The organism is Citricoccus sp. (assembly GCF_032154715.1).
GTDB lineage: Bacteria > Actinomycetota > Actinomycetes > Actinomycetales > Micrococcaceae > Citricoccus.
The window spans coordinates 1-57,671 of the sequence record NZ_JALDXU010000004.1; the positions used below are offsets into that span (position 1 = coordinate 1).

At 70.2% G+C, this 57,671-nt stretch carries 46 protein-coding genes (1 of these 46 running past the window's edge); 39 read left to right on the forward strand and 7 right to left on the reverse strand.

Annotation, left to right across the window (positions count from 1 at the left end):
* The first annotated feature begins 64 nt into the window (after window positions 1-64).
* From RUH65_RS01390 to RUH65_RS01455, 14 genes are all read left to right on the forward strand, one after another.
* Complete coding sequence (locus RUH65_RS01390) at window positions 65-1,402, forward strand: pitrilysin family protein (RefSeq protein ID WP_313815400.1); 1,338 nt, start codon at window positions 65-67, stop codon at window positions 1,400-1,402.
* A gap of 156 nt (window positions 1,403-1,558) precedes the next feature.
* Window positions 1,559-3,070, forward strand: coding sequence for a sodium:alanine symporter family protein (locus tag RUH65_RS01395; protein ID WP_313815401.1), 1,512 nt, complete (start codon window positions 1,559-1,561; stop codon window positions 3,068-3,070).
* A gap of 151 nt (window positions 3,071-3,221) precedes the next feature.
* The gene (locus RUH65_RS01400) at window positions 3,222-6,965 is read left to right on the forward strand and encodes a nitrate reductase subunit alpha (protein WP_313815402.1); all 3,744 of its coding nucleotides are present in this window, start codon (window positions 3,222-3,224) and stop codon (window positions 6,963-6,965) included.
* Window positions 6,965-8,704, forward strand: coding sequence for a nitrate reductase subunit beta (narH, locus tag RUH65_RS01405; protein WP_313815403.1), 1,740 nt, complete (start codon window positions 6,965-6,967; stop codon window positions 8,702-8,704). Before RUH65_RS01400 ends, narH begins: the two co-directional genes overlap by 1 nt.
* A complete protein-coding gene (gene narJ, locus RUH65_RS01410) occupies window positions 8,701-9,456 on the forward strand; it encodes a nitrate reductase molybdenum cofactor assembly chaperone (protein WP_313815404.1) in 756 nt (251 codons plus the stop codon). The genes narH and narJ overlap by 4 nt, the downstream gene beginning before the upstream one ends.
* Complete coding sequence (narI, locus tag RUH65_RS01415; protein WP_313815405.1) at window positions 9,443-10,237, forward strand: respiratory nitrate reductase subunit gamma; 795 nt, start codon at window positions 9,443-9,445, stop codon at window positions 10,235-10,237. The genes narJ and narI overlap by 14 nt, the downstream gene beginning before the upstream one ends.
* 31 nt (window positions 10,238-10,268) lie before the next feature.
* Window positions 10,269-11,522 (forward strand): MFS transporter, encoded by a 1,254-nt coding sequence (locus RUH65_RS01420; RefSeq protein ID WP_313815406.1) that lies wholly within the window; start codon window positions 10,269-10,271, stop codon window positions 11,520-11,522.
* A 10-nt stretch (window positions 11,523-11,532) separates the two neighbouring features.
* Window positions 11,533-12,336: a 4-hydroxy-tetrahydrodipicolinate reductase gene (gene dapB / locus RUH65_RS01425; protein ID WP_313815407.1), complete on the forward strand. Its 804-nt coding sequence runs from the start codon at window positions 11,533-11,535 to the stop codon at window positions 12,334-12,336.
* A 16-nt stretch (window positions 12,337-12,352) separates the two neighbouring features.
* On the forward strand, window positions 12,353-12,802 hold the full coding sequence (locus tag RUH65_RS01430) for a hypothetical protein (RefSeq protein ID WP_313815408.1): 450 nt from the start codon (window positions 12,353-12,355) through the stop codon (window positions 12,800-12,802).
* 193 nt (window positions 12,803-12,995) lie between these two features.
* Entirely contained in the window at window positions 12,996-13,514 is a 519-nt protein-coding gene (locus RUH65_RS01435; RefSeq protein WP_313815459.1) for a 2Fe-2S iron-sulfur cluster-binding protein, read from the forward strand.
* The gene (locus RUH65_RS01440; RefSeq protein ID WP_313815409.1) at window positions 13,511-14,563 is read left to right on the forward strand and encodes a xanthine dehydrogenase family protein subunit M; all 1,053 of its coding nucleotides are present in this window, start codon (window positions 13,511-13,513) and stop codon (window positions 14,561-14,563) included. The genes RUH65_RS01435 and RUH65_RS01440 overlap by 4 nt, the downstream gene beginning before the upstream one ends.
* Entirely contained in the window at window positions 14,560-16,647 is a 2,088-nt protein-coding gene (locus RUH65_RS01445; protein ID WP_313815410.1) for a xanthine dehydrogenase family protein molybdopterin-binding subunit, read from the forward strand. The genes RUH65_RS01440 and RUH65_RS01445 overlap by 4 nt, the downstream gene beginning before the upstream one ends.
* Window positions 16,644-17,480 (forward strand): NTP transferase domain-containing protein, encoded by an 837-nt coding sequence (locus tag RUH65_RS01450; protein ID WP_313815411.1) that lies wholly within the window; start codon window positions 16,644-16,646, stop codon window positions 17,478-17,480. The genes RUH65_RS01445 and RUH65_RS01450 overlap by 4 nt, the downstream gene beginning before the upstream one ends.
* Window positions 17,467-18,573: an XdhC/CoxI family protein gene (locus RUH65_RS01455; protein WP_313815412.1), complete on the forward strand. Its 1,107-nt coding sequence runs from the start codon at window positions 17,467-17,469 to the stop codon at window positions 18,571-18,573. The genes RUH65_RS01450 and RUH65_RS01455 overlap by 14 nt, the downstream gene beginning before the upstream one ends.
* Window positions 18,574-18,583: 10 nt before the next feature.
* Here the strand turns inward: RUH65_RS01455 and RUH65_RS01460 are convergent, their stop codons facing one another.
* Window positions 18,584-19,822, reverse strand: a complete 1,239-nt coding sequence (locus RUH65_RS01460; RefSeq protein ID WP_313815413.1) for a heparan-alpha-glucosaminide N-acetyltransferase domain-containing protein — start codon at window positions 19,820-19,822, stop codon at window positions 18,584-18,586.
* A gap of 130 nt (window positions 19,823-19,952) precedes the next feature.
* Between RUH65_RS01460 and dapA the strand changes: the two genes are divergently transcribed.
* From dapA to dapF, 12 genes are all read left to right on the forward strand, one after another.
* On the forward strand, window positions 19,953-20,864 hold the full coding sequence (gene dapA, locus RUH65_RS01465; RefSeq protein ID WP_313815414.1) for a 4-hydroxy-tetrahydrodipicolinate synthase: 912 nt from the start codon (window positions 19,953-19,955) through the stop codon (window positions 20,862-20,864).
* A gap of 15 nt (window positions 20,865-20,879) precedes the next feature.
* Window positions 20,880-22,565, forward strand: a complete 1,686-nt coding sequence (locus RUH65_RS01470; RefSeq protein WP_313815415.1) for a ribonuclease J — start codon at window positions 20,880-20,882, stop codon at window positions 22,563-22,565.
* Window positions 22,566-22,659: 94 nt separating this feature from the next.
* The gene (locus tag RUH65_RS01475; RefSeq protein ID WP_313815416.1) at window positions 22,660-25,842 is read left to right on the forward strand and encodes a DNA translocase FtsK 4TM domain-containing protein; all 3,183 of its coding nucleotides are present in this window, start codon (window positions 22,660-22,662) and stop codon (window positions 25,840-25,842) included.
* An 18-nt stretch (window positions 25,843-25,860) separates the two neighbouring features.
* Window positions 25,861-26,454 carry a CDP-diacylglycerol--glycerol-3-phosphate 3-phosphatidyltransferase gene (gene pgsA / locus RUH65_RS01480; protein ID WP_313815417.1) on the forward strand — a complete coding sequence of 198 codons (594 nt, stop codon included), beginning with the start codon at window positions 25,861-25,863 and terminating at the stop codon, window positions 26,452-26,454.
* A 4-nt stretch (window positions 26,455-26,458) separates the two neighbouring features.
* The gene (locus RUH65_RS01485; protein WP_313815418.1) at window positions 26,459-26,959 is read left to right on the forward strand and encodes a CinA family protein; all 501 of its coding nucleotides are present in this window, start codon (window positions 26,459-26,461) and stop codon (window positions 26,957-26,959) included.
* A 218-nt stretch (window positions 26,960-27,177) separates the two neighbouring features.
* Complete coding sequence (locus RUH65_RS01490; protein ID WP_313815419.1) at window positions 27,178-27,630, forward strand: helix-turn-helix transcriptional regulator; 453 nt, start codon at window positions 27,178-27,180, stop codon at window positions 27,628-27,630.
* A gap of 75 nt (window positions 27,631-27,705) precedes the next feature.
* Window positions 27,706-27,936 carry a DUF3046 domain-containing protein gene (locus tag RUH65_RS01495; protein WP_313815420.1) on the forward strand — a complete coding sequence of 77 codons (231 nt, stop codon included), beginning with the start codon at window positions 27,706-27,708 and terminating at the stop codon, window positions 27,934-27,936.
* Between the two features lie 234 nt (window positions 27,937-28,170).
* Entirely contained in the window at window positions 28,171-29,232 is a 1,062-nt protein-coding gene (gene recA, locus RUH65_RS01500) for a recombinase RecA (RefSeq protein ID WP_313815421.1), read from the forward strand.
* Window positions 29,232-29,822, forward strand: coding sequence for a regulatory protein RecX (locus RUH65_RS01505; protein ID WP_313815422.1), 591 nt, complete (start codon window positions 29,232-29,234; stop codon window positions 29,820-29,822). Before recA ends, RUH65_RS01505 begins: the two co-directional genes overlap by 1 nt.
* A 9-nt stretch (window positions 29,823-29,831) precedes the next feature.
* Window positions 29,832-31,349: a tRNA (N6-isopentenyl adenosine(37)-C2)-methylthiotransferase MiaB gene (gene miaB, locus RUH65_RS01510; protein ID WP_313815423.1), complete on the forward strand. Its 1,518-nt coding sequence runs from the start codon at window positions 29,832-29,834 to the stop codon at window positions 31,347-31,349.
* Window positions 31,346-32,296: a tRNA (adenosine(37)-N6)-dimethylallyltransferase MiaA gene (gene miaA, locus RUH65_RS01515; protein ID WP_313815424.1), complete on the forward strand. Its 951-nt coding sequence runs from the start codon at window positions 31,346-31,348 to the stop codon at window positions 32,294-32,296. Before miaB ends, miaA begins: the two co-directional genes overlap by 4 nt.
* Window positions 32,297-32,300: 4 nt before the next feature.
* Window positions 32,301-33,257 carry a diaminopimelate epimerase gene (gene dapF, locus RUH65_RS01520; protein ID WP_313815425.1) on the forward strand — a complete coding sequence of 319 codons (957 nt, stop codon included), beginning with the start codon at window positions 32,301-32,303 and terminating at the stop codon, window positions 33,255-33,257.
* Window positions 33,258-33,278: 21 nt separating this feature from the next.
* Here dapF and RUH65_RS01525 read toward each other — a convergent pair whose 3' ends face one another.
* On the reverse strand, window positions 33,279-33,899 hold the full coding sequence (locus tag RUH65_RS01525) for a methyltransferase (RefSeq protein ID WP_313815426.1): 621 nt from the start codon (window positions 33,897-33,899) through the stop codon (window positions 33,279-33,281).
* A 424-nt stretch (window positions 33,900-34,323) separates the two neighbouring features.
* Here RUH65_RS01525 and hflX point away from each other — a divergent pair, with 424 nt between their 5' ends.
* Both hflX and RUH65_RS01535 read left to right on the forward strand, forming a co-directional pair.
* On the forward strand, window positions 34,324-35,832 hold the full coding sequence (gene hflX, locus RUH65_RS01530; RefSeq protein WP_396179396.1) for a GTPase HflX: 1,509 nt from the start codon (window positions 34,324-34,326) through the stop codon (window positions 35,830-35,832).
* Window positions 35,829-37,925, forward strand: coding sequence for an ATP-dependent DNA helicase (locus tag RUH65_RS01535; protein ID WP_313815427.1), 2,097 nt, complete (start codon window positions 35,829-35,831; stop codon window positions 37,923-37,925). Before hflX ends, RUH65_RS01535 begins: the two co-directional genes overlap by 4 nt.
* Here the strand turns inward: RUH65_RS01535 and RUH65_RS01540 are convergent.
* Both RUH65_RS01540 and lexA read right to left on the reverse strand, forming a co-directional pair.
* Window positions 37,922-38,818, reverse strand: coding sequence for a hypothetical protein (locus tag RUH65_RS01540; RefSeq protein WP_313815428.1), 897 nt, complete (start codon window positions 38,816-38,818; stop codon window positions 37,922-37,924). The two genes, RUH65_RS01535 and RUH65_RS01540, sit on opposite strands and share 4 nt — an antisense overlap.
* Before the next feature lie 5 nt (window positions 38,819-38,823).
* Window positions 38,824-39,567, reverse strand: a complete 744-nt coding sequence (lexA, locus tag RUH65_RS01545) for a transcriptional repressor LexA (protein ID WP_313815429.1) — start codon at window positions 39,565-39,567, stop codon at window positions 38,824-38,826.
* Window positions 39,568-39,778: 211 nt separating this feature from the next.
* Between lexA and RUH65_RS01550 the strand changes: the two genes are divergently transcribed.
* From RUH65_RS01550 to RUH65_RS01585, 8 genes are all read left to right on the forward strand, one after another.
* Entirely contained in the window at window positions 39,779-40,138 is a 360-nt protein-coding gene (locus tag RUH65_RS01550) for a LysM peptidoglycan-binding domain-containing protein (RefSeq protein WP_313815430.1), read from the forward strand.
* A gap of 148 nt (window positions 40,139-40,286) precedes the next feature.
* Window positions 40,287-41,405: a histidinol-phosphate transaminase gene (locus RUH65_RS01555; protein ID WP_313815431.1), complete on the forward strand. Its 1,119-nt coding sequence runs from the start codon at window positions 40,287-40,289 to the stop codon at window positions 41,403-41,405.
* An 89-nt stretch (window positions 41,406-41,494) separates the two neighbouring features.
* Window positions 41,495-47,629 (forward strand): Ig-like domain-containing protein, encoded by a 6,135-nt coding sequence (locus RUH65_RS01560; RefSeq protein ID WP_313815432.1) that lies wholly within the window; start codon window positions 41,495-41,497, stop codon window positions 47,627-47,629.
* A gap of 135 nt (window positions 47,630-47,764) precedes the next feature.
* Window positions 47,765-48,382, forward strand: coding sequence for an imidazoleglycerol-phosphate dehydratase HisB (gene hisB / locus RUH65_RS01565; RefSeq protein ID WP_313815433.1), 618 nt, complete (start codon window positions 47,765-47,767; stop codon window positions 48,380-48,382).
* A complete protein-coding gene (hisH, locus tag RUH65_RS01570) occupies window positions 48,379-49,032 on the forward strand; it encodes an imidazole glycerol phosphate synthase subunit HisH (protein ID WP_313815434.1) in 654 nt (217 codons plus the stop codon). Before hisB ends, hisH begins: the two co-directional genes overlap by 4 nt.
* Complete coding sequence (locus RUH65_RS01575) at window positions 49,032-49,187, forward strand: hypothetical protein (RefSeq protein WP_170144506.1); 156 nt, start codon at window positions 49,032-49,034, stop codon at window positions 49,185-49,187. Before hisH ends, RUH65_RS01575 begins: the two co-directional genes overlap by 1 nt.
* Window positions 49,188-49,304: 117 nt before the next feature.
* A complete protein-coding gene (gene priA, locus RUH65_RS01580) occupies window positions 49,305-50,096 on the forward strand; it encodes a bifunctional 1-(5-phosphoribosyl)-5-((5-phosphoribosylamino)methylideneamino)imidazole-4-carboxamide isomerase/phosphoribosylanthranilate isomerase PriA (protein WP_313815435.1) in 792 nt (263 codons plus the stop codon).
* The gene (locus RUH65_RS01585; RefSeq protein ID WP_313815436.1) at window positions 50,093-51,019 is read left to right on the forward strand and encodes an SseB family protein; all 927 of its coding nucleotides are present in this window, start codon (window positions 50,093-50,095) and stop codon (window positions 51,017-51,019) included. Before priA ends, RUH65_RS01585 begins: the two co-directional genes overlap by 4 nt.
* Here RUH65_RS01585 and RUH65_RS01590 read toward each other — a convergent pair.
* From RUH65_RS01590 to RUH65_RS01600, 3 genes are read right to left on the reverse strand one after another with little or no spacing between them, the layout of a single operon-like run.
* The gene (locus tag RUH65_RS01590; protein WP_313815437.1) at window positions 51,003-51,530 is read right to left on the reverse strand and encodes a MarR family transcriptional regulator; all 528 of its coding nucleotides are present in this window, start codon (window positions 51,528-51,530) and stop codon (window positions 51,003-51,005) included. The genes RUH65_RS01585 and RUH65_RS01590 overlap by 17 nt on opposite strands.
* Window positions 51,505-52,200 (reverse strand): CE1759 family FMN reductase, encoded by a 696-nt coding sequence (locus RUH65_RS01595; RefSeq protein WP_313815438.1) that lies wholly within the window; start codon window positions 52,198-52,200, stop codon window positions 51,505-51,507. The genes RUH65_RS01590 and RUH65_RS01595 overlap by 26 nt, the downstream gene beginning before the upstream one ends.
* 3 nt (window positions 52,201-52,203) lie before the next feature.
* On the reverse strand, window positions 52,204-53,418 hold the full coding sequence (locus RUH65_RS01600) for an LLM class flavin-dependent oxidoreductase (protein ID WP_313815439.1): 1,215 nt from the start codon (window positions 53,416-53,418) through the stop codon (window positions 52,204-52,206).
* 170 nt (window positions 53,419-53,588) lie between these two features.
* On the opposite strand from RUH65_RS01600, the gene RUH65_RS01605 reads away from it, so the two are divergent.
* The 3 genes from RUH65_RS01605 to RUH65_RS01615 form a co-directional block, all read left to right on the forward strand.
* Window positions 53,589-54,155, forward strand: a complete 567-nt coding sequence (locus RUH65_RS01605; protein ID WP_313815440.1) for an LURP-one-related family protein — start codon at window positions 53,589-53,591, stop codon at window positions 54,153-54,155.
* A gap of 136 nt (window positions 54,156-54,291) precedes the next feature.
* Complete coding sequence (locus RUH65_RS01610; RefSeq protein ID WP_313815441.1) at window positions 54,292-56,232, forward strand: aconitate hydratase; 1,941 nt, start codon at window positions 54,292-54,294, stop codon at window positions 56,230-56,232.
* Window positions 56,233-56,277: 45 nt separating this feature from the next.
* Window positions 56,278-57,671, forward strand: the 5' portion of a protein-coding gene (locus RUH65_RS01615) for an MFS transporter (protein ID WP_313815442.1). The gene runs 40 nt beyond the window's last position; the window shows 1,394 of its 1,434 coding nt (coding positions 1-1,394); its start codon is at window positions 56,278-56,280; its stop codon lies beyond the right edge, outside the window.

The window sequence follows — 57,671 nt, forward strand, 5'->3', positions numbered from 1 at the left end:
GGGGCCCACGGGTGGCTTAAGCCCTGGTGAGACCAGCCACGGCGGCGCTGGTAGTTTCGGAGACATGAGTCCTACGCTGCCGATCCCCGCTGATTTCACCGGAACCATCCAGGACGCCGGCCACGGCTCCGTGGTCCGGCGTTCCGTGCTGCCCGGCGGCGTCCGGGTCTTGACCGAGGCGATGCCGGATCAGCGCTCGGTCACCATCGGCTTCTGGATCGCGGTGGGCTCACGGGACGAGGCGGAGGGTGGTTTCGGTTCCACCCATTTCCTGGAGCACCTGCTGTTCAAGGGCACCCCCACCCGGTCGGCCATGGACATCGCCACGGCCTTTGATCGCGTCGGCGGGGAGTCCAACGCCTCCACGGCCAAGGAGTCCACGTGCTACCACGCCAGAGTGCTGGACACCGACCTGCCGATGGCCATCGACGTCATCACGGACATGGTCACCTCCGCCCTGATCGACGCGTCCGAACTGGAGACGGAACGCGGGGTGATCCTCGAGGAACTGGCCATGGACGCGGACGACCCCATCGACACCGCGCACGAGGCCCTGGCTGCGGCGCTGCTGGACGGGCATGAGCTGGGCCGTCCCATCGGCGGCACCAACGAAACCATCAACGCGGTGACCCGTGAGCGCGTGCTGGACCACTACCGCCAGTGGTACCGCCCGGACGAACTGGTGGTGACCGCCGCCGGTGGCCTGGACCATGAGGAGGTGTGCCGGCTCGTGGTCGAGGCGCTGGAACGCTCGGGATGGGACCTGCCGGACGGCGCCGCTCCTGCCCCACGGCGCAGCCACGTGAACACCGGGGCGAAGATCTCCGAGGGTCTGCACCGGATCGCCCGGCCGGTGGAACAGTCCTCGATCCTGGTTGGCGGGCGCTCCGTCCACTCCTTGGACCCCGACCGGTTCGCGCTGGCCCTGATGAACTCCACCCTGGGCGGGGGCATGAGCTCGCGCCTGTTCCAGGAGATCCGGGAGAAGCGCGGCCTGGCCTACAACACCTACTCCTTCTCCGCCGCCTATTCGGACGTGGGCTACTTCGGGCTCTACGCCGGCTGCTCCCCGCAGAAGGCCGGCGCCGTGGCCGAGCTGATGGTCTCGGAACTGGAGCGCCTGGCCGAGCACGGGATCACGGACGAGGAGCTCGAACGCGCCCGCGGCCAGCTCTCCGGCGGCACCGTGCTCGGGCTGGAGGACACCGGCTCCCGGATGTCCCGCCTGGGCCGGGCCGAGCTGGTCACGGGGGAGTTCGTGGACCTGGACGGTGCCCTGGAGCGGCTGGGGGCCGTGACGGCCGGCCAGGTGCAGACGGTGGCCCAGCGACTGGCCGCGTCTCCCCGGGCCACGGTCATCGTCGGCCCAGACCTGACGGCGGACGGACTCTCCGGCAGCTGAGTGTGTCCAGGACGTTTCCATCCGCGCCTCCCCCGGGGAGTCGCTTGACTCGCGGTGGCGTGTGCAACAGTCTGGACGGCATCGACCTCTCACAGGCCGATCCGTTGCCCGAGGGGTCGGGCACCGCACCACGGACAGAAAGACCGGTTCACCGTCATGGAACAACTGCAAACAGTGCTGGACAACATCGGCTCGTTCGTCTGGGGTCCGTTCTTCCTCATCCCTCTGCTGTTGGGCACCGGCCTCTATCTGTCGATCCGGCTGGGGTTCCTGCAGTTCCACAAGCTCCTCCCGGCACTGAACCTGGGGATCATCCGCCGGCGGGATCCGGACACCGAGGGCGACATCTCCCAATTCCAGGCGCTGACCACGGCCCTGGCCGCTACGGTCGGCACCGGGAACATCGTGGGCGTGGCCACGGCGATCGGCATCGGCGGGCCGGGGGCCCTGTTCTGGATGTGGGTCACCGGTCTGCTCGGGATGGCGTCGAAGTACTCGGAGGCCTATCTCGGGGTCCGCTACCGCACGACGGATGAGGCGGGCGAGAAATCGGGAGGCCCTCAGTACTACCTGCAGAAGGCCATCAAGGGGCCGTTCGGCAAGATCCTGGCTCTCTCCTTCGCCGTCTTCGCCTTCCTGGCGTCCTTCGGCATCGGCAACATGACCCAGGGCAACTCGATCGCCGCCAATGTGGAGGAGTCGTTCGGGGTGGTGCCGTGGGTGACCGGCATCATCCTCACTGTCGTGACCATCCTCGTCCTGGTGGGCGGCATCAAATCCATCGGCAAGGTCACGTCCGCGTTCGTGCCGGTCATGATCGTCTTCTACGTCGCCGCCGCGATCTTCATACTGGCCGTCAACATCACCGCGGTGCCCGCCGCCTTCGCCCTGATCTTCACCGATGCCTTCACCGGCACCGCCGCCGTCGGCGGATTCACCGGCTCGATCCTCATCATCGCCATTCAGTACGGCGTGGCCCGCGGCATGTTCTCCAACGAATCCGGATTGGGTTCGGCGGCCATCGCGGCCGCGGCGGCCCAGACCTCGCACCCGGTCCGCCAGGGACTGGTGTCCATGACCCAGACCTTCATCGACACGATCATCGTGGTGTCCTTCACCGGACTCGTTATCATCACCACCGGCACCTGGAACCACACCGACGAGAATGGTGAACAGATCTCCGCTGCTCTGATGACCGGCGAGGCCTTCTCGAACGGCCTGCCGGGACAGTGGGGTCATTGGATCGTCACCATCGGCCTGATCATGTTCGCGTTCTCCACCATCCTCGGCTGGTCCTACTACGGTGAGCGCAACGTGGAACGCCTCTTCGGCCAGCGGCTCGTGATGCCCTACCGCGTGGTGTTCTCCCTCGTGGTGTTCGTCGGCTGCACGGTGCCGCTGGCCATCGTCTGGAGCTTCTCCGACATCATGAACGGCCTGATGGCGTTGCCGAACCTCATCGGACTGCTCATCCTCTCCGGCCTGATCGCCCGGGAGACGAAGCACTACCTCAAGCACGATCCGAAGCTGGTGGCCAGTACCGCCGAGATCGAGGCCTTCATGGTGGACCGGCCGGGCTGGGCGGACTGGAAGTCCGGCAACGTGGTCGGATCCTCCCGCACGCACACCGGGCGGGCCCCGGTGAAACCGGCCGGGGACCGGAATTAGCGCAGAACAATGGTTCGGAATCGGATGACGGAAACGGTGTAATTCCACGATCTTTCCGGATTCCGACCTGCAGGTGAAGGTTTCGCCCCCGGTGGTCAAAGGCGCACAGAGGACCTGCCACCGGGGGCCTTTTCCTGCTTACAGTGACCCCATGACGACCCCGGTCAAGCCCGGATTGGACGGTCCGGCCTCGCAGGCATTGCTCTCGCTCGGCAGGTTCTTCACCCGGTGGGACGAGACCGAGGACGGCCGAGCCGTCTTCCGCGAGGGCGGCCGCACGGGCGACTCCTTCTACCGCAACCGGTGGAGCCATGACAAGGTGGTGCGCTCCACCCACGGGGTGAACTGCACCGGCTCCTGCTCGTGGAAGGTGTACGTCAAGGACGGCATCATCACGTGGGAGGCTCAGGAGACGGACTACCCCTCGGTGGGTCCGGACAGCCCCGAGTACGAGCCCCGCGGCTGCCCGCGCGGCGCCGCCTTCTCCTGGTACACCTACTCGCCCACACGGGTCCGGTACCCCTATGTCCGCGGCACGCTGCTGGAGATGTACCGCCGGGCGAAGAAGGCCACCGGCGGCGATCCGCTCCTGGCCTGGCAGTCCATCGTCAATGATCCGGCGCAGCGCCGCGCCTACCAGCAGGCGCGCGGCAAGGGCGGGCTGGTCCGGGCCAGCTGGCAGGAGTCCGTCGAACTCTCCGCCGCGGCCCACGTGCACACCATCAAGACCTACGGACCGGACCGCTGCACCGGCTTCTCGCCCATCCCGGCCATGTCCATGGTCTCCCACGCCGCCGGGGCGCGCTTCATGAATCTCATCGGCGGGGTGATGAACAGCTTCTACGACTGGTACGCGGACCTGCCCGTGGCCAGCCCCCAGGTCTTCGGTGACCAGACCGACGTCCCCGAATCCGGTGACTGGTGGGATGCCACCTATCTCATGATGTGGGGCTCCAACGTCCCGGTGACCCGTACCCCGGACGCCCACTGGATGGCGGAGGTCCGCTACCGCGGCACCAAGGTGGTCTCGGTCAGCCCCGACTACGCGGACAACACCAAATTCGCGGACGAGTGGCTGCCCGCCCAGGCCGGCACCGATGCCGCACTCGCCATGTCCCTGGGCCATGTGGTGCTGCGGGAGAACTTCGTGGACCGCCGCGTCCCCTTCTTCGAGGACTACGTGTTGCAGTACACCGACCTGCCGTTCCTCGTCTCCCTGGACGAACGCGTGGACGGCACCGTGGTGCCCGGCAAGTTCCTGACGGCGGCGGACCTCGCCGCGTTGGATCCGGGTCCTGACGACGCCGGGACCGGAACCTCCGATCCTGAGTTCAAGACGGTCCTGCTGGACCGCGACGCCGGCACCCCCGTGGTCCCGCAGGGCTCGATCGGCTTCCGGTACAACGCCCAGGACGAGGGGCGCTGGAACCTGGACCTGCAGGGCGTGCGCCCCGCGCTGTCCATCGCGGACACCACCGGGTACGACGCCGGCACGAGCCCGGTCGCGCTGCCCGCCTTCACCGACGCGGACGGCTCGGGTTCGGTGGTGCACCGGGGGGTGCCGTGCACGGTGGTCGCCGGGAAGAAGGTCACCACGGTCTTCGACCTCATGCTCGCCCAGTACGGGGTGGGCCGGGAGGGGCTGCCCGGCGACTGGGCCGCCGGATACGAGGACCCGCTGACCCCCTACACACCGGCATGGCAGGAGGACATCACCTCGGTGCCGGCCGAGGCCGCCATCCGCACGGCCCGAGAGTTCGCGCAGAACGCGGAGGACTCCGGCGGACGGTCGATGATCATCCTCGGCGCCGGAATCTGCCAGTGGTATCACGGGGACGCGACCTACCGTGCCATCCTCGCCCTGCTCATGCTGTGCGGCTGCCAGGGCCGCAACGGCGGTGGCTGGGCCCACTACGTGGGCCAGGAGAAGGCCCGTCCCATCACCGGCTGGGCCACCATGGCCGCCGCCTCGGACTGGACCCGCCCGCCCCGGTTCATGATCGGCACCGCCTACTGGTACATGCACACCGACCAGTTCCGATCGGACGGATACTCCTCGGACTCCCTGCAGTCCCCGCTGGCGGAGGGCCACCTGGCCGGCAAACACACCGCGGACGTCATCGCGCAGTCCACCCGGCTGGGCTGGATGCCGTTCTACCCCCAGTTCACCCAGAACCCCCTGGACGTGGCGGACCAGGCCGCGGCCGCCGTCGGGACCGGGGAGGTCACCACGGAGGCGGAATGGATCGCGGCGCGGATCAAGGACGGGTCCCTGCAGCTGGCGGTCGAGGACCCGGATGCCGAGGCCAACTGGCCCCGCACGCTGGTGCTGTGGCGGTCGAACCTCTTCGGCTCCTCGGCCAAGGGGGAGGAGTACTTCCTCAAGCACCTGCTCGGCACCCACCACAACGTGATGGGCGCCGATCACGGTGAGTCCAGGCCCCAGGAGGTGGCCTGGCATGACCAGGCGCCGGAGGGCAAGCTCGACCTCCTGGTCTCGGCCGACTTCCGGATGACGAGTTCCACCCTGCTCTCCGACGTGGTGTTCCCGGCCGCCACCTGGTACGAGAAGCACGATCTGTCCTCCACGGACATGCACCCGTTCGTGCATGCGTTCACCCCGGCCATCTCACCGCCGTGGGAGGCCAAGACGGACTACGAGCTGTTCCGGCTGCTGGCCGAGGAGGTGTCCCGGCAGTCCGCCACCCACCTGGGGGTGCGCCGGGACGTGGTGGCCACGGCGCTGCAGCATGACACCCCGGGGGAGATCGCCCAGCCCGGCGGCCACGTTCCGGACTGGAAGGGCACCGACCGGCCGGCGGTCCCGGGGAGGAACCTGCCGAATCTGCAGGTGGTGGAGCGGGACTTCACGGCCATCGGGGACAAGTACGCCGCCGTCGGGCCCCTGGCGGAGACGCTGGGCCTGACCACCAAGAACATCACGTTCGACGTCACAGAGGAGGTGGAGCGACTGGGCCGGCTGCACGGTGTCTTCGACTCCGGGGCCGCGGCCGGGCGGCCGGCGATCGACACGGACGCGAGGATGGCCGAGGCCATCCTGATGCTCTCCGGCACCACCAACGGCGAGCTGGCGGTGCAGGGGTTCGAGACCCTGGAGCGGCGCACCGGGGTGAAACTGGCGGACCTGGCCGCCGGGTCCCAGGAGAAGCGCATCACCTTCGCGGACACCCAGGCGGCGCCGGTGCCGGTCATCACCTCGCCGGAATGGTCCGGCTCGGAGACCGGCGGCCGCCGCTACGCGCCGTTCACGGTGAACATCGAGCGCCTCAAACCCTTCCACACGCTCACCGGCCGCATGCACTTCCTCCTGGACCACGACTGGATGAAGGACATGGGGGAGATGCTCCCGACCTACCGGCCGCCGCTGGACATGCACCGGCTCTTCGGTGAGCCGAAGCTGGGCGAGCGCGGGGAATTGTCCATCTCGCTGCGGTACCTGACCCCGCACAACAAGTGGTCCATCCATTCCGAGTACCAGGACAACCTGTTCATGCTCTCGCTCTCCCGCGGCGGCACCTCCGTGTGGATGAGCCCCCAGGACGCCGGGCTGATCGAGGTGGCGGACAACGAGTGGGTCGAATGCGTCAACAACAACGGCGTGTTCGTGGGCCGGGCCATCGTCAGCCACCGGATGCCCGAGGGAGTGGTCTACGTGCACCACGCCCAGGAGCGGACCATCGACGTGCCGAAGTCCGAGGCCACGGGCCGGCGCGGCGGCATCCACAACTCGGTCACCCGCATCCTGGTCAAGCCCACCCACATGATCGGCGGCTACGCCCAGCTGTCCTGGGCCTTCAACTACCTCGGTCCCACCGGCAACCAGCGGGACATCATCTCGGTGGTCCGCAAACGCTCCCAGGAGGTCCAGTACTGATGAGGATCATGGCCCAGACCGCCATGGTGATGGCGCTCGACAAGTGCATCGGCTGCCACACCTGTTCGGTCACCTGCAAGCAGGCCTGGACCAACCGTGCCGGCACCGAGTACGTGTGGTTCAACAATGTGGAGACCCGCCCCGGCCAGGGCTACCCTCGCCGCTACGAGGACCAGGAGACCTGGAAGGGTGGCTGGGAGCTGAACCGTCGGGGCCACCTCAAGCTCAAGTCCGGTGGCCGGCTGGCCAAGATGTTCGGCCTGTTCGCCAGCCCCGTCCAGCCCAAGCTCGCCGACTACTACGAGCCCTGGACCTACGACTACCAGAACCTCATCAGCGCCCCGGCCGGGGACGACTTCCCGGTGGCCAGGCCGAAGTCGCTCATCACCGGCCAGGACACCAAGATCACCTGGTCCGCCAACTGGGACGACAACCTGGGCGGCACCACGGAGCGGGGCCACCTCGACCCGATGGTGGAGAAGGTCCGGCGCGAGTCCGAGGACAAGGTCAAGTTCGAATTCGAGCAGACCTTCATGTTCTACCTGCCACGGATCTGTGAGCACTGCCTGAACCCGTCCTGCATGGCCGCCTGCCCGTCCGGCGCCATCTACAAGCGTGCCGAGGACGGGATCGTGCTGGTGGACCAGGACCGCTGCCGCGGCTGGCGCCAATGCGTCACCGGCTGCCCGTACAAGAAGATCTACTACAACCACAAGTCCGGCAAGGCGGAGAAGTGCACGTTCTGCTATCCGCGCGTGGAGGTGGGCATCCCCACCGTCTGCGCGGAGACCTGCGTGGGCCGGCTGCGGTACATCGGCATCTTCCTGTACGACGCCGACCGGGTCACCGAGGCCGCATCCGTCCCGAACGAGCAGGACCTCTACGAGGCCCAGCTCGATCTCATGATGGATCCGCACGACCCGCAGGTGATCGAGGCGGCGCGCGCCGAGGGCATCCCCGAGGACTGGCTCGAGGCGGCCCGGCGCTCGCCGGTGTACAAGCTGGCCAAGGAGATGCGGGTTGCCCTGCCCCTGCACCCCGAGTACCGGACCATGCCGATGGTCTGGTACGTCCCGCCGCTGTCCCCGGTGGTGGACCTCCTCAAGGACCAGGGCCACGACGGCGAGGACGCGGACAACCTGTTCGGGGCCATCGAGTCCCTGCGGATCCCGGTCGAGTACCTGGCCGAACTGTTCACCGCGGGGGACACCGGTCTGGTGACCGGGGTGCTGCGGAAACTGGCCGCCATGCGTTCCTATATGCGGGACATCACCCTCGGCCGGGAGGCGGACGAGTCGATCGCGGAGGCGGTGGGCATGACCGGCTCCCAGGTCCAGGAAATGTACCGGCTGATGGCCATCGCCAAGTACAACGAGCGCTACGTCATCCCCTCGGCCCACGTGGAGGACGCCCACAATCTCGAGGAGCTGGGCTGCTCCCTCGATGTGGACGGGGGTCCCGGCATGGGCCAGCTGGGTGGCCTGGGCGAGGCCTCCGGCCGGCCGACCCCCGTGGCCCAGGAGAACTTCAGGGCACTGCAGGCCCGGCAGACCGCGGAGGACCCCACCGGCAACACCCAGCTGGCCGGCCGGGTCAACCTGCTCAACTGGGACGGCAACGGCAGCCCGGAAGGCCTCTTCCCGGAGAAGTCGGCCCGCCGCGCCCGGGACGTCGGCCAGGTGTCGGAGCCGGCCGGTCCCGCGGACGGCACCCGCACCCGGAGCGGGGAGACGGCATGAGACTGCTCGAGAGACTCCTCGGCAAGGCCGGTCCGGGCTCCCTGGAACCGGGGGAGTACACGGACCCGGACCCGGTGCGCAGCGCCGTGATCCGCCAGGCCGGAGCGGTGCTGCTGTCCTACCCGGACGAGCAGATGCTGAGCCGGCTGGGGCAGGTCCGCGCGGCGCTCGCGGAGGTGGGCGCGGACGCCGCACTGGTGGAACCCCTCGCGGGCTGGCTCACCGCACGGGATCTGCACGAGGTCCAGGCGGACTACGTCCAGGAGTTCGATCTCTCCCACCGGCACAGCCTGCATCTGACCTACTGGACCGATGGGGACACCCGCCGCCGCGGGGAGGCGCTGGCCGCCTTCAAGGAGGTCTACCGGGCCGCCGGGTGCGCCCTGGACGACGCGGAGCTGCCGGACTACCTGCCGCTCGTCCTCGAGTTCGCCGCCCGGGTGGACGCCGAGGCCGGCTATGACATGCTCCAGCGGTACCGGCCCTCTCTGGAACTGCTGCGGCTGGCCCTGCAGGAGGCCGAGCTGCCCCACGCGGGTCTCCTCGCCTTGATCTGCTCCACCTTGCCCGGGCCCTCCCCGGCGGATCGAGCCGCGGTGCAGGCGATGGCCGGCTACGGGCCGCCCTCCGAGACGGTCGGGCTGGACCCCTCCGATCCGCGGCTGCTGCCCTTCAGCCCGGTCGGCGCCGGCGGCGGCCCGCCGGATCCCCGCGGCTCACTGAACGGAGAACCGGATCATGGACGGCGCTGAATCCACGGGGGCGGGGGTCTGGGACGTCCTGCTGTGGGGCGTGCTGCCCTACCTCGTGCTGGTCATCGTCATCGGCGGGACCATCTGGCGGTACCGCTATGACCAGTTCGGGTGGACCACCCGCTCCTCCCAGCTCTATGAGTCCCGGCTGCTGCGCATCGGCTCACCGCTGTTCCACTTCGGCATCCTCGCCGTGCTGGTGGGGCACATCGTGGGCCTGGTCATCCCCAAATCGTGGACGGACACCGTGGGGATCACGGAGGACATGTATCACGTGATGGCGCTGGGGATCGGCGCGGTGGCCGGCGTCGGCACGCTGGTGGGCATCGTGCTGCTGATCTGGCGCCGGCGCACCACCGGACCGGTGTTCATGGCCACCACGAACAACGACAAGTTCATGTACGTGGTGCTGGTCGGGGCCATCCTGGCGGGCCTGGCCACCACCGTCATCTCCGTGTTCGACCACTCGGTCACCAACTATCGCGAGACGGTCTCCGTCTGGTTCCGCTCCATCTGGGTCCTGCAGCCGGACGTGACCGCGATGGCCGCTTCCGGACTGTCCTTCAAGATCCACGTGCTGTGGGGCCTGGCCCTGTTCATGATCTGGCCCTTCACGCGGCTGGTGCACGCCTTCACCGCACCGCTGCACTACTTCTTCCGGCCGTACATCGTGTACCGCTCCCGTGACGGCCGGAAGGCCGGGGGCTCCACCCCGGTCCGCCGTGGCTGGGACCCCATCGGCACCCCGGCCCGCGAGCGGACCGGCGGCCGCCGCCGCTAGAGACCAGACGACGGAGGAGAGAGGGACCACCATGTCCGCACCGACCGCACCGGCCGCCACCGAGGCCCAGCTCGCCCACGGCCAGACCCGGAACCTGCTGGTGGCGACCCTGGCCTCCACCGTGGGCTTCTGGGCCTGGACCATGGTCGGCCCCCTGTCCGGGCGCTACACCCAGGCGATGGACCTGAGCCCCACGCAGACGGGCGTCCTCGTGGCCATGCCGATCCTGGTCGGCTCGATCGCGCGCATCCCGGTCGGGGCCCTGACGGACCGCTACGGCGGGCGCCTGATGTTCACGGCCCTGCTCGGCGCCACCGCCCCGCTCGTGCTCCTCACCGGCCTCGTGGGCCAACTGGACCGATTCGTGCCCCTGCTGATCGTGGTGTTCTTCCTCGGCATCGCCGGGGCGGTGTTCTCCATCGGCATCCCGTTCTGTTCCGCCTGGTACCCGGCGAGCCGCAAGGGCTTCGCCACCGGCGTGTTCGGTGCCGGCATGGTCGGCACGGCGGTCTCCGCCTTCGCGACACCGAGGCTGGTGGCCTCGATCGGCTATCTCGGCACCCACGTCCTCGTGGCCGTGCTGGTGGCAGTAACCGCCCTGGCCTGCTGGGTGCTCCTGCGGGAGTCCCCGGCCAACAGCGGTCGCGCACCCCAGCCGGCGCTGCCGCGGATCCTGCGGGCGTTCCGGCAGAAGGTCACCTGGCAGCTGTGCTTCCTCTACGGGGTCGTGTTCGGCGCCTTCGTCGCCTTCTCCAATTACCTGCCCACCTACCTCGGCAACGTCTACGACTTCTCCGCCACCGACGCCGGCCTGCGCACCGCCGGCTTCGCGGTCGCGGCGGTCATCGCCCGCCCGGTCGGCGGCATCCTGGCGGACCGGATCGGCCCACGGACGGTGACCCTCGCCTCCTTGGCCGGTGCGGCGGTCCTGGCGGTCATCGTGGCGTTCCAACCCGGTGCGGAACGCGTCTACGGACCGGTGTTCCTCCTCCTGGCGGTGTTCCTGGGCTTCGGGACGGGCGGCGTGTTCGCGTGGGTGGGACGTGCCGCCGCCCCGCGCGACGTCGGCACGATCGGTGGCATCATCGCCGCGGCCGGCGGCCTCGGCGGCTATTTCCCGCCGCTGGTCATGGGTGCCACGTACAACGCCGAGCACCAGAGCTACTTCGTGGGGCTCATCCTGTTGTCCGCCTTCGCGGCCGTGGCGTTCCTGTTGACCTTCACCGTGGGCAACGGCGGACGGACGGATGAGCGGGCGGCGCCGGAGGCTTCCGCCGGCGCCTAAACTGGAGGTCATGACTGCGCCCGAGACCGAACCCCGCACCGACCCCCCCGCCGACCTCAGCGGCGCACCGATCCGGGTCGCCATCCTCGGGGCCACCGGCAAGATGGGCCGCTACGCGGTGGCGGCCGTGGGCGGAGCCCCTGATCTGGAGCTGGTGGCCGAGCTCGACTCCCGGGATTCCGTCTCGGCCGTCCTCGACGCCGGCGCGAGCCACCTGCTGGACCTCACCGTGCCGCAGGTCTCCCCGGACAACGTCGCGTTCGCCGTCGAACACGGTCTGCACGCCGTCGTCGGAACCTCCGGCTGGTCCGCCGAGCGACGGGAGACGCTCGCGGGGCAGCTGGCGGCGCACCCGGAGGTGGGCGTGCTGATCGCCCCGAACTTCTCGGTCGGCTCCGTCCTGGCCAGCGCCTTCGCCGCGAAGGCCGCCCGTCACTTCCCCTCGGTGGAGATCGTCGAGATGCACCACCCGGACAAGGTCGACGCGCCGTCCGGCACGGCGGTGCGCACCGCGGGACTGATCGCGGACGCCCGCCAGGCGGCCGGCGTCGGGCCCTCCCCGGACGCGACCACCCATGATCCGGACGGCGCCCGCGGGGCCCTGGTGGACGGGATCCGCGTGCACGCCGTGCGACTGCGCGGGCTGGAGGCCCACCAGGAGGTCCTGATGGGCGGACCGGGGGAGCAGCTCGTGCTCCGCCACGACGCCTTCGACCGCGGGGCGTACATGCCTGGCGTCCTGCTGGGGCTGCGGACCGTGGCCTCCCGGCCCGGCCTGGCTTACGGCCTGGACGCCTACCTGGATCTCGACTGAGCCGGAACGGAAGACCATGAGAACCAAGATCGGAGTGGTGGCGATCGCCGCCCTCATGCTGTTGTTCGCGGTCGTGGCCGTCGTGTCCGCCGTGGGCTTCCTGCGGGCACCACAGCCCATCGCCAAGATCCTCGGCGTGGCCGTGGTCTGCGTGGTCGCCGTGGGCGTGTGGACGCTGTGGCGAGAACTGCGCTTCGGCCTCACGATGGAGAAGATGGGCCGCACTCTGGAGGCCGAGGGCGGGCTGCCCGAGGACAACCTGCCCCGCTCGGCGGCCGGGCGCATCGACCGTGCCGCGGCGGACGTCCAGTTCGAGACCTTCCGTGCCGAGGCCGAGGCCGCCCCGCAGGACTGGCGGTCCTGGTACCGGCTCTCCCTCGGGTATGACGCCTCCGGGGACCGCTCCCGGGCCCGCAAGGCCATGCGGGACGCGATCGGGCTGTACTCCGCCCGGTCCGGGAGCTGAGGACCCCGCCCTGATCGGGCCGTTCCTACGGGACCGCGGGTGTGGCCAGGCGGTCCGCCCCCTCGGTACTGTGTGCGCAGCAGCACCGCACACTGCCGGCCAGGGAGGGCCTTTGGAACACGTCGCAGCACACCGTCCGGACCATGAGTCACCGCACACCGCAGATCACAGCTCAGAGCACGCGGCCGACCACATCCCGGAGCAGGGCATCACCCTCCGGATCGATGGCACCGACCACGCACTGACCGTGGACACCCGCACCACCCTGCTGGACGCCCTGCGAGAACGCGCCGGCAACACCTCGCCCAAGAAGGGCTGTGATCACGGACAGTGCGGCTCCTGCACGGTCCTGCTGGACGGGCGCCGCCACCTGACCTGCCTGGCCCTGGCCGTGGCCTACGACGGCGCCGAGATCGTGACGGCGGCGGGACTGGCCGGGCCGGGAGACGAGGGGGACCTCCACCCGGTCCAGCAGGCGTTCATCGCGCACGACGGCTTCCAGTGCGGCTATTGCACGCCGGGTCAGGTGTGTTCCGCCGTCGGGATGCTTGAGGAGGCCGGCCGGGGCGCTCCCAGTCACGTGACCGCCGACCTCGAGGCGGACATGGAGCTCACCGATGAGGAGATCCGCGAGCGCATGAGCGGCAACCTGTGCCGTTGCGGCGCCTACGCCGGCATCCTCGGTGCCATCCGGGAGTCGGCGGGCCGATGAGACCACTGACCTACACAGCCCCCGCCACCGCGGCGGAAGCCGTCAGGGCCGTCAGCGAGGATCCGCAGTCCCGATTCCTGGGCGGCGGAACGAACCTGGTGGACCACCTCAAACTCGGAGTCAGCACGCCCGGACGGCTGGTGGACATCAGCAGGCTGCCGCTGAACACCGTCGAGCAGACCGAGGCGGGCGTGCGGATCGGCACCAACGTGCGCAACAGCGACCTCGCTGCACATCCGCTCCTGCGCAGCGGCTGGCCCGGGGTCAGCCGGGCCCTGCTGGCCGGAGCCAGCGGTCAGATCCGCAACCAGGCCACCACCGGAGGAAACCTGCTGCAGCGCACTCGCTGCGTGTACTTCCAGGACATCACCACCCCGTGCAACAAACGGGAACCGGGCAGTGGCTGTTCGGCGCTCGAGGGGTACGGCCGGTACAACGCCGTGCTCGGGGCCAGCGAGGCCTGCGTGGCCACCCACCCCTCGGACCTCGCCGTCGCCCTGACCGCCCTGGACGCCGTCGTGGTGGTCCTGGGACCCGAGGGCGAGCGGCGGGTCCCGATGGCGGACCTGCACACCCTGCCCGGACACCACCCCGAGATCGAGACCACGCTGTCCCACGGTGAGCTGATCATCGCGGTCGAGCTCCCGGCCACGCCGCTGGCCCGGCGCTCGACCTACGTCAAGACCCGGGACCGGGCCTCCTACGCCTTCGCGCTCGTCTCGGTCGCGGCCGCCCTGACCCTCGACGACGACGGCGCGGTCGCGGACATCGCACTCGCCTGGGGCGGGGTCGCCCACAAACCGTGGCGGGCCACCCGGGCCGAGGCAGGCCTACGGGGACGCCGGCCGGGCGAGTCGCTGATCGCCGCGGCCGTGGAGGAGGAGTTGCAGGGGGCGGGCTTCGGCCCGGACACCGAGTACAAGCGCCCGCTGCTGCGGGGCGCCACCACGGCGGCCCTGTCCCGGCTTCTCGGCGGACTGGACGGGAAGCCGGACGGGACACCGGATGGCACGCCAGGCGCGACCTCGGCAGGGGAGGGATCACGATGACCGCGAACCCCGTCCGGGCCGTGGCCATGGGCACCGCGATGGAGCGGGTCGACGGCCGGGAGAAGGTCACCGGCGGCGCGGCCTACGCCATGGAGAACGACGCCGAGCTGGGCCAGCCACCCCTGCACGGGTGGATGGTGACCTCGAGGACGGCCCGGGGGCGGGTGCTGCGCGTGGACGCGAGCGATGCCCTGGACCACCCCGGGGTGGTAACCGTCCTGGACCACACCACGGCACCGCGGCTCGCCTCCACCGAGGACCGCGAGCTGTCCGTGTTGCAGGACGACCGGATCGGGTTCCGTGGCCAGATCGTGGCCCTGGTGCTCGCGGAGACCCCCGAGTCCGCACGGGAGGGGGCACGGCTGGTCCGGGTGCACGAACAGGCCGAACCGTTCTCGGCCACGCTGGAGGGCGCCGAGACCTACCGGCCCGATCCGTCCAGCGTGGGTTCCGAGACCGACACCGAGCAGGGCGATGTGGACGTCGCCCTGGCGGCGGCCCCGGTCCGGGTCGAGCACACCTACACCACCCCGCACGAGCACAACAATCCCCTGGAACCGCACGCCGCCACCGCACTGTGGCAGGGCGGGACGCTGACGATGTGGGACTCCACCCAGGGGGTCCACCGGGTGGCCGCGACCCTCGCCCCGATGTTGGGAATCGAGCCCGAACGGCTCCGGGTGCGGGCGCCGTACGTCGGCGGCGGCTTCGGCAGCAAGGGCCCGCCCCACGGCCCGGAGGTGGCCGTGGCCCTGGCTGCGATGTGGGCTGAGGGACGGCCGGTGAAGCTGGCCGTGACCCGGCAGCAGATGTTCCCGCTGACCGGGTACCGGACCCAGACCGTCTCCGACCTGCGCCTCGGGGCGGAGCCGGACGGCCGGATCATCGCGCTGGAGCATGCCGTCACCGTCCAGACCTCCGCCATCAAGGAGTTCGTGGAGCACGCCGCCGTCCCGGCCCGGATGATGTACGCGGGGGAGCACCGGCGCACCAGCCACCGGGTGGCCTCCCTCGACGTCCCCGTGCCGTCCTGGATGCGGGCCCCCGGAGAGATGCCGGGGATGCACGCCCTGGAGGTGGCGATGGACGAGCTCGCCGTGGCCGCCGGCGTCGATCCGGTCGAGCTCCGCGTGCGGAACGAGCCCGCGGTGGACCCGGGGAGCGGCAATCCCTACAGCAATCGGCGCCTGGTCGACTGCCTGTACCGCGGCGCGGAGCTGTTCGGGTGGGCGGATCGGCCCGCCGCACCCCGTGCCACCCTGGACGGGGACTGGTGGGTGGGGACCGGCGTCGCCTCCGCCACCTACCCCGCCAATTTCTTCCCGGGGAACGTCGCGCGCGTCACGGCCCTGGAGCGGGGGCGCTATGCCGTCGCCATCGGTGCCGTGGACATCGGCACGGGCGCCCGGACCGCGCTGTTGCAGATCGCGGCCGACGCCCTGGGGGTGGGCGTGGCCGAGATCGACCTGGCGATCGGCGACACGGACCTGCCCTTCGCCACCGTGGCCGGCGGCTCCTCCGGCACCGGGTCCTGGGGCACCGCCATCACCCAGGCCGCACAGCAGTTCCGGGCCGACCACGGCGAGGACCCGGATCCCGGGGTGGAGACCACCTCCACCGCCGAGTCGTACCCGGACACGGAGCATCTGGCGATGCACTCCTTCGGTGCCGTGTTCACCGAGGCGAGGGTGCATCGCTGGACCGGGGAGGTGCGCGTTCCGCGGATGCTGGGCGTCTACTCCGTCGGCCGCGTGATCAACCCGACCACCGCGCGCTCGCAGTTCCTGGGCGGGCTCGTCATGGGACTCTCGGCCGCCCTGTTCGAGGAGTCGGTGCGGGACCCCCGCTTCGGGCACTTCGTCACCCAGGACCTGGCCAGCTACCACGTGGCCTCGCACGCGGACATCGGTGACCTGCGCGTCGAGTGGCTGGACGACGTGGACGAGCGGGCCACCCCCATGGGCTCCCGGGGCATCGGGGAGATCGGCATCGTCGGGACCTCGGCTGCCGTGGTCAACGCCGCCTACCACGCCACCGGTGTCCGGGTGCGGCACTTGCCCGCGACCTCCGACGCCTTCCTGTGAGCCCCACGCGTCCTCCGCTGAGTCCCGGGCCCGTCGCGGCGAGTGGCCCGCAGCTGCCGGCAGGCCCGTTCCCCGGTGGCGCACCGGTGTTGGGCGTGCTGCTGGCCGCCGGTGCGGGCCGCCGCCTCGGCCGAGGGCCCAAGGCCCTGCTGTCCGTGGACGGGACGCCCCAGGTGGTGCGGATGGCGCGTGCCCTGCTGCGCGGCGGCTGTGACGCGGTGGTGGTGGTCGCCGGCGCCGCGGGTGAGAAGGTGCGCAGGGTGCTGGACGTGATGCTGCGCGGGACCGTCGAGGGCCGGCGCGTGTGGATCGTGATGAACCCGGGCTGGGAGGCGGGTCTGGGATCGTCCTTCCGAACCGGGATCGAGGCCGCCGATCGCATGCTCGCCCCCTCCGGCCCCTCGGCCGGCTCGATCATGGTGGCCCTGGTGGACCAGCCCGATGTCGACGAGGCCGTGGTGCGCTGCCTGCTGGACTCCGTCTGCGCCACGGCAAGCACCACTGACGGCGCTGCCGCCGACGCCGCTTCCACTACCGCTTCCACCTCCGCGACCGCCACATCCGCCGCCGCCGGCGCCCGGGTGATCGCCGCCGGATACCCTGATGCGCAGGGACGGGTGGTCCGCAGTCATCCGGTGGTCTTCCCCCGGCCCTGGGCCCGGGAGGCGGCCGCCCAGGCGGCGGGGGACGCGGCTGGCCGGGTCTGGCTGCGCAGCCACCCGGAGGTGGTGGACGTCGTGGACGTGGGGCACCTGGCCACGGGCCGCGACGTGGACACCCCGCAGGAGCTCCACTGGCTCAGCCACCGGACGGAGGCCGATGTCCGAGCGTGACGACCTGTGGCGGGGGATGGCCCCGGTCCTCGACCGTGACGACGGCTTCGTGCTGGCCACGGTGATCTCCACCTCCTCCAGTGCGCCGAGACCGGCGGGCACGCAGATGGCCGTCCTGGAGGACGGCACGGTCATCGGCAGCCTGTCCGGGGGCTGCATCGAGGCGGACGTCCACGCCCACGCCCAGGAGGTGGCGGTCACGGGCCGGGCGCTGGTCCGGGACTACGGCTACAGCGACGGAGCGGCGCTCGACGTCGGGCTGACCTGTGGCGGCTCGCTCCGGGTGTTCCTCGAACGCGTCGTCCCGGCGGACCTGGACTTCTTCCGTGTCCTCGCCGGGGCCGTGCGCTCCGGTGAACCAGTCGCGACCGTCACGGCGCTGCCGGGCCCGGACGTGGGGTGGCGCGCTCTCGTGACCGCGACCGACTCCTCAACCGAGTCCGGAATGGCATCCGGAACAGAACCCGACCAGCGCCTCCAGGAGGCCGCCGCCCTGCTGCGGGAATCCCGCTCCGGCGTCGTGACCGTCCCGAGTCCCGCCGGCGGTCCGCCGTCCGACTATGCCGTGCGGAGCTTCACGGCCCCGGCGCATCTCGTGATCTTCGGCTCGAACGCGTTCGCCGCCTCCCTGGCCCGGCTGGCCGCCGAGGTGGGCTACCGGGTGACCGTCTGCGACGCCCGGGCGGCGTTCGCCACCCGCGAGCGGTTCCCCGAGGCGGACGAGGTCGTCGTGCGCTGGCCCCACGAGTACCTGGACGAGCTTCACATCGATCACCGCACGGTCCTCTGCGCGCTGACGCACGACCCGAAGTTCGACGACCCGCTGCTGGCGCAGGCCCTGCGCTCGCCAGCCGCCTTCGTCGGGGCCATGGGATCGCGGCGCACCAGCCGGGAACGGCAGGAGCGTCTGCGGGACCTGGGGCTGGGCGAGGAGGAACTGGCGCGACTGCATGCGCCCTTGGGCCTGGACCTGGGGGCCGGGACCCCGCAGGAGACCGCGGTGTCCATGATGGCCGAGATCATCTCGGCCCGGCGGTCCGGAACCAACCTGCCCCTGACCCGGGTGCGCGGCCCCCTGCACCGCCAGCGGTGAGTCCTGGGGGTCAGGGCCGGGCGCCTGGGGGCCTCGGTCCGGCCAGCGTGCCCGAGACGGTCGCGACGAGCCATTCCAACGGGCCCCTCCAGCCGAATCCCCGCCACAGGGTTCCGGCGACGAGGCAAGCCACCCAGTAGGCCAGGAGCAGGCCGAGACGGGGCCAATCCGCCGTCGCCGTCTCGAACACGTCCAACGCCACCAGGTGCCCCACGTACAGCGTGAGGGGCAGGGCGCCGGCCCCGATCAGCGGCATCAGCGGCCAGACGAGCATTCCCCGGCCAACCTGGGTCAACAACAGGCAGACACCGAGCACCAGGGCGGAGGTGCCGCAGGTCAGCAGCAGGTCCAGCGGTGCCCCGGAATGAGGCGTCGCGAGCGTGAACCACACCGCAAGGTGCTGGACCGACTCGGTGGACAGGCTGGCACCGGTCAGCAGCTCGGCCTCGAGGGCACGTGTGCCGGCTCCCGTCCCGGTGGCCAGGGTCGAGGCCACCCCGGGCCACTGCTGCAGTCCGCGCGAGAGGAGGAAGGCCACCGCGGCCAGGGCGGCGCCCCCGGCGGCCACGACGGCCGCCACCCGCATCCGGTCCAGCCGCAGCCGGCCGAGGAAGAGGCCGAAGAGCACGTAGCCGAACCACTGCAGCACGGGGTAGTAGCCCGAGAAGAGCAGGTCCCAGGCCAGCAGCCCGGGCTGGGAGACCAGGTCGATGAGGTTCGGGTTGGACCACAGCCGCCAGCCGTCCACATAGGCCGCGGATCCCACCGCCGACTGCATCGCCGCGGACAGCAGGCTCGCGAGCACGGGGGAGAGCAGCACCCAGCCGATCGCCCAGGCGGCCAGGGCGCGGGCTCCCAGGTGCAGGAACGGCAACGCGACCAGGAACAGCAAGGCGTACTGGGTGAGGATGACGGCGACGTTCATGTCCAGGGAACCGCAGGCGAGCCCGATGACGAACAGCAGCAGTGCGCGCACCGCCACCCGGCGGCGGTCCCAGCCGAGCAGAGGGCCGCGGTGGGGTGCGCCGGTCCGGCCCGCGCCGCCACTGAGCAGGGCCAGCCCGACGCCGGCCAGGGTGGCGAACAGGGCCGAGGACTTCCCGGCGAACACCAGTCCGACGACGGTCGGTTCCGTCCCGTCCGCGGACACCAGGAGGAGCAGATGGGTGGCGATCATGCCCAGCAGGGCCAGGCCCCGGGCCGCGTCCACACCGGGGATGCGCCGCTGCACTGCCGTGGTTGCCGCCATGCGCCACTCCTTGTTCCTGGTTCGTTCCTGGTCCGACCGTGGTGCGTCCGGGATTTCCGCGTGGTCTCAGCCCAGACTCTTGCCCTCCGGCTACCTACCGCAGGCCATTCTCGCAGGTAGGCTGGAAGCCATGATCGAGACCCCTGCCGCGCGCTCCGCGAACACCTTCGGCACCGTTGTCCCCGCCATGGTCACTCCCTTCACGGAGGACGGTGGCCTGGACCTGGATTCGGCGCAGAAACTGGCGAATCACCTGGTGGACGAGGGTGCCGACGGGCTGGTCATCACCGGCACCACCGGGGAGACCTCGACCCTGCTGGACGAGGAGAACGTGGCCATGTTCGAGGCCGTGGTGGAGGCCGTGGGGGGCCGCGCCACGGTGATCGCCGGCACCGGCATGAATGACACGGGGCACTCGGTGCACCTGTCCCAGCTGGCCGCCAAGACCGGCGTCGACGGCCTGCTGCTGGTCACGCCGTACTACAACAAGCCCAACCAGGCTGGCATCCGGGCGCACTTCGAGACCATCGCCTCCGCCACCGACCTTCCGGTCATGCTCTACGACATCCCCGGGCGCTCGGTCATGCCGATCAACCCGGACACCATCATCGCGCTGGCCCAGCACCCGAACATCGTGGCCCTCAAGGACGCCAAGGGGGACTTCCAATCCACCACCCTGGTGGCGGCGAACACGGACCTGGACATCTACTCGGGCGAGGACTCCCTGACCATGCCGCTCATGACCCTGGGCGCCGTGGGCGTGGTCTCCGTGACCGCCCACGTGGCCACGCGGCTGTACCGCCGGATGGTGGACGCCATGCTCGCCGGTGACCTGGCGGCGGCCCGGGCACTGCACTTCGAGCTGGACCCGTACCAGCGGGCGGTGATGACCCACATCCAGGGCGCGGTCTCCGCCAAGACGATCCTGAACTGGCAGGGCATCCTGCCGAACTCGGTGGTCCGCCTCCCGCTCGTGGAGGCCACCGAGGACGAGAAGACCATCATCCGTGCCGACCTCGCGGAGGCCGGACTCACCTTCTAGAAGGGACCGAACCCCATGGCACCAGGCTCCCGCCTGTCCACTCCACCCGCGCTGAGGGCCGGCACCTGCCGCATCGTCCCCCTGGGCGGCCTCGGTGAGGTGGGCCGCAACATGACCGTCTTCGAACTGAACGGCAAGATCCTGATCGTCGACTGCGGCGTGCTCTTCCCCGAGGAGCACCAGCCCGGCGTGGACCTGATCCTGCCGGACTTCAGCTATATCGAGGACCGCCTTGATGACGTGGTCGGCGTGGTGCTGACCCACGGCCACGAGGACCACATCGGCGCCGTGCCGTACCTGCTGCGCCTCAAGGCGGACATCCCCCTGATCGGCTCCACCCTGACCCTGGCCCTGATCGAGGCCAAGCTCGAGGAGCACCGGATCCGTCCGCTCACCCTCACCGTCACGGAGGGGGACACGGAGCACCTCGGCCCCTTCGAGTGCGAGTTCGTGGCCGTCAACCACTCCATCCCGGACGCCCTCGCGGTGGCCATCAAGACGCCGGCCGGCACCATTCTGCACACCGGCGACTTCAAGATGGACCAGTTGCCGCTGGATGGCCGCATCACGGACCTGCGGGCCTTCGCCCGCCTGGGGGAGGACGGCGTGGACCTGTTCCTCACCGACTCCACCAATGCCGAGGTCCCCGGGTTCACCACCACGGAGAAGGAGATCGGCTCCGTCCTCGAGGGCCTGATGGCCCGGGCCGGCCAGCGCGTCATCGTGGCCTCCTTCGCCTCCCACGTGCACCGCATCCAGCAGGTGCTGGACGCCGCCCATCAGCACGGCCGCAAGGTCTGCTTCGTGGGACGGTCCATGGTCCGCAACATGGGCATCGCCGCCAAGCTCGGCTACCTGAAGGTGCCGGAGGGCATCCTGGTGGATCTCAAGCAGGTCGACCAGTTGCCGGATGACCAGGTGGTGCTGATGTGCACCGGATCCCAGGGCGAGCCCATGGCCGCGTTGTCCCGGATGGCCAACGGGGACCACCGCATCCAGCTCAACGCCGGCGATCTCGTCATCCTGGCCTCGTCCCTGATCCCGGGCAACGAGACCTCCGTGTTCCGGGTGGTCAACGGCCTGATGAAGCTCGGTGCCGAGGTGGTCCACAAGGGCATGGCGAAGGTCCACGTCTCCGGGCACGCGTCCCAGGGTGAGCTGCTCTACTGCTACAACATCGTCCAGCCCACCCACGTGATGCCGGTCCACGGGGAGACCCGCCACTTGATCGCCAACGGCAAGATCGCCGAGTCGACCGGGGTGCCGAGCGAGAACGTCCTGCTCACCGAGGACGGTTCCGTGGTGGACCTCACGGACGGCGTGGCACGCGTGACCGGACAGGTGGAGTGCGGATTCGTCTACGTGGACGGTTCCTCGATCGGCGAGATCACCGATGCCGACCTCAAGGACCGCCAGGTGCTCGGCGAGGAGGGGTTCATCTCGATCATCTCCGTGGTCAACCGCCAGACCGGCACCCTCGTGTCGGGCCCGGACATCCATGCCCGGGGCGTGGCGGAGGATGACGCGGTGTTCGACGAGGTCAAGCTCAAGATCGCTCGCGCCCTCGAGGAGGCCGTGCAGTCCAATGCGGACCACACCACGCACCAGCTCCAGCAGGTGGTCCGCCGCGTCATCGGCACGTGGGTCAACCGCAAGCTGCGCCGCCGGCCGATGATCGTCCCGGTGGTCCTGGAGGCCTGAGGCACCGGGGTGCGCGTCTGTTCTGCCGGATCCGTCACGGGAACCCCTGTGTTGGTCACGGACAGCCTCCGGGCACGCCGGTACCCTACGTAGCATGGCGACCCGTACTTCCCCGACGCGTTCGCAGTCCAGCCGGTCCTCGACCTCCACCGCCCGCAAGGGTGCGGAGCCGAAGCCGGCGAAGTCGTCTGCGCGCCCATCCGGCACCACCCAGCGCAACCGCAGCGCGCCCGAACCCGCTCCGCAGCCGGCGGGCAACCTGTTCGTGCGCGTGGCGCGCGGGTTCTGGATGGCCCTGGCCACGCCGATCGGCGCCGGCGTGCGGAAGATCGGCCGCGACGCCAAGATCGAGCCCGAGGACCGCCGCGACGGCACCGGATTCTTCCTCGTGGCCCTCGCCCTCGTCATCGGCTCGGTGGAATGGTGGGGCCTGCGCGGTACCCCGGGATACGGCACGGTGGTCCACAACGTGGCCGCCGGCACCCTCGGCTGGGCCGCCCTGCTCTTTCCGGCCGTGCTGCTCATCATCGCGGTCCGGTACTTCCGCACGCCCCAGGAGCACCGGGACAACGGCCGCATCTCGATCGGCCTGCTGGTCATGCTGGTCGGCGCCACCGGGATCGCCCACCTCGTGGCAGGCCTGCCCGCCGTGGCCGATTCCTTCGAGAACCTCCTGGCCGGGGGAGGCCTCGTCGGCTACCTCGCCACCACCCCGCTGGCCTCCCTGCTGACGCCGTGGCCCGTGTGGGCGCTGATGATCGTCCTCGTGCTCTTCGGGCTGCTGATCGTCACGGCCACCCCGGTGGGCCAGATCCCGCAGCGCAGCCGGGACGCCTATGCCTGGCTCACCGGCCAGCCCGACGGCGGCGCGGCCACCGAGCGCCAGGACCGCACCGCCCGCGGTGCCCGCGAGAGCAGGGCCGACCGGGACGGAGAGGACGAGCATGACCAGTCCTACCTGACGCAGCACGATCGAGACCACGCCGGCAAGCAGGGCAAGCAAGACAAACTCAGCAAGAAGAAGCGCAAGGGCACCCGGCTCTTCGGGCGGGACGACGAACAACCGACTGCGGTCCTGGACCAGAACGGTGATCCGGTCACCACCACGGAGGCCTACGAGACCGCCGTGATCGGCGACGCCGATGCTGAAATGCACCACGATGCAGACTCCGCGGCGGCCCCCGCCGAGGCTGAGTCCTCCGGGCCGGCCGTGCCACCGGGCGTCCGGCGGCCGACCGCCGGGGAACTGGCCATCGCCCGCGTCAAGGAAGCGGCCGGCGTCGGGCCCGATGCCCCCGCTGGGCCGGCGACCGAACCGATCGGCACCGTGCCACCGGCCATGCCGGCAGCAGCGCCGGCGGCCGCCGTGAGGGCGACTCCCGTGGCCCGGCCAGCCGAGCTGCCCCCCATGCCGGCCCGTTCCGAGCAACTGCACCTGGGCGGGGACATCACCTACACCCTGCCGGACTCGGCGCTGCTCCCGGCCGGCCCGCCGCACAAGGACCGCACCGAGGCCAATGACGCCGTGGTGGCCGCGTTGACCTCGACCTTGGAGCAGTTCAAGGTCGACGCCGAGGTCACCGGGTTCTCCCGCGGGCCCACGGTCACCCGCTACGAGATCGAGCTCGCGCCCGGCACCAAGGTGGAGAAGGTCACGGCGCTGTCCAAGAACATCTCCTACGCCGTGGCGTCCTCGGACGTGCGCATCCTCTCGCCGATCCCGGGCAAGTCCGCCATCGGCATCGAGATCCCCAACGCGGACAAGGAGGTCGTCGCCCTGGGCGACGTGCTGCGCTCCAACGCCGCACGCAAGACCGACCATCCGATGGTGATGGGTGTCGGCAAGGACGTCGAGGGTGGCTTCGTCATGGCCAACCTCGCCAAGATGCCGCACATGCTCGTGGCCGGTGCCACCGGTGCCGGCAAGTCCTCGTTCGTGAACTCGATGATCACCTCCATCCTGATGCGGTCCACCCCGGACGAGGTCCGCATGGTCATGGTGGACCCGAAGCGAGTGGAACTCACGGCGTACGAGGGCGTCCCGCACCTGGTCACCCCGATCATCACGAGCCCGAAGAAGGCGGCGGAGGCCCTGCAGTGGGTCGTGCGCGAGATGGACACGCGCTATGACGACCTGGCGGCCTTCGGCTACAAGCACGTGGATGACTTCAACAAGGCGATCCGGGCCGGCAAGGTCAACCTCCCGCCGGATTCCAAGCGCGTGCTCAAGCCCTACCCGTACCTGCTGGTGATCGTGGACGAGCTCGCAGACCTGATGATGGTCGCCCCGCGGGACGTCGAGGACGCGATCGTCCGCATCACCCAGCTCGCCCGTGCGGCCGGCATCCACCTGGTGTTGGCCACCCAGCGGCCGTCGGTGGACGTGGTCACGGGTCTCATCAAGGCCAATGTGCCCTCCCGCATGGCCTTCGCCACCTCGTCCGTCACGGACTCCCGCGTGGTCCTGGACCAGCCGGGTGCCGAGAAGCTGCTCGGCCAGGGTGACGCCCTGTTCCTGCCGATGGGCAAGTCCAAGCCGATGCGCGTCCAGGGGGCCTGGGTCAACGAGTCCGAGATCCACGCGGTCGTGGAGCACGTCAAGACCCAGATGACCGCGCAGTACCGCCAGGACGTGGTTCCGGAGAAGGTCGAGAAGGTCATCGACGAGGACATCGGCGACGACATGGACCTGCTGCTGCAGGCCACCGAGCTGGTGGTCACCACGCAGTTCGGCTCCACCTCCATGCTGCAGCGCAAGCTGCGCGTCGGCTTCGCCAAGGCCGGGCGCCTCATGGACCTGATGGAGTCCCGCGGCGTCGTCGGCCCCTCGGAGGGCTCCAAGGCCCGCGACGTGCTGGTCAAGCCCGATGACCTGGCCGAGCTGCTGGCCACCCTCCGCGGCGACGGCCCGCCCGCCGCTGCGCCGAGTGAGGACGCGCCCGAGGCCTATGCCGAGGACGTGGTCCATGCGGATCCTGTTGACGGAGCTCAGGCCTCCGAGGGCTTCCGTGCGGACCAGGTCGGCGGTCCTGGCGGATCCGGCGGGCCCGGCCAGGCGAGCGCGGGGTACCCGGAGATGCCCCAGCGCTCCGGCCAGGCCCCCTCGGACCAGGAACTGGTGCGCGGGTCCCTGCCGGCGGAGGCCACGGGGCACCAGGCTTCCGACTTCGGGCGTGACCAGGTCGCCGACGATCTCGCCTCCCGACCCGCGGCGGACGAATGGTACGACGAGGACGGCGAGGGCTCCGAGGACGCGTGGCACCTCACCGGCCGGTGAGATCCGTAGACTGCACGCATGAGTGAGAACTGGAACCTGCCCAACCTCCTGACGGCCGTCAGGATCGTCATGGTCCCGTTCTTCATCTGGATGCTCGTGGCCGGAGGCCCTGGGGGCGAGGACTCGATGGCCCTGCGCTGGGTGGCCTTCGCCCTGTTCGCCGTGGCCATCTACACCGACAAGCTGGACGGGGACATCGCCAGGTCCCGCGGGCTGGTCACCAGTTTCGGCAAGATCGCCGATCCCATCGCGGACAAGCTCCTGACCGGTTCCGCCTTCATCGTGCTCTCCCTGCTGGGGGAGCTCTGGTGGTGGGTGACCGTACTGATCCTCGTCCGGGAATGGGGCATCACGGTGATGCGTCTGATGGTGCTGAAGTACGGCGTGATGCCGGCCTCCAGGGGCGGCAAGCTCAAGACCGTGCTCCAGGCCGCGGCGCTGCTGTGGTTGTTGGCCCCGCTCGGCGCGGTGCTGGGGGACTGGTGGCTGTGGGCCGGCTGGATCCTGATGGCCGCCGCCCTCGTGGTCACCCTCGTCACCGGCGCCGACTACATCCTCAAGGGCCTGCGGCTGCGGCGGGAGTCCCTCGCAGGCCAGCCCAGCCGTGATTGATCCGGTGGAACAGACCGAGCCGGAGAGCCTGCCGGCCGCCGTCGTGCAGCTGTTGCTCCGCCGCGGCCTGACGGTCGCCACCGCGGAATCCCTGACCGCCGGGCTGCTGGCCGCCGCCCTGGCCGAGGTGCCCGGGGCCTCCGGGACGCTGCAGGGCGGCGTGGTGGCCTACCAGAACCACGTCAAGGAGCGGCTGCTCGGCGTGGACCCGGGCCTGCTGGCCCGGGCCGGCGCCGTGGACGCAGAGGTGGCACGGCAGATGGCCGATGGCGTCCGCCGCGTGGCGGGGGCCGACGTCGGGATCTCCACGACCGGCGTGGCCGGGCCGGAGGCGCACCAGGGCAAGCCGGTGGGTACGGTCTACCTGGGGCTGGCCGGAATGCCGGGCCACGGGGAGCCGGAGGCGGTGCTGCTGCACCTCGAAGGCGACCGGGAGACGATCCGGCGGAACACCGTGCGCCGGGGATTGCAGATGATGCAGGCGCGTCTGACCCGGTGGACATGACATTTGCGTCACGGAAGGCGGGGATGCGTCAGCACGCTTGCCTCCGGGTCCGGGGTTGTCGGTAGGGTGGGAGCATGCCGCGCAGTCAGCTGGGAATCGGCTGGGAATCCAGATGATGGGCGGCCGGAACGGGAACAAAAACCGGCCTTGTCACCGTTGTACCCACCAGTTGGCCTCATCGGCCACTCCCAGTACCCACTCAGGAGAAGACAGTAGACATGATGAAGCATCCGGTCACCATCAACGGCATCACCCGTTGGCTGGAAACCGGGGAAAACGTCCCAACCGACTCCCTCGAGACCAAGGAGCACGCCGTGCCAGTCCTTCGCCAGGAAATCGGAGACGTCCTGCGTGACGTCCGCCAGCGCCAGCGCCGCACGCTCCGCGAGGTCTCCCACCATGCGCGAGTCTCCCTCGGCTACCTGTCCGAGGTCGAGCGCGGACAGAAGGAAGCCTCCTCGGAGCTGTTGTCCTCCATCTGCGGCGCCCTGAACGTGCCCATGTCCCTGATGCTGCGCGAGGTCTCGGACCGCATCGCCCTCCAAGAGGGAGTGCACATCCCGGACACCGTCCCCGCGGACCTCGAGAGCGGCTTCGCCCCCGAGGAGTTCGGTGCCCGCATCCCGGACGAGGTCCCCGACGACTTCGGCCAGCTCGCAGGCAGCCACTGACCAAGACCACAGCGCAGGACCGCAGACCTTCGGGGCTGCGGTCCTGTTGCCGTGAGGGGACAGAAAGGTCCAGAGATGAAGCACAGTGAGTTCCGCCGGCTGATGGACGACGAGTTCGGCCCCGGCAACGCCGGCGTGATCGCCGCCACCCTCGTGCTGCCGTCCCTTCTGGAGACCGCGGACCGGGCCCTCGACGCCGGCGTGGACCCGCGGCGCGTGTGGCTCGACGTCTGCGACCTGCAGGGCGTCCCCGAGGGGCGCCGCCTCGGCCGTGACCTCCCGGTGCGGGACCGCGCCCGGGACTGAGTCCGGGGCTGCTCCCGGAACACGGGGAAGACACGCCGGGACCCGAGCTCTTCGAAAACATCTTCGAACGGCGGTAGGCTCTTCCACAGGACCTGAACGGGGCTCGGCCCCGGGCATGTCATCCACAGCACCGGCGGCGTTCCGCTAACCCGTCCGGGCGTTCCAGTAGGTTCGTCATCAGTACAGGGGAACGGCTCGAAGGCCGCCCGCCACCAGCACACGTAGGGGTGAATCATGGCGTCAGCCACTGACCGCGAGAAGGCTCTGGAAGCCGCACTGGCCCAGATCGACAAGCAGTACGGCAAGGGCTCGGTGATGCGCCTCGGGGACGAGGTCCGCGTCCCGATGGAGGTCATCCCCACCGGCTCCGTGGGCCTGGACGTCGCCCTGGGCATCGGTGGGCTGCCCCGCGGCCGAGTCGTGGAGATCTACGGACCGGAATCCTCCGGCAAGACCACCGTCGCCCTGCACGCCGTGGCCAACGCCCAGCGCAATGGCGGCATCGCCGCGTTCATCGACGCCGAGCACGCGCTGGACCCGGAATACGCGAAGAAGCTCGGTGTGGACACGGACGCACTGCTCGTCTCCCAGCCGGACACGGGTGAGCAGGCCCTCGAGATCATGGACATGCTGATCGGCTCCGGCTCGCTGGACATCGTCGTCATCGACTCCGTGGCGGCCCTGGTGCCCCGCGCCGAGATCGAGGGCGAGATGGGTGACAGCCACGTGGGTCTGCAGGCGCGCCTGATGTCCCAGGCCCTGCGCAAGATCACCGGTCGCCTGGCTCAGAGCAAGACCACCGCCATCTTCATCAACCAGCTGCGTGAGAAGATCGGCGTGTTCTTCGGCAGCCCCGAGACCACCACTGGCGGCAAGGCCCTGAAATTCTATGCCTCCGTCCGGATCGACGTGCGCCGCATCGAGACACTCAAGGAGGGTGGCAACCCGGTCGGCAACCGCACCCGTGCCAAGATCGTCAAGAACAAGATGGCCCCGCCCTTCAAGCAGGCGGAGTTCGACATCATCTATGGCGAGGGTATCTCCCGCCAGGGCTCCCTGATCGACATGGGCGTGGATGAGGGCATCGTCAAGAAGTCCGGCGCTTGGTACACCTACGACGGCGATCAGCTGGGCCAGGGCAAGGAGAACTCCCGCCGCTTCCTCAAGGACAACCCCGACCTCGCCGACGAGATCGAGACCCGCATCCTGGAGAAGCTCGGCATCGGCGTAGTGGCCGAGGACGAGGCCGAGGTGGAACCGCAGCTGCGCGCCGTCTCGGGTCAGTCCCCGGCCTGATGACACGACGCCACCTCCGTGCGGTACCGGACGTCCCCGAGCATCTGGCGGACGATCCGGAGCCGGCCGCCGCGGAGGTGGCGAGGACCATCGTGCTGCGCCAGCTCGCCGCCTCGCCGAAGTCGCGGAAGCAGCTGGAGGACAAACTCGCCGAGCGGGATGTCCCGGAGGACGTGGCCGCCGCCGTGCTGGACCGCCTCGAGGACGTCCGCCTCGTGGATGACACCGCCTATGCGGAGAACTTCGTCCGCACCCGCCAACGCTCCAAAGGCCTCGCCCGCGGTGCGCTGCGCCGGGAGCTTCAGCAGAAGGGCGTCAGCGGCGAGGCGGCCGAGCAGGCGCTGGAGACGATCAGCGAGGACACCGAACGGGAGGCCGCCGTCGAACTCGTCCAGCGCAAGATCCGTGGGCGGCGACTGCCGTCCGGGGACTCGGCCGAGGACCGGGGGGAGCGGGACAAGGCGGTCCGGCGCCTGGCTGCCATGCTCGCCCGCAAGGGGTACCCGCCCGGGATGGCGCTGGGCATCGTCAAGGAGGTCCTCGGTGGCCTCGAGGACGAGGCGGATGCTTTCGCCCTGGACGACGACTAGAATGTTGCGGTGACTTCCGCCCCCCACCCTCTCGATGAGCGCACGTACCAGGTCCGTACTTTCGGCTGCCAGATGAACGTGCACGATTCCGAGCGCATCTCCGGCCTGTTGGAGGGCGCCGGTTATGCCCCGGCCGGCGGGGCCACCGAGCCCGACCTCGTCGTGTTCAACACCTGTGCCGTCCGGGAGAATGCGGACAACAAGCTCTACGGGAACCTCGGCAACCTGCGCGCCGTCAAGGACAACCATCCCGGCATGCAGATCGCGGTCGGCGGCTGCCTGGCGCAGAAGGACCAGAAGACCATCCTCGACAAGGCCCCGTGGGTGGACGTCGTGTTCGGCACCCACAACATCGGCTCGCTGCCGACGCTGTTGGAGCGGTCCCGCCACAACCAGCAGGCCGAACTCGAGATCCTGGAATCGCTCGAGACCTTCCCCTCCAACCTGCCCACCAAGCGGGACTCCACCTACTCCGGCTGGGTCTCCATCTCGGTGGGCTGCAACAACACCTGCACCTTCTGCATCGTCCCGGCTCTGCGCGGCAAGGAGAAGGACCGCCGTCCCGGCGAGATCCTCGCCGAGGTGCAGGCCCTCGTGGACGCCGGCGCCGTGGAGGTCACCCTGCTCGGCCAGAACGTGAACACCTACGGTGTCGAGTTCGGTGACCGCGGTGCCTTCGCGAAGCTGTTGCGCGCCTGCGGCTCGATTGATGGACTGGAGCGGGTCCGCTTCACCAGCCCTCATCCGGCCTCCTTCACCGACGACGTCATCGAGGCCATGGCCGAGACCCCCAACGTCATGCCGCAGTTGCACATGCCGCTGCAGTCCGGCTCGGACCGGATCCTCAAGGAGATGCGCCGCTCCTACCGGTCCCGCAAGTTCCTCGGCATCCTGGACAAGGTCCGGGAACGGATCCCGCACGCCGCCGTGACCACGGACATCATCGTCGGATTCCCCGGGGAGACCGAGCAGGACTTCCAGGACACCCTGGACGTGGTGGAGGCCTCGCGCTTCTCCTCGGCCTTCACCTTCCAGTACTCCATCCGCCCGGGGACCCCCGCCGGTGAGATGGAGAACCAGGTCCCCAAGGCGATCGTCCAGGAACGCTTCGAGCGCCTGACCGCCCTGCAGGACCGCATCAGCGCCGAGGAGACGGCGAAACTCGTGGGCACCCGTCAGGAGCTGTTGGTGACGAATCACTCCGGTGCCAAGGACGCCGCGACCGGCCGGCTGGCCGGCCGCGCCCCGGACAACCGTCTCGTGCACTTCAGCGTCCCGGCGGGAGCCGAGGTGCCGCGGCCCGGTGACGTGGTCACGGTGACGGTGACGGCCTCGCACCCCTACTTCCTGATCGCGGATCCCACCGTGGAAGGCCCGGAGGGCTACGTCCTGCGCCGGTCCCGCGCCGGCGACGCCTGGGACCTCGCCCAGGCCGCCTCCTGCGGGGTGCCTTCACCCGGCTCGGGAGCCGGTTCTGCTGTGCCTGCCGGCGTGAGCCTGGGCATGCCCACCCTGCGCCCCGCATGACCGACGCCGGCCGCGCGCCGATCGTGGCCGTCGTCGGGCCCACGGGCACCGGGAAGTCCGAGCTGGCCCTGGACCTGGCTGAGCGGCTGGGCGGGGAGATCGTCAACAGCGATGCCCTGCAGTTCTACCGGGGCATGGACATCGGCACGGCCAAGCTCGCGGTCTCCGAGCGGCGGGGCCTTCCACACCACCTGCTGGACGTGCTCGACGTGACCGAGGAAGCCTCGGTGGCCTGGTTCCAGTCCGAGGCGCGCGCGGTGATCGGGGACATCCGGGCCCGGGGCCGGGCGCCGGTCCTCGTCGGGGGGTCCGGGCTGTACGTGCGGGCCGCACTGGACGAACTCGAGTTCCCCCCGACCGATCCGGACGTCCGGGCGCGGATCGAGGCCGAGGGCCACCAGATCGGTCTGGAGGGCCTGCGGGAACGCCTGCAGGCCGTGGATCCGGACAGCGCCGCACGACTGGGGGACACCCGACGGATGGTACGTGCCCTGGAGGTCTTCGAGCTCACCGGGCGCACCTTCACCTCTTTCATGCCGCAGCGGACCTACCTGCGGCCGACGGTGCAGGTCGGGCTGGACCTGGAGCGGCCCCTATTGCATGAGCGGCTGCACGCCCGCGTGGCCGCCATGGCCGAGGCCGGCCTGCTGGACGAGGTCCGGGCCCTGGACGCCCTCGGGCTGCGGCGGGGCAGGACGGCGTCGCGGGCGATCGGCTACGCGCAGTTCCTCGCCGTCCTGGACGGTCGGGCGGACACCTCCTGGGCCATGGAGGACACCGCCACGGCGACCCGCCGCTTCGCCCGCCGCCAGATCACCTGGTTCCGGGCGGACCCGCGCGTCACGTGGTTCGATCCCACGCGCCCCGGCCTGCTCGAGGACGTGCTGGGACACCTGGCCCGGTCAACGGGATCGGTCAACGGTCCCACAGGCCGCCACCTAGACTGAGGTCATGACCCTGCCGATCGCCCAGGACCCCGACCGCCTGTGGACCGCCCTTGACCAATTGGCCGGGCTGGCCTTCACGAAAGGGCACGGCACCGGCAACGACTTCATCCTCGTCCCCGACCTGAGCGGGGAGACCGAACTCTCCCCGGACCATGTGGAGGCCCTCTGCGACCGCCACTTCGGAGTCGGTGGAGACGGGTTGATCCGCGTGGTCGAGTCCACGCACCTCATCGAGGGGCGAGACCTGCTGGAGGACCACCCCGAGGCCACCTGGTTCATGGACTACCGCAATGCCGACGGCTCCGTCTCCGAGATGTGCGGCAACGGGGTGCGCGTCTTCGTGCACTATCTCGCCACCCGGGGCCTGGTGGACCTGAAGGTCGGGCAGCAGGTGCGCATCGGCACCCGTGCCGGTCTCCGCACGGTCACCCGGATCGGCGAGGAACAGTACTCGACCGACATGGGTCCGTGGAGCTACATCGACCCGGAACTGGCCGAGGAGCGGGCCTCGGACTCCCTGGTGCTCGCCGCCGGCCTGGCCGATCCCCGTCCGGCCCTGAGCATCTCGATGGGCAACCCGCACACCGTCGTCGCGCTGGCCGAGGAGGCGGATCTGGCGGAGCTGGACCTGGCGAAGCAGCCCAACGTGGAACCGGTCCCGCCGAACGGCACCAACGTGGAATTCGTGGTGGCCGCCGACCCGCTCTTCCTGGACGGCGTCGGCCGACTGGACCTTCGCGTCCACGAGCGGGGCGTGGGGGAGACCCTCTCCTGCGGCACGGGCGCCTGTGCCGCAGCCACGGCCGTCCGCATCTGGGCCGGAGACCGTGACGCCCTGACCTGGAAGGTCGGGGTCCCGGGTGGCACCGTGGGCGTCGAGTTCGTCCCGCAGGCCGACGGCACCGACCGCGTCATCCTGTCCGGACCCGCCACACTCGTCTTCGACGGAACGGTGGCGTGAACGGGGGCTGACCGAGGGCCGTCAGGCCCGGTCCACCTGCAGGATGCGGAAGCCCTTCTCGCTGCCGAAGCGAGACGCCGCGAATTGCCCCGGGAACCGTTCGTCGAGGGCCGCGTCCATCCACGGCAGCAGCGAATCGGCCCCCAGGTTCTTCTGCACCACCAACAGGGCCCGGCCACCCGCAGCCAGCCGGGGGAGCCACTGCAACAGGATCGTGTGCAGAGCCTCCTTGCCCACCCGGATCGGGGGATTGGACCAGATCAGGTCGAAGGTCCGCTCAGCAGGGACCTCGTCCGGCCGGTGGACGGAGACGTTCTCCAGCCCGAGGGCGGCGGCATTGTCCCGGCACAGCTGCGCCGCACGGTCATTGACCTCCACCCCCGTGACCTGAGCGTCCGGGCTGGACAGCCCCAGCGTCAGCGTGAGCGGCCCCCATCCGGTGCCGATGTCCAGGAAGGAGCCCGACGGCGGCGGGTCCGGCACGGTCCGCAGCATCGCCGCGGTGCCCTTGTCCAGGCCGTCGGGGGAGAAGATGCCGCCCGCCGTCTCGACGGTGACATCCCGGCCGGCCAAGGTGACGCTGAGCCGGCGTCGCTGTTCCGGGCCGACCGGCTCGGCGGAGAAGTAGTGTGCGGAATCCATCACGGCCGATGCTACCTCTGCTTGACAGCGTCCCTATACTGGTTGGCATGTGGATTTACCTGCGTTGAGCCGGATGTGCCTTGGCGGCACCGACGCTCCGGACTCCGATCTCCCCGCTGTGCAGTGGGTCGAGACACCGTCCGTGATGGCACCCACTGTCCCCTGAGCCTGCGTGACCTGACTGTCCGGGTCCTGGTCTGCCGTGATTCCTCGCGCCGATCCCTCGCCGGCCCGACCCGTGAAGGAGGCCTCCGTGGCCCCGAAAACCCCCATCCACAGCGGCGACCGGAACACCAACGGCATCCCCGCCAGCGACTACCCTAGAGACCACACCTCTTCCAAGGAGACCATGACCGAGACCACCCCGCAGGGGAACGAGCAGCCCGCCAATGAGCAGCAGGGGAACGAGGCCGAGATCCGTGACGTGATCGACCGGATCCTCGCGGCGGATGCAGCCAGCGCCGCCAAGAACGCCCCCGATCAGGGCCGCGCTCTCGCGCTGTCCGAGGGCGGTGACGGGCACACCGCGGCAGACGGCGAGCAGTTCGATCTGGCCGAACGTCAGGCGTTGCGGCGCGTCAGCGGGCTGTCCACCGAGCTCGAGGACATGAGCGAGGTCGAGTACCGCCAGCTGCGCCTGGAGCGCGTCGTGTTGGCCGGGCTCTGGTCCGAGGGGACGGCGGAGGACGCCGAGAACTCCCTGCGCGAGCTCGCGGCCCTGGCCGAGACCGCGGGGTCCGAGGTCCTGGACGGTCTGATCCAGCGCCGTCACCTGCCCGATCCGGCCACGTTCCTGGGCAAGGGCAAGGCTGAGGAGCTTCGCGGCATCGTGGCCATGACCGGTGCGGACACCGTCGTCGTGGACTCGGAGCTGGCCCCGTCCCAGCGCCGCGCCCTGGAGGACATCGTCCGCGTCAAGGTCATTGACCGCACGGCGCTGATCCTGGACATCTTCGCCCAGCACGCCCAGTCCCGTGAGGGCCGAGCCCAAGTGGAGCTGGCGCAGCTCGAGTACCTGTTGCCTCGCCTGCGCGGTTGGGGTGAGTCCATGTCCCGCCAGGCCGGCGGCCGCGCCGCCGGTGGTGAGGGCATCGGCTCCCGCGGCCCCGGTGAGACCAAGATCGAGCTGGACCGCCGCCGTATCCGCACCCGCATGGCCAAGCTGCGCCGGGAGATCGCCGCGATGAAGCCGGCGCGCGAGACCAAGCGGGCCAACCGGCGTCGCAACCGCGTGCCGTCCGTGGCGATCGCCGGGTACACGAACGCCGGCAAGTCCTCCCTGCTCAACCGGCTCACGCATGCCGGCGTCCTCGTGGAGAACGCCCTGTTCGCCACACTGGATCCGACGGTGCGCAAGTCCGTCACGCCGGACGGCATCGGCTACACCCTCTCGGACACGGTCGGCTTCGTCCGCTCCTTGCCGACACAGCTGGTGGAGGCCTTCCGCTCGACTCTGGAGGAGGTGGCCGACTCGGACGTGATCCTGCACGTCGTCGACGCCTCGCACCCGGACCCCGAGGGGCAGATCGCCGCCGTGCGATCCGTGCTGGCCGAAGTGGACGCCCGGCAGATTCCGGAGATCATCGTGCTGAACAAGGCCGATGCCGCCGACCCGGTGGTGGTGGCCCGGCTCCGCCAGAAGGAACCGCGGTCGGTGGTCGTCTCCGCCCGCACCGGGGAGGGGATCGAGGAGCTCGAGCGCGCCGTCTCGGACGCGATCCCGCGGCCCAATGTGGCCCTGGACCTGTTGATCCCGTTCACGGACGGGGACGTGGTCTCGCGCCTGCACTCGCCGGACGCGGACATCATCTCGGAGACCTACGAGGCCGAGGGCACGCGGCTGCGGGTCCTGGTCCGCGAGGACATCGCCGAGGACCTACGCCGTTTCGCCGCGGAGGAATCCGCGGACGGTCAGGAGCGCACCGGAGCATGACAGGAACGGTCCAGGAAGCGTCGCCGGCTGCCGTGGTGGAGCCCGCCGCCGAGCCCCGCACCGATGCCGAACGGGAGGCCCTGCGCCTGCTGGACGCCGCTGTCACGGCCACAGGGGGCCAGCGCCGGGAAGGGCAACGGCGCATGGTGGTGGAGGTCGCCCGGTCCTTGGAGACCGGGCAGCACCTGCTGGTGCAGGCGGGCACCGGTACCGGGAAGTCACTGGCGTACCTGGTGCCGGCGCTCCAACACGCCCTGGAGGCCGAGCACCCGGTGGTGGTGGCCACCGCCACCCTGGCGTTGCAGTCCCAGATCATGCGGCGGGATGCGCCCAAGCTGCTGGAAGCCCTGCGGGACGACCTTCCCCGTCCCATGAACATCGCCCTGGTCAAGGGCAGGTCCAACTACCTGTGCAAGCACAAGCTGGAGGGCGGCTTCCCGGAGGAGGACGGCCAGGCACTGTTCGGCATGGCCGACGACGGTGAGCTGCTGTCCGGGTCCGACGGCGGCCCGACCAGCCCCCTGGGCCGCGAGGTCCTGCGGTTGCGCGAATGGTCCGAGGAGACGGACACGGGTGACCGGGACGACCTCGACCCGGGCGTCACCGACCGCGCGTGGCGCCAGGTCTCGGTGTCCGCGGTGGACTGCCTGGGCGCCCAGAAGTGCCCGATGGCGGCCGAGTGCTTCTCCGAGAGGGCCCGGGCGGATGCCGGGGAGGCGGACGTGGTGGTCACCAACCACGCCATGCTCGCGATCGCCGCCTTCGAGGGGCTCGCGGTGCTGCCCGAGTTCGAGGCGGTGGTGGTGGACGAGGCCCACGAACTCCAGGACCGGGTGACCGGCGCGGTCACCGGCCAGCTCTCCGGGGCCATCGTGCAGGCCGCGGCGTCCTCGGCCCGCAAGCACACGGCCATCGCGGTGGAGGACCTGGTGCAGTCCGGCGCCGGCCTCGACGCCGCCTTCACCGCCACGCCCACGGGCCTGATACCGCGTGGGCCGGATGAGGTCCAGCAGAATGCCCTGAAGGCGGTCCGTGATGCCGCCCGCCAGGGCCTGAGTGATTCCAAGCCGAGCGGGGGAGGCGCCGACTCCTCGGCCGACGGCGGGCGGCAGATGGCCCGGTCCCGGATGCAGGATGTCCTGGACGTGGCCGAGAGAATGCTGGAGACCACCCCGGACACCAGCCATCCCGAGGTGCTCTGGGCCTCCCGCCCGGGCCACTTCGAGGCCGGCACCGGGTGGATCCCCGGGGACGAGTCCGCGGCCCCGATGCTCTACGTGGCCCCCCTGTCCGTGGCCGGCAAACTCCGTGAGGGACTCTTCGGTCAGGCCACGACCGTGCTGACCTCGGCCACGCTGGCCATCGGGGAGTCGTTCAACCCGGTGGCGGGATCCCTCGGCCTGATGGGCGAGGGGGCGCCGGTCTGGACGGGTCTGGACGTCGGCAGCCCCTTCGACTACCCGAGGCAGGGTGTGCTCTACGTGGCCCGGCACCTGCCGAAGCCGGGGCGGTTTGCCGCACCCGAGAGCTATGACGAACTCGAGGCACTGCTCACGGCGTCCGGCGGGGGTGCACTGTGCCTGTTCTCCTCCAAAAGGGCCGCTGAGGACGCTGCTGCCGAGATGCGCACCCGGCTCGGTCCGAAGCCCACGATCCTGTGCCAGGGCGATACCACGCTGACTGCCCTGGTGCGGCAGTTCGCCACGGAGGAGGATACCTGCCTGTTCGGGACCATGAGCCTGTGGCAGGGCGTGGACGTGCCCGGCGAGTCCTGCCGACTGGTGGTCATCGACCGGATCCCGTTCCCGCGACCGGACGACCCTCTCTCCACGGCGCGGTCCAGGGACATCAGCCGCCATGGCGGCAACGGTTTCATGGCGGTCTCCGCCTCACACGCGGCGGTACGCCTGGCGCAGGGCGCCGGCCGGCTCATCAGGACCGCGACGGACCGCGGTGTCGTGGCCGTCCTTGACTCGAGGTTGGCGACGGAACGGTATGGGTCGTTCCTGCGCTCGACCCTCCCGGACTTCTGGCCCACGGCCGATCCCTCGGTGGTGCGAGGCGTGCTGGAGCGGCTCCGTCCCGGTGGCTAGCGGATCAGCATCTCCAGGGCGCCGACCGTGCGAATAGCCCGCCATTCGAGGCCGGGGGCCGGGCTCCAAGCCGGCCAATCCACGGACCATCCGCCGTCGGGCTCCTGAGCGGAAGCCAGCCACCGGAGGTCCCGGTTCATCACGGCCTCTGGGACGAGGGCGCCAAGAAAGTCCGAGGGGAAGGGCACAGACCACGGATCGTGGACCAGGTCGACCGCGTGGAGACTCTCGTCCTCCTCGCCGCCTTCCACGGGAAGGGAGCCGTCGGCGGCGAGCCGCTCACGGAGCACTGCCAGGACCGGACTGTCCGCCGAGCCCCAGGGAAGGCCGTCCGCGGCGAGGAACCTCAAGGCGTACTTGGCCTCATAGGCGGACGGACCGCCGGCCGACGACACCTGGGACAACCGGAGGCGGCACCAGTCGGAGGCGGCCTCGGCCCACCCGCCCGAGAACCCGGTCAGCAGGGCCGCGGCGGCGAAGCCGAAGGTCAGATGCGAACCGCCTGGAACCGGCTGGACCCACGGTGCATGGGGCCACTCGAGAGAGCCCTCGGTGACGAACGGCACGGAACCGTCCAATCCGGAGGTCGAGGCCACCCATTCCAGTCCAGAGCGCACCCAGGGGTGCCCGGCCAGATTCCAGCCGGCCAAGAGGTCCAGGGCCGTCAGCGTGGAGAGCGCCTCACTCCTCGGTGATCGCACATCGGGTTCGAGGCCATGACCGAAACCACCGTCCGGATTGCGGTACGCCCCCAAGGCGGCCAGGACGCCCTCGGGACCGCCGCCATGGAGCAACAGGTCCACCCGGCGGCGTTCCAGCAGCCGCCCGTGGGTGTAGACGAACTCCTCGGCATCCGCCACGCGGACGCCCGGCGGCAGGGGCCGATGGTTCATGGGGCTCAGAGCGCCCGGAGCACCGTGACGACCTTGCCCATGACCGACGCCTCGTCTCCGAGGATGGGCTCATACGCCGAGTTCTGCGGCAACAGCCACGTGTGGCCGTCTCGCTGCCGAAAGGTCTTCACCGTGGCCTCGTCATCGAGCAGGGCGGCGACGATGTCCCCGTTCTGTGCGTTGTTCTGCCGGCGCACGACCACCCAGTCGCCGTCGCAGATGGCCGCATCGACCATGGAATCCCCGGAGACCTTCAGCATGAACAGCTCACCCTCGCCGGTCAGCTGGCGAGGCAGGGTCATGACGTCCTCGACCTGCTGGTCGGCGAGGATCGGCCCACCGGCGGCAATCCTGCCCACCAGCGGCACCGGTACGGCATCACCCTCGGCGGCCCCGGTGTGCAGCGTCCTCACCGTCCCCACCGGCGTGGCGGCCGATGCGGGGGCCGTGGCGGCCGACTCCGTCACGAGGGCCTGGCCGTCCTCGTCCAGTAGAACCTCCATGGCGCGCGGGCGGCCCGGGTCTTTGCGGAGGTAGCCCAACTTCTCGAGCTGCCCCAGCTGATGGGTGACCGAGGAGAGGGATGCCAGGCCGGCGGCGTCCCCGATCTCCCGCATGGACGGCGGGTAGCCGTGCGCAGCGATCGCCGAGCGGATGGATCCGAGGATGATCCGCTGGCGATCGGTGAGGGGCCGGACGTTGGGAACGTGGTGCGGGTCCGGGGCGGGAGAGGGAATCCGGGGGGCCATTCGACCTTCCGTTCTTATCGTGTCCGTCGGTCTTGGTGAGATATCTCGTGCTGGGTCGCTGGGTCCGACGGTACCCGATTCACAGCCACGATTCAAAGATATGTTCGAAGTTTTCTTGGCATGTCTCGAACAGGCGTGCTAGACATGACGTCGAAGCAGTCGAACACACGTTCTACACGGCCCGGGACTCCGGGAGGAGAGGCAGAAGAGCATGAGTACTGCAGCACCGGTCCAGAACCGCACGGCCGGCTCCGCCGGTTTCCACCTGAACCGTCGTGGTCGTTTCCTCTTCGTGGGGTTCCCCGTCATCCTCCTGGCAGTCCTGGCCGCAGCGGCCGCTGTCTTCTTCGGCGCTCATGGGGTGGCCCCGGCGGCCGCGTCGGCCGAGGAGCCGGCGGCTGCCGTGGAGACCGTCACCGTGAACTATGGCGACACCCTGTGGGCCATCGCCGGACGCACCGCCCCCGACTCACCCCGCCATGAGGCCATCCTGCGCATCGGCGAACTGAATGACCTCGATGGTGGCGAGTTGCAGCCCGGTCAGGTGCTGTTCGTGCCCGCCGGGGCCTAAATCCCGGCCGGACTCGGTCCCTGTGGTCCCCGTACTGACGGAGTGCGAGCGTGTTCACGTCGAGTATTCCTTCGGAGGTCCCGAGCGAGTGAGGGCTCGACGCGACATGCACCGGCCTGACGTGCGGCCACCGCCTAGGCTGTCGCAGGTGAGCAATTCGGATACCCAGTCCACCCCCGAGTCCTTGGCGGCCCTTCCGCTGCGCGACAATCTGCGGGGCCTGAGCCCCTATGGCGCCCCGCAACTTGAGGTGCCTGTCACGTTGAACACCAACGAGAACACGCATCCGGTCCCGGACGAGGTGGTGAGGGCCATCGCCGCCTCCGTGGCGGAGGCCGCCGTGAGCCTGAATCGCTATCCGGACCGCGAGTTCACGGAGTTGCGCAAGCGGCTGGCGGAGTACCTCGGCCATGGGCTGTCCGAGACGCAGCTGTGGGCCGCCAACGGCTCCAATGAGATCCTGCAGCAGTTGCTCCAGGCCTTCGGCGGCCCCGGACGCACGGTCATGGGCTTTCCGCCCACCTACTCCATGTACCCGTTGCTGGCCGCGGGGACGAACACCGGCTACCTGGCCGGTGTCCGCGGGGAGAACTTCTCCCTGACAGCTGCCTCGGCCGCTCAGCAGGTGGCGAAGCACCGCCCGAACGTCGTGCTGCTGTGCTCGCCGAACAATCCCACCGGCACGGCCCTCGGCCTGGAGGTGGTCGAAGCCGTCTACGAGGCGGCCGAGGCCCACCAGGGCATGGTCATCGTGGACGAGGCCTACGCCGAGTTCGCCCTCGCCGGCACCGAATCGGCGCTGTCCCTGTTGCCGGGCAGGCCACGGCTCGTGGTGACCCGTACCATGTCCAAGGCCTTCGCCCTGGCCGGAGCCCGGCTCGGCTACCTGGCCGCCGCACCCGAGGTCACCGACGCCCTGCGCCTGGTACGGCTGCCCTACCACCTCTCCGCAGTGGCCCAGGCGACGGCCAACGCCGCACTGCAGCACTACGAGGTGCTGCTGGAGACCGTCGAGGACATCAAGCACCAGCGGGACCGGATCGTCGAGGGTCTACGCGCCCTGGGTCTGGCTCCGGCCGTCTCGGACTCCAACTTCGTGTTCTTCGGCGGACTCGCCGATGCCCACGCCGTGTGGCAGGGGCTGCTGGACCGCGGCGTGCTGGTGCGCGATGTCGGCATCGCCCACCACCTGCGCGTCACGGCCGGTACCGAAGCGGAGACCACGGCCTTCCTGGAGGCCCTGCGCGAGGTGCTGGCTGGCGCATGACCAGGGACGGGGCGCAGATGTCCCGGCACCTATACTGAGGCGGGTGACCGGATTCGGGCACCCATGGCTCGAATCTGACGGGGAGTACGGTGGCGCGCAGGGGCTGGACGTCGATCAAGGTCCCGGTGACGTTCTCCGCCGTGGGAGCCGTGGTGGCCACCGGCGCCTTCCTCTATCCCGGCTTCCAAACCGCCGAACTCGACCTGCATGACGGCGGCATCTGGGTCACCTACGACGAGGGCGGCTACGTCGGCCACCTGAACTACGAATCCACCACCCTGGACGGCGGCTTGAAGCCCCCGGTGGACCACTTCGACCTGCATCAGCAGGACGGGGCAGTCCTGATGCTGGACACCGCGTCCGGGGCCCTCACCGGCATCGACTCCTCCGCGATGGCGGTGGGAGACCAGCTCATGATGCCCGCGACCGACGGCTTCGCCCTCGGCGGCGGAGTCATCTCCGCGAGCAACCCGGACGAGGGCACGGTCTTCGCCGGCACGGTGGACCCTGCTCCGCAGATCTCCGGTGAGGACCCCCTGTATGAGGGCGTGGGCGCCGTGGCCTCCACCACCACCCTGGAGGGCCAGGTCCTGATCGCGGACGTGCACGAGGGGACAGTGCACCGTTTCGAGCGTCAGGACGCCGCCGGCGCCGCGTTCGAGGAGACCGAGCAGAAGGGCGTCGACGGCCTGGGTGATATGTCCGCGCCGGCCATGACCGCCGTCGGGGACGTGCCCGTGGTGGTGGACTCCGTCACCGGGCGGGTGTCATGGCCCGGACACACCGTCCAAGACGACCGCCTCCTCGGGGCCGTGCCGCAGCCGGCTGGTCCCGCCTCGGACCGCCTGGCCCTGGCCACCGGCCGCAGCCTGCTCTCCGTGGACCTGAGCAGCCGTGAGGTCACCTCGCTGGCGCTAACCGATCCGGCGGACGCGGGGGCCGGTGCGGGCCAGCCCGGCGGAAGCGCCGGCACCGGAGGCGTCACGGCACCCGTGCAGGTCAACGACTGCACCCACGCGGCCTCGGCACAGACCGGCCAGTACCTGCGCGATTGTGAGGGCGAGGGGCGGGACGAGATCGTCCCCATTCCCGAGTTCCAGGCGGGATCAGATCTGGTGTTCCGGGTCAACCGGAACCGGGTGGTGCTCAATGACACGGGCGCCGGAACCACCTGGATGGTCCTGGAGCAGATGAAGGTGGTCTCCAACTGGGACGACCTGGAGCCACCGAAGGGCGAGGGCTCCGAAGAGGACGAGGAATCGGACGAGGTCACGCAGCAGACCGTGTTGCCGGACCGTCAGGACGAGAACCGGCCGCCCGTGGCCACGGACGACGCCTTCGGCGTCCGGGCCGGCCGGACCACGCAGCTGCCGGTGCTGTTCAACGACTCGGATCCTGACGGCGATGTCCTGACGGCGCGGCTGGATGGCGACCAGCCCGGCGTCGGAACGGTCCAGCGCATCCTGGACGGCGTGGGCATGCAGATCGTCGTGCCGGAGTCCGCCAGCGGTTCGGAGACGATCACCTATATCGCCGACGACGGCCGGCAGGGGACCGACACCGCCCAGGTCGACCTGCGCGTGGTGCCGGAGTCAGAGAACAGTGCACCGACGCAGGAACGCGTTCCGGTGCTGCGCGTGCCGGCCGGTGAATCCGTAACCACCCAGTTGCTGACCGACTGGCTGGATCCGGACGGCGACGACCTGCAGCTGACCGGTGCCGCGGCCGATGAGCCGGACGCGGTCCGGACCCGCCCGGACGGTCAGCTGACCTTCCAGGACAACACGGGCGAACCCGGCGCCCGCGAGATCCAGGTGACCGTCTCCGATGGGCGTGAGACCACCACCGGCACGGCCCAGATCGAGGTGCTGGAACGGGGCGGGATCCAGCCCCCGGTCACCCAGGCCGACCACGTCACGGTCCAGGCCGGACAGGATGCCACCCTGCAACCACTGGAGAACGACGAGGACCCGCTCGGCGGCCAGTTGCGACTGGCCTATGTGAGCAGTGAACCGGAGTTGGAGGTCTCCTACAGCACCACGGCCGGGACGGTGCAGGTCTCCGGCGCCACCCCCAATACGTACTACCTCGAATACGTGGCCGCCAACGAGTTCGACTCCGCCCCGGGGCTGATCCGCGTGGATGTGCTGCCGGCAGAGGAGGACGGTGGACTGCCGGTGGCGGTCCGGGACACCGCGCTGTTGCCCGACGGCGGGGACGTGCTGGTCAACGTGCTCGGCAATGACACCGATCCGGCTGGAGGCTTGCTGGTCGTCCAGGGGGTCGAGGGCCTCAGCGGTGCCGGTGGAGAGTCCTCACCCATCACGGTGGCGGTCGAGGAGTTCAACCATGTCCGGGTGGTGGACAGTGGTGGACTGAACGGACCTGCCACGTTCACGTATCGGGTGGCCAACGCGCAGGGCACGTCCACCGGCGAGGTGACCGTGGTGCCCCTGCCGTCCCCGGAGGTCCTGCAGCCTCCCGTGGCCACGGCGGACTCCGCGACGATCCGGGCGGGAGACATCGTCACGGTGGACGTGCTGGCGAACGACTCTCACCCCAACCACGGTGAGCTGACCCTGGAACCGGACCTGGTGGAGGCACCGGGCGAGGGACGGGGCCGCGCTTTCGTCTCCGATGGGATGCTGCGGTACCGCGCCGGAGATGAGGCCGGGCGGGTCAGCGTCTCCTATGAGGTCAGCGGTCCCGACGGCCAGGTGGCCTCCGCCCCGGTGGAGTTCACCGTGACTCCCATGGACCGTGCCGCGAACAATCCGCCCGTTCCACCGTCGGTCCAGGCTCGGGTCCTGGCCGGCAACGCCGTCACCGTGCCGGTCAACCTCAACGGCACCGACCCGGACGGCGATTCGGTGACCCTGGTGGGCGTACAGTCCCCACCGTCCCAGGGGTCGGTGCGGATGGAGGAGGGGCGGCTCGTCTACGCGGCGACCGACTCTGCTGCGGGCACGGACACGTTCACCTACCAGGTGGTCGACCGGCTGGGAGCCATCGCCACCGGCACCGTGTCAGTCGGCATCGCCCAGGCCCCGAACATGAACCATCCTCCCGTGGCCCTGGATGATTCCGTGGAGGTCCGGCCGGGCCGCACCTTCACCACCAATGTGCTGGTCAACGACGCCGACCCTGACGGTGACCCGGTCGCCCTGGTCGAGGGCGGGTTCCAGTCCTCCGCACCGGACGCGGCCGTGGAGATCGTCGATGGCCTGGTCCGGGTCACCGCCCCGGAACAGGCCGGCCACATGAACCTGCAGTACACGGTCGCGGACCCGGCCGGCGCCACGGACACCGGCAATCTCTCCATCGGAATCGACCCCGATGCGCCGCTGATGCCGCCGGTCGCTCGCGACGATGCGGTCGGCGTGGAGCAGATCGCCGATCAGCAGCAGGTGGCCGTCCCGGTGCTGACCAACGACGAGGACCCGGACGGCACCGTCGGAGACCTGGAGATCTCGCTCGACCCCGCCGCAGAGGCCGCCGGGGCCAGGGTCCAGGCGGACGAGGTGGTGGTGCCCGTCGCCCAGGACGCCCAGACCCTGATGTACACGGTCACCGACGTGGACGGCGGCACCGGCCACGCCTTCATCCTGATACCCGGTCAGGATGCCCGGGCCCCCTGGCTCACCCTGGAGGAACCCCTGGAGGTGATGGCCGGGGAGCTGCTCCGGGTAGACCTGACGGACCACATCGGTGTCCGGGACGGCCGCACCCCGCAGTTGACCGGTGATGATGCCGCGGCCGCCGCACCGGCCTCCTCCCGCCTCGACATCGGCTCGGCCACCGAGGTCACCTTCACGTCGGAGCCCGGATACTCGGGCAGTGCCTCGATCAACGTGTCCGTCACGGACGGCGAGAGCGGCGGCGACCCCAACGGTCTGGTCTCCACGCTCTCCCTCCCGGTGTCCGTGATACCCCGCCCGGACCAGAACAACCCGCCCACCGTCCAGTCCAGCTCGCTGGAAGTGGAACAGGGCGGCGACCCGGCCGTCCTGGACCTCGCCCCGCTGACCCGTGACCCCGACGGCGACGACCTCGCCCTCACGCTCGGCGCGGTCTCCGGCGAGATCGCCGCCGACGTGACCGGCACGGTCCTGACCGTGACGCCCTCCTCGAACGCCGAGCGGGGAACGTCCGGGTCTGTCGGGTTCACGGTGTCCGACGGCGCAACGGATCCAGTCCCGGCGGAGATCTCCGTGCAGGTCGTGGGGACCTCCCGGCCGGCACCGTTGGCGCTCGACGACGAGGTGCCGGAAGGGCGGGCCGGCCAGCCCGTCACCGTCGACGTGCGGGCCAACGACGTGAACCCCTTCGCCGACGAGGGGCCACTGACCGTGACCTCCGCAACGGTGACCACGGGCTCGGGCGCTGCCGTGACGGACGGCACCACGGTCACCATCACCCCGGACACCGATTACTCCGGGCGGATGCAGGTCACCTATGGCATCGAGGACATCACCGGCGACTCGGCCCGCCAGGCACAGGGCACGGTCACCGTGGTGGTCAAGGGGGTCCCGGGCGCACCCGGTGTCCCGCGCATCGAGGGCGTGGAGGACGGCGAGGTCTCGTTGTCCTGGGCCGCGCCCCCGGACAACGGGGCACCCATCACCGGCTACACCGTGATCGATACGACGACGGGAGCGACCCAGGCGTGCGCGGCCACGGCCTGCACCATCACGGGGCTGGCCAACGCCGTGGAGCACCGGTTCTCAGTCACCGCGGCCAACGAGGTGGGGGAGTCGGAAGCCTCCGGACCTTCGGCCCCCGCCGTCCCCGATGTGCGTCCGGAGATGCCCGCCGCGCCCACCCCCGTGGCCGGCGACGGCGTGGTGGACCTGACCTGGGCGGCGCCGGAGAACCGGGGCTCGGCGATCAGTTCCTACCGGGTCCAGGTCTCACCGGCGCTCAGTGGGTCCGCGACCCGCACCACCGGAGCCGGAACGTCCCTGCGCTGGGACGGCCTGGGCAACGGGGTGCCCTACCGGTTCCGGATCCAGGCGGTCAACCAGGCAGAGGAACCCTCGGACTGGTCCGCGTGGTCCACCGATGCCGTCCCGGCCGGCAAGCCGTTCGCCCCCGGCACCCCCTCGGCGGTCAAGGACGAGTCCGTGGTGCACGGCGGCGTGGTGCGGGTGGCCTGGTCGGCGGCTGACGACAACGGTGCGGCTCTTGAGGGATACACCGTGCGGGCCCATGCCGGCGGTTCGGTGGCCGAGACCCGGTCGGTGGGCCCCGGAACCACCTCTCTGGACTGGTCTGGGCTGGACAAGTCCACGGCGTACTCCTTCTCCGTGGTGGCCACGAACGGGGAAGGCGACTCGCCGGCGTCGGGCTCCTCGGCGTCCGTGACGCCGTTCGGACGGCCCGGGCCGATCTCCGGGTTGACCACCTCCGCCACCGGCACCGACCGCCAATTGGACCTCTCGTTCTCGGGGGCCGCGAGCAACGGATCACCGGTCAGCTATGAGTACTCCCTCGGTAGCGGCTGGTCCAGCCTCGGGACCGGCACCTCAAGCACCATCACGGTTCCGGCCAACGGGTCCAGCTACTCCCTGACCGTCCGGGCGAAGAACGCCGCCGGGGTGGGCACCTCCCAGAAGGTGTCCACGGCTCGGGCCTATGGACCGCTGAAGCCGCCGGAGCCCTTCACCGCCACGGGTGAGGGCAAGGTGGTGTTCTCGTGGAGTACCAATACGGACGCTGCCGGCAACGGCCGTGACGCCACCATGACCGCCACGGTCAACGGCCGTCAGATCCAGAACAGTGGCCGGTACACCTCCGAATGGGTCCGCGAGGCCACCCGCTACACCCTCAAGGTGACGGTCTGTGCGGACGGGGACTGCGCCTCGTCGGAAAGCAGTGTCTCCTCCATCACCGTCCCCCCGCCGAGCATTCAATTCTCCCTGGGTGCGCCCTTCGGCGACCCGGAGGCCTGCGGAGCGGGATCGGCCTACCAGAACTGCCACTACACCGTGCTGAATGCCAGCGGTTTCGAGCCGAACGAGTACGTCTCGGGCGGTACCTGCTACGGGATCCGGTCGGACAACGGGCAGGTCGGCACTTGGGAACAGGGCAACGTCGATTTCACCGTGGACGGCCAGGGGAGGCTGATCGACGGAAATGTGGGCTGCTGGCCCCACGACCTGTACAGCGAGGCCTGGATCGTCGTCGCCGGGCTCGAGTCCAACCACATCCGCGGTCCCTGGTAGGCCGCCGGAGCCGGTGGTCCGTCCATGGAGTTCCGAAAACGCCATGGACGGAGCAGCGCTCCATGGCGTCCTAGACTGGTGAGCCGAGGACATCGCATTCACGCCACACCCTGACCAGCAAGGAGCTGAGCCGCCATGGGCGCAGAGCTGATATCCGGACGCAAGGCCCGGATCCAGCGGACCACTTCCGAGTCCGACGTCTACGTCGAGATGGATCTGGACGGAACCGGCACGTCGGAGATCTCCACCACGGTGCCGTTCTACGACCACATGCTGACGGCCCTGGCCAAGCACTCCCAGATCGACCTGACGGTCCGGGCCACGGGTGACACCCACATCGACGTGCACCACACCGTCGAGGACGTGGCGATCTCCCTGGGCGAGGTCCTCAAGACCGCCCTGGGGGACAAGTCGGGCATCCGCCGCTTCGGCGAGGCCTCGGTGCCGCTGGACGAGGCGCTGGCGCGCGCCGTCGTCGACGTCTCCGGGCGCCCCTACCTGGTGCACGAGGGTGAGCCGGACGGCCAGCAGTACCACCTGATCGGCGGACACTTCACCGGGTCCATGACCCGCCACGTCTTCGAGGCCATCACCTACCACGCGTCGATCTGCCTGCACATGGACGTGGTCCGCGGCCGGGACCCCCACCACATCGTGGAGGCGCAGTTCAAGGCGTTCGCCCGGGCCCTGCGCGCCGCGGTGGAGGACGACCCGCGGGTGACCGGGGTGCCGTCCACGAAGGGAGCGCTATGACCGGAACTCGCTCCGGATCTCGACCGACCGTTGCCGTCCTCGACTACGGCTCCGGCAACACCCACTCCGCCGTGCGCGCCCTCCAGCGGGCCGGGGCGGATGCCGAACTGACGGCGGACGCGGACACCGTGATGAACGCGGACGGGCTCGTGGTACCCGGCGTGGGCGCCTTCCAGTCCGTCATGGAGGCCCTCCAGGCCACCGGCGCCACCCGGTGGATCGGCCGCCGCGTGGCCGGCGGCCGGCCCGTGCTCGGTATCTGCGTGGGACACCAGATCCTGTTCGACGCCGGTGTGGAGCACGGCGTGCGCACGGCAGGCATGGCCGAATGGCCCGGAGTGGTGGAGGCGCTGCCGGCCCCGATCGTGCCGCACATGGGCTGGAACACCGTGCGGCCGCCCGCTGGCTCGGACCTGTTCCGGGGCATCGAGGACGAGCGCTTCTACTTCGTGCACTCCTACGGGGTGCTGGACTGGACCTTCGACCAGACGCACCAGGCGATGAACCCGCCGCGGGTGACCTGGTCTAACCACGGGGCCGACTTCATCGCCGCCGTGGAGAACGGGCCGCTGTCCGCCACCCAGTTCCACCCGGAGAAGTCCGGTGACGCCGGCATGCAGCTGCTGACCAACTGGCTGGGAACCCTCTGATGCCGTACTGGACCACCCTGCTCATCGCGCTGGGCGGCCTACTGCTCGGCGGTGCCTACTCGCTGCGCAAGCAGGAGTTCCCGGTGTGGCTGCAGATCGGCTTCGTGGTCTGCGCCGTGATGGCGATCGTGGCCGGATTCCTGCTGCTCCCGTAGGGGCCCGGCCCACCGGACCTCATGGGTGCGACCGATGCGCTCCCTGACTCTGCTGTTGCTCTTTCTGATGTCTCTACTCCCGTTGTCTCTATTTCCGCATTCCCGAGAGGATCCACGTTGACCGAGAAGAAGCTTGAACTGCTGCCCGCCGTGGACGTCCAGGATGGCCAGGCCGTGAGGCTCGTCCAGGGCGAGGCCGGCACCGCCACCGGATACGGCGAACCCCTGGAGGCCGCCCTGGCCTTCCAGCAGGCCGGCGCCGAGTGGATCCACCTCGTGGACCTGGACGCCGCCTTCGGCCGCGGGGACAACCGCGAGGTCATGTCCCGCGTGGTCACGGAACTGGGGGTGAAGATCGAGCTCTCCGGCGGCATCCGGGACGATGCCTCCCTGGAGAACGCCCTGGAGATGGGCGCCACCCGGGTCAACCTCGGCACCGCCGCGCTGGAGGACCCCGAGTGGACGGCGCGGGTCATCGAGCGCTTCGGTGACCAGATCGCCGTCGGGCTGGACGTGCGCGGGACCATCCTGGCCGCCCGCGGCTGGACGAAGGAGGGCGGGGACCTCTGGGAGGTGCTGGCGCGCCTCGAGGAGGCCGGCTGCGCCCGCTACGTGGTCACTGACGTCACCAAGGACGGCACCCTGAAGGGCCCGAACACCTCACTGCTGGCCGAGGTCGCCACGAAGACCGCCAAGCCCGTGGTGGCCTCCGGCGGCATCTCCTCCCTCGAGGACATCGCCGCGCTCTACGCGATGGTGGGTGTGGCCGGATCTGCTGCTGCCGCCGGCGTCGAGGGGGCCATCATGGGCAAGGCCCTCTACGCCGGCCGCTTCACGCTGGAGCAGGCGCTCGCGGTGGCCTCCGGTGCCAGCATCGAGGCGGCGGTGGCGGAGCACCCCGCCCCGTGAGCCCTGACGGCGGCAAACACCTCCCCGGCCACATCCAGGCGGCCATCAACCGCAACCTTCAGAGGCAACAGAGGGACGACGCCGGCCGCCCGGCCGACTCCGCGGGGGTCGCCTGGCAGGGCCGGGACCTCTCCGGCGGCGGGATCGACGGCTCGGCCAACCCGCTGCACGCCTTCGACACCGACGACGGCACGGCAGACCCCGCCTGGGGCGCCGTGCTGGACCGGCTGGCGGCCGGCGAGGCGGGGGAGCCAGAGGTAGTGGACGTCCTGTCCCGGATGCGCGTGTTCGCCGCCGTGCTGCCAACGGTCGCCGAGATGGCCCACGCTCACGACGGGCACGCCGACGTCCACCAGCACGGGGACAAGGAATCGGACATCGCCCTGGTGACGCTGAAGGCCCCCGATGGCCGGACGGCCCTGCCCGTCTTCACGAACGTCCCCGCCCTGACGTCCTGGCATCCGCAGGCCCGGCCCGTGGCCACCTGGATGCCGCGCGCGTGCCTGTCCGCCGTGGACGAGGGGGCCGAGCTGGTCGTGGTGGATCCCGCGGCCGAGCGCACCTTCGTGGTGCGGCGGCCGGCCGTGTGGGCGTTGGCCCAGCAGCAGGACTGGACGCCGTCGTACGCCGACGAGGCGCTGGCCGGTGAGCTGGCCTCCGTGGTGGACCTGGTGCCGGGACTGGAGCGCATCGGCCTGGCGCCCGGCTCCGGGGTGGCCTCCCGCACCACCTCCGGTGCCGTACTGCCCGGCGGCGGTTCCGGGCCGGAGCTGCGGCTGGTGGCCTATCCTGAGCCGGCACTGACCGCGGCCCAGGACGAGGCGGGGTTGCGGCTGATGGCCGCGACCCTGCAGCAGGTCCTGGCTGAGGTGCCCTCCCTGGCGGAGAAGGCCGACTCGGTGGAGATCACGGTCCGTCGCTGAGCGTGCCGGGCTCCCCGCCCTCCAACGACCGGCCCAGCCGGGAGAACACCCGGAGCAGCGTCTCGGCCTCGCCGTCCTCGAGCTGATCCAGGAACAGGTCCTTGACCTGACGCGAGTGCACGGCCGCGGCCTTGCGGAAGAGGTGCCGGCCGGCGTCGCTGATCACGGCCTCCGCCCCGCGCCGGTCCGTGGCCGCGGCGCACCGCTCCACCAGGCCGCGCTGCTCCAGGGTCTTGACCTGGTAGGTCACGCGGGAGGGGGAGAAGACCATCAGCCGGGCCAGCTCACCCATCCGCAGCCGTCCACCCGGGGCCTCGGAGAGCAGCAGCAGCAGGTTGTAGTCGGCCAGGTGCAGCTCGGCCCCATCCTTCAGAGTCCGGTCCAGGCGGTCCTGCAGCAGGGCCGTGGCCTCGAAGTACGCTCGCCACGCCTGGCGCGGCACCCCCGCCTCGGTCTGGCCGGGAACGGCCGACCGGGACCATGCCTCAAATCCCTCGGAGGAGCTGGTCAAAGGGGATCACCTCCACGGGTTTCACCTCACCGGCGGCCCGCCGTGGCCGGGCCGGCAACCGCCCGGCCACCGAGGCCAGGTCCTCGCCGGCGGACTCGATGCGGTGCTGCAGCGGCGTGGTGCGCGCCGAGGCCTGACCCCCGGTGACCTCGCCCCAGTCGTCCGCGGCGGCGAACACCGAGGAGGACAGGACCTTGGTGCGCAGGTAGCTGAACAGCGGCCGCATCGCCGAGTCGATCATCAGGGAGTGCCGCGGCGTGCCGCCGGTGGCGCCGAGCAGCACGGGGACGCCACGCAGGGCATCGTTGTCCACCAGGTCCCAGAAGGCCTTGAACAGGCCCGAGTAGCTGGCCTTGAAGGTCGGGGACACGGTGACGATACCGTCGGCCTGCTCCACCTGGTCCAGTGCGGCCTGCAGGGCCGCCGACCGGGACGGGTTGACCGTGGCCTCGGCGATCTCCGTGGCCAGCAGCCGGATCTCCACCACGTGCACCTCCGGCACGATGCCCTCGGCCGAGAGGTGGTCCGCCGCGGCCGTGGCCATCCGGTTCGCCAGCATCAGCGAGGAGGACGGATCGCCCAGTCCGCCGGACACCACCACGAGGTGACGGGCCTGCGGCGTGAAGGGGTCCGTGCCGGTGGGGGAGCCGAGGTCCGGGGTGTCATCCATGGCTCAGTTCTCCTTCGTGCTGGTGCTCGTGCTGGCGCTCGAGGTGGCGTCAACGGTGGACGCAGCGGCCTGGGCGGCGCGCTCCTGCGCGTCCTTCCAGGCCGGTGAGCCCTCCTTGCCGCCGGGGACGGAGGCCTCGCCGCGGCGGGCCCGCTCCACGAGGAACTCATGGGTCGGCGCCTCGGGCACATCCGCGGGCTTGAGCTTGGCGAACTCCTGGCGCAGCACCGGCAGGACCTCCTCGCCCAGGAGGTCGAGCTGCTCCAGCACCACGTCCGTCGGCAGGCCCGCGTGGTCCATCAGAAACATCTGGCGCTGGTAGTCGCCCACCCAGTCGCGGAACTCGAGCGTGCGCTCGATGACCTGCTGCGGGGAGCCCACGGTCAACGGGGTCATCTTCGTGAACTGCTCCAGGGACGGGCCGTGGCCGTACACCGGGGCGTTGTCGAAGTAGGGGCGGAACTGCTTCACGGCGTCCTGCGAGTTCTTGGCCATGAAGGCCTGGCCGCCGAGGCCCACGTAGGCCTGGTGGGCCTGGCCGTGGCCGTAGTACTCGTAGCGCTGGCGGTAGAGCTGCACCATCTGGATGATGTGCTCCTTGTTCCAGAAGATGTTGTTGTGGAAGAACCCGTCACCGTAGTAGGCGGCCTGCTCTGCGATCTCCGCGGAGCGGATCGAGCCGTGCCAGACGAACGGTGCGACGCCGTCCAGCGGCTGCGGGGTCAGGGTGAAGTCCTGCAGTGGCGTGCGGAAGCGGCCCTGCCAGTCGATGTTCTCCTCGTGCCACAGGCGGTAGAGCAGGTGGTAGTTCTCCACGGCCAGCGGGATGCCCTGGCGGATGTCCTTGCCGAACCAGGGGTACACCGGGCCGGTGTTGCCGCGGCCCATGGTCAGGTCCACGCGGCCCTCGGCCAGGTGCTGCAGGTAGGAGTAGTCCTCGGCCAGGCGGACCGGGTCCATGGTGGTGATCAGCGTGGTGGCGGTGGAGAGGATGAGCTTCTCGGTCTGGGCCGCCAGGAACGCCAGCAGGGTGGGCGGGTTGCCCGGGGCCACGAAGGGCGGGTTGTGGTGCTGGCCGGTGGCGAAGACGTCGAAGCCGGCCTGTTCGGCGTGCTTCGCGATCCTTACGGTGTCCTTGATCCGCTGGTGCTCGGTGGGGGTGGTTCCGTTGGTGGGGTCGGTGGTGATGTCGCCGATGGTGAAGATGCCGAACTGCATGGGTGCTCCTTGCTGGCTTCCGGGGTGGCCTCCGGTGGGCCTTGTCCGAAGTATTGCAAATTTGAATCATCTGGTCCAACGGTGGGTGGCCGCGGACTATTCCCGGTCCATCGCCGACCCTCACCGCGCGTCCGGTTGGACCGCAAAGCGGGGGAGGGGAGACTGGGCGCATGAGCCCCACGAGCAGCCTGAGCGGTGAGAACCTGCTGGTGATGCAGCAGGTCACCGGCTTCCTGTCCAACGACTTCGCCATCGAGAACGGCGAGGGGCACGTTGTCGCCCACGGTCACACGCGCGGCTCCGCGGCTTCACGGATGTTCCGCGGCAACCGCCAGTTAGAGATCCAGGACCTGGACGGCACTCCGCTGTTCCGCGTGGAGGACCCCATGACCCTCGGCCGGGACCGGTACCGCGTCTCCGGACCCCAGGGGGAGCCCATCGCCGAGATCGTCCAGCGGATCTCCTTCTTCCGCACCTCCGTGGCGATCTCCGTGGTGGACGGTACGGACCTGCAACTGGACGGGTCGCTGTCCGGGTTCTCCTTCCGCCTGATGGCGGGGCAGGCGCCGGTGGCCAGCGTGGACCGGAAGTGGGCCGGATTCGGCCGGGCCATGCTGGGCCGCAGCCGCTATGCGATGGAACTGGACCCCGGCATGCCGGAGGTCGTGCGTTACGCCGTCATCGGCAGCGTGATCGCTTTGGACCTGATCCGGGCCAAGGCCAGCAACAACTCCTGAGACGTGCCCGGGCCCGCGGGCCGAGCAGTTGCTGCCCACGGCGAGGTCTGGCCGGGTGCGTCCTCACCGCCCTAGGCTCGTGGACAGGTCCGCCGGCGGTCCGGCCGGTGTTCCGTCGTCCCGGGAGGGCAGCACGATGGCACTCAACCTTGCTCAGAAACTGATCGCCGCGCACCTCGTCGAAGGGGATCTGGAGTCCGGCACCGAGATCGGGATGAAGGTGGACCAGACCCTGTGCCAAGACGCCACCGGCACCATGGTGATGCTGGAGTTGGAGGCGATGGGACTGGAGAGGATCCGCACCGAACTGTCGGTGCAGTATGTGGATCACAACCTGCTCCAGACCGATGAGAAGAACTCCGATGACCACCTCTTCCTGCACTCTGCCGCGCAGCGGTTCGGGCTGTGGTTCTCCCCGGCCGGCAACGGCGTCTCGCATCCCGTTCACCAGACCCACTTCGGGCGGCCGGGGGCAACGTTGATCGGCTCGGACTCCCACACGTGTGCCGCCGGTGCCCTCGGGATGCTCGCGATCGGCGTGGGCGGCCTCGAGGTGGCCATGGCCATGGCCGGCCAGCCGTTGTACGTGGCACTGCCGGAGGTCTGGGGTGTGGAGTTGACCGGCACGCTGCCGGACTGGGGCTCGGCCAAGGACGTGGTGTTGGAGATGCTGCGCCGCCACGGCGTCAGCGGGGGAGTGGGTCGCATCATCGAATACCACGGCGAGGGGCTGAGGCACCTCACGGCGATGGACCGGCACGTGATCGCGAACATGGGCGCCGAGCTCGGGGCCACGGCAACAGTCTTCCCGGCCGACGACGTGGTCCGCGACTACCTGGAAGCCGTCGGCCGGGGCGCAGACTTCGAACGCTGGGAGGCCGACGAGGGGGCCGGGTATGACCACACCGAAAACATCGATCTCTCGTCCCTGGAACCATTGATCGCCCGGCCCTCCTCACCCGGCAACGTGGTGCCGGTCGCCGAGGTGCAAGACGAAGAGGTCTTCCAGGTGGTCATCGGCTCCTCGGCGAACCCCGGGCTGAGGGACTTCGCCGTGGTCGCCGAGATTCTTGCCGGCCGGCAGGCCCACCAGCGGGTCTCCGTGGATGTGAACCCCACCTCGCGCGAGGTCCTGGCCGATCTCATCACTGGCGGCTGGCTGACGCAGCTGGTCTCAGCCGGCGCCCGAATCCACCAATCAGGATGCATGGGGTGCATCGGCATGGGGCAGGCCCCTGCCAGCGGGCGGAACTCGCTGCGCACCATGCCACGGAACTTCCCCGGCCGTTCCGGCACCGAGGAGGACGCCGTGTGGCTGTGCTCTCCGGAGACGGCGGCGGCCGCCGCTCTGACGGGCCGCATCACGGACCCGCGCACGCTCGCTGATTCCTTTGGCATCACCTTCCCGCGGCCGCAGATGCCCGAACGGTTCGCGGTGATGGACGAGATGCTGCTCCCCCCGCTGCCGCCGGAGGAGGCGGCACGGGTGCACCTCGTCAAGGGACCGAACATCTCCGCCCTGCCGGCCTTCGACCCCCTCGGGGACCGTCTGTCCGCGCCCGTGGTCCTGGTGATGGGGGACGACGTCTCGACCGACGAGATCATGCCAGCCGGCTCACGGGTGCTGCCCTACCGCTCGAACATCCCGAAGATCTCCGAGTTCACCTTCACCCGCCTTGACCCCGACTACCCGGCGAACGCCGCTGCAGTCGGTGCGCACGTGGTGGTGGCCGGAAAGAACTACGGCCAGGGCTCGTCTCGGGAGCATGCGGTGATCGCGCCGCGATACCTGGGCCTGAAGGCCGTGATCGCGCAGTCCTTCGCCCGGATCCACTGGCAGAATCTCGCGAACTTCGGGATCCTCGCCCTGGAGTTCGAGGACCCTGCCGACCTCGAGAACCTCTCGAAGGGGGACACGGTGGTCATCGAGGGCATCCACGAGGCGTTGCGCCGAGGCCGTTCGATGGCCGCGAGCATCGGAGGTCGCGAGGTGGCGCTGCGCCACCGGTTGTCGGACCGGCAAGTGGAGATGGTGTTGGCTGGCGGGCGTATCCCGCTGGCCGCACAGGAGGCGTGAGCCGGTCATGACGTGGGCGCACCGCGGTTCAGTTAGCATCAAGCGGTGAACTTCGCCGCCTACGGGCACCTGCTGCGGGACGTGCGCATCCGCCGTGTCCTGGGCGTGGGCTTCATCGCCCGATTCCCCAATGCGGCCACCGGCATTATCCTGACCCTGCACGTGGCCGTGACGATGGACCTGGGCTACGGGGCGGCCGGCCTGGCCGTGGCCGCCATGACGCTCGGCATGGCCGTGGGCTCGCCGTGGCGCGGCCGGCTGGTGGACCGGCTCGGGCTGCGCCGGGCGCTGGTGCCCTCCGTGGTCACCCTGGGAGCGGTGTGGACGGCCGTGCCCTTCCTGCCGTTCCCCTGGCTGCTGTTCGGCGCCTTCCTCGGTGGACTGTTCGCCCTGCCCGTCTTCTCCGTGGTGCGCCAGTCCATCGGCGTGCTCACCCACGGTCCGCGGCGCGAGACCGCGTTCGCCCTGGACTCGATCATCACCGAGACCATCTTCATGGTCGGCCCCGCGCTGGGTGCCGTGGTGGCCACCAGCTGGTCCAGTGCCTGGGGTTTGGCGATCATCGGCTGGTCCGCCGTGGCCGCCGGGATCTACCTGATGTGGTTCAACCCGCCCACGCGCTCCTCCCAGCTCGGGACCTTCCTGGCCCGGCCCGGCACCGAGCGTGAGTACTCCGCCGAGGAGGATCTGCGGCGGGCGGTGGACGGCTCCGTGCAGGGGGCCCCGGCGCACCTGGACCTCACCGCCACCGAGCTGACCACGGGCACCCTGCCGGTGATCCGCTCCACACCCCAGCACGACGCCGGCCCGCACCCGGATGCCCACGCCCACCCCGGTTCCGGGGCGGCTTCCGGCGCGGACTCGTTGGCCGCGGCCCGGCCCGGTCCGCTGGGCCGGTTGCGCACCACCTTCGGCTGGCTCAGCGGCACCGCGCTCGCGGTGCTGGCGGTGTCCCTGGGCTCCGGGATGCTGATGTCCGGCACCGAGGTGGCGATCGTCGCGGAACTGGAACGCTCCGGTCAGGCCGCCCAGGCCGGCGTCGTGATCGCCTTCTGGTGTGGCGCCTCGGCGGTCGGCGGCATCCTCTACGGGGCCCTGGGCCGGCGGATCTCCCCGTTGCTGCTGCTCGCACTCTTCGCGCTCGGCACGCTGCCGCTGGCGCTCGTGGACGGCATGTGGGCCCTCGCGGTGGTCTCCCTCATCTCGGGGCTGTTCACGGCCCCGACCCTCGCGGCCGCCTCCGCCCTGATGTCCGCCGTGGTGACCGAGGAGCGGCGCGGTGAGGCCCTGGGCTACTACGGTTCGGCCATGACCGCCGGTGCCGCGCTGGGCGCCCCCGTCTCCGGTGCCTTCATCGACGGCATCTCGCCGGAGGCCGGTTACCTGTTCGCCGGGCTGATCGCCCTGGCCATGGTGGGCCTCGCCGTGCTGGCCCGGTC

Coding starts and splice junctions, on each gene's coding strand:
- lexA (WP_313815429.1), bottom strand. CDS start 39,567: ATGGCCCCCCGGATTCCCTCTCCCGCCCCGGACCCGCACCACGTTCCC.
- RUH65_RS01540 (WP_313815428.1), bottom strand. CDS start 38,818: ATGAACCATCGGCCCCTGCCGCCGGGCGTCCGCGTGGCGGATGCCGAG.
- RUH65_RS01475 (WP_313815416.1), top strand. CDS start 22,660: ATGGCGACCCGTACTTCCCCGACGCGTTCGCAGTCCAGCCGGTCCTCG.
- dapF (WP_313815425.1), top strand. CDS start 32,301: ATGACCCTGCCGATCGCCCAGGACCCCGACCGCCTGTGGACCGCCCTT.
- RUH65_RS01495 (WP_313815420.1), top strand. CDS start 27,706: ATGAAGCACAGTGAGTTCCGCCGGCTGATGGACGACGAGTTCGGCCCC.
- RUH65_RS01445 (WP_313815410.1), top strand. CDS start 14,560: ATGACCGCGAACCCCGTCCGGGCCGTGGCCATGGGCACCGCGATGGAG.
- RUH65_RS01420 (WP_313815406.1), top strand. CDS start 10,269: ATGTCCGCACCGACCGCACCGGCCGCCACCGAGGCCCAGCTCGCCCAC.
- RUH65_RS01575 (WP_170144506.1), top strand. CDS start 49,032: ATGCCGTACTGGACCACCCTGCTCATCGCGCTGGGCGGCCTACTGCTC.
- RUH65_RS01400 (WP_313815402.1), top strand. CDS start 3,222: ATGACGACCCCGGTCAAGCCCGGATTGGACGGTCCGGCCTCGCAGGCA.
- recA (WP_313815421.1), top strand. CDS start 28,171: ATGGCGTCAGCCACTGACCGCGAGAAGGCTCTGGAAGCCGCACTGGCC.
- RUH65_RS01395 (WP_313815401.1), top strand. CDS start 1,559: ATGGAACAACTGCAAACAGTGCTGGACAACATCGGCTCGTTCGTCTGG.
- dapB (WP_313815407.1), top strand. CDS start 11,533: ATGACTGCGCCCGAGACCGAACCCCGCACCGACCCCCCCGCCGACCTC.
- RUH65_RS01455 (WP_313815412.1), top strand. CDS start 17,467: ATGTCCGAGCGTGACGACCTGTGGCGGGGGATGGCCCCGGTCCTCGAC.
- narH (WP_313815403.1), top strand. CDS start 6,965: ATGAGGATCATGGCCCAGACCGCCATGGTGATGGCGCTCGACAAGTGC.
- RUH65_RS01535 (WP_313815427.1), top strand. CDS start 35,829: ATGACAGGAACGGTCCAGGAAGCGTCGCCGGCTGCCGTGGTGGAGCCC.
- RUH65_RS01610 (WP_313815441.1), top strand. CDS start 54,292: ATGGCACTCAACCTTGCTCAGAAACTGATCGCCGCGCACCTCGTCGAA.
- RUH65_RS01470 (WP_313815415.1), top strand. CDS start 20,880: ATGGCACCAGGCTCCCGCCTGTCCACTCCACCCGCGCTGAGGGCCGGC.
- hisH (WP_313815434.1), top strand. CDS start 48,379: ATGACCGGAACTCGCTCCGGATCTCGACCGACCGTTGCCGTCCTCGAC.
- RUH65_RS01550 (WP_313815430.1), top strand. CDS start 39,779: ATGAGTACTGCAGCACCGGTCCAGAACCGCACGGCCGGCTCCGCCGGT.
- RUH65_RS01505 (WP_313815422.1), top strand. CDS start 29,232: ATGACACGACGCCACCTCCGTGCGGTACCGGACGTCCCCGAGCATCTG.
- RUH65_RS01525 (WP_313815426.1), bottom strand. CDS start 33,899: ATGGATTCCGCACACTACTTCTCCGCCGAGCCGGTCGGCCCGGAACAG.
- RUH65_RS01605 (WP_313815440.1), top strand. CDS start 53,589: ATGAGCCCCACGAGCAGCCTGAGCGGTGAGAACCTGCTGGTGATGCAG.
- RUH65_RS01490 (WP_313815419.1), top strand. CDS start 27,178: ATGATGAAGCATCCGGTCACCATCAACGGCATCACCCGTTGGCTGGAA.
- miaA (WP_313815424.1), top strand. CDS start 31,346: ATGACCGACGCCGGCCGCGCGCCGATCGTGGCCGTCGTCGGGCCCACG.
- narI (WP_313815405.1), top strand. CDS start 9,443: ATGGACGGCGCTGAATCCACGGGGGCGGGGGTCTGGGACGTCCTGCTG.
- hisB (WP_313815433.1), top strand. CDS start 47,765: ATGGGCGCAGAGCTGATATCCGGACGCAAGGCCCGGATCCAGCGGACC.
- narJ (WP_313815404.1), top strand. CDS start 8,701: ATGAGACTGCTCGAGAGACTCCTCGGCAAGGCCGGTCCGGGCTCCCTG.
- dapA (WP_313815414.1), top strand. CDS start 19,953: ATGATCGAGACCCCTGCCGCGCGCTCCGCGAACACCTTCGGCACCGTT.
- RUH65_RS01595 (WP_313815438.1), bottom strand. CDS start 52,200: ATGGATGACACCCCGGACCTCGGCTCCCCCACCGGCACGGACCCCTTC.
- RUH65_RS01460 (WP_313815413.1), bottom strand. CDS start 19,822: ATGGCGGCAACCACGGCAGTGCAGCGGCGCATCCCCGGTGTGGACGCG.
- RUH65_RS01600 (WP_313815439.1), bottom strand. CDS start 53,418: ATGCAGTTCGGCATCTTCACCATCGGCGACATCACCACCGACCCCACC.
- RUH65_RS01390 (WP_313815400.1), top strand. CDS start 65: ATGAGTCCTACGCTGCCGATCCCCGCTGATTTCACCGGAACCATCCAG.
- RUH65_RS01430 (WP_313815408.1), top strand. CDS start 12,353: ATGAGAACCAAGATCGGAGTGGTGGCGATCGCCGCCCTCATGCTGTTG.
- pgsA (WP_313815417.1), top strand. CDS start 25,861: ATGAGTGAGAACTGGAACCTGCCCAACCTCCTGACGGCCGTCAGGATC.
- RUH65_RS01440 (WP_313815409.1), top strand. CDS start 13,511: ATGAGACCACTGACCTACACAGCCCCCGCCACCGCGGCGGAAGCCGTC.